The organism is Rhizobium mesosinicum (genome assembly GCF_019511345.1).
Lineage (GTDB): Bacteria > Pseudomonadota > Alphaproteobacteria > Rhizobiales > Rhizobiaceae > Rhizobium > Rhizobium mesosinicum.
In genome coordinates, this window is record NZ_JAEUAK010000003.1 from 226,744 (window position 1) to 280,423 (window position 53,680).

General features: G+C 61.1%; 62 protein-coding genes (2 of these 62 running past the window's edge). 29 read left to right on the top strand and 33 right to left on the bottom strand.

Going from position 1 to position 53,680, the window contains the following annotated elements; all coding sequences use genetic code 11:
- Together rbbA and JNB85_RS08735 are read left to right on the top strand one after the other, a co-directional pair.
- On the top strand, window positions 1–1,334 hold the 3' portion of the coding sequence (gene rbbA / locus JNB85_RS08730; RefSeq protein ID WP_220333933.1) for a ribosome-associated ATPase/putative transporter RbbA. 1,387 nt of this gene lie to the left of the window's left edge; only the last 1,334 of its 2,721 coding nucleotides appear in the window; its start codon lies beyond the left edge, outside the window; its stop codon occupies window positions 1,332–1,334.
- A 1-nt stretch (window position 1,335) separates the two neighbouring features.
- Window positions 1,336–2,457: an ABC transporter permease gene (locus JNB85_RS08735; protein WP_220333934.1), complete on the top strand. Its 1,122-nt coding sequence runs from the start codon at window positions 1,336–1,338 to the stop codon at window positions 2,455–2,457.
- A gap of 149 nt (window positions 2,458–2,606) precedes the next feature.
- Here the strand turns inward: JNB85_RS08735 and JNB85_RS08740 are convergent, their stop codons facing one another.
- Window positions 2,607–3,038, bottom strand: coding sequence for a universal stress protein (locus JNB85_RS08740; protein ID WP_220333935.1), 432 nt, complete (start codon window positions 3,036–3,038; stop codon window positions 2,607–2,609).
- Window positions 3,039–3,212: 174 nt separating this feature from the next.
- Here JNB85_RS08740 and JNB85_RS08745 point away from each other — a divergent pair, with 174 nt between their 5' ends.
- On the top strand, window positions 3,213–3,656 hold the full coding sequence (locus tag JNB85_RS08745) for a hemerythrin domain-containing protein (RefSeq protein WP_220333936.1): 444 nt from the start codon (window positions 3,213–3,215) through the stop codon (window positions 3,654–3,656).
- Window positions 3,657–3,854: 198 nt separating this feature from the next.
- Here the strand turns inward: JNB85_RS08745 and JNB85_RS08750 are convergent, their stop codons facing one another.
- The 9 genes from JNB85_RS08750 to ubiT form a co-directional block, all read right to left on the bottom strand.
- Window positions 3,855–4,418 (bottom strand): threonine transporter RhtB, encoded by a 564-nt coding sequence (locus JNB85_RS08750; protein WP_220333937.1) that lies wholly within the window; start codon window positions 4,416–4,418, stop codon window positions 3,855–3,857.
- A 337-nt stretch (window positions 4,419–4,755) separates the two neighbouring features.
- Complete coding sequence (locus JNB85_RS08755; protein WP_220333938.1) at window positions 4,756–5,226, bottom strand: hypothetical protein; 471 nt, start codon at window positions 5,224–5,226, stop codon at window positions 4,756–4,758.
- A complete protein-coding gene (locus tag JNB85_RS08760; RefSeq protein ID WP_220333939.1) occupies window positions 5,204–5,374 on the bottom strand; it encodes a twin-arginine translocase TatA/TatE family subunit in 171 nt (56 codons plus the stop codon). Before JNB85_RS08760 ends, JNB85_RS08755 begins: the two co-directional genes overlap by 23 nt.
- A 124-nt stretch (window positions 5,375–5,498) precedes the next feature.
- The gene (locus JNB85_RS08765) at window positions 5,499–5,708 is read right to left on the bottom strand and encodes a hypothetical protein (RefSeq protein ID WP_220333940.1); all 210 of its coding nucleotides are present in this window, start codon (window positions 5,706–5,708) and stop codon (window positions 5,499–5,501) included.
- Window positions 5,705–5,947 (bottom strand): hypothetical protein, encoded by a 243-nt coding sequence (locus JNB85_RS30625; RefSeq protein WP_223216465.1) that lies wholly within the window; start codon window positions 5,945–5,947, stop codon window positions 5,705–5,707. The genes JNB85_RS08765 and JNB85_RS30625 overlap by 4 nt, the downstream gene beginning before the upstream one ends.
- Window positions 5,948–5,985: 38 nt before the next feature.
- Complete coding sequence (locus JNB85_RS30920) at window positions 5,986–6,120, bottom strand: hypothetical protein (protein ID WP_262928176.1); 135 nt, start codon at window positions 6,118–6,120, stop codon at window positions 5,986–5,988.
- 2 nt (window positions 6,121–6,122) lie between these two features.
- Entirely contained in the window at window positions 6,123–7,040 is a 918-nt protein-coding gene (ubiV, locus tag JNB85_RS08775) for a ubiquinone anaerobic biosynthesis protein UbiV (RefSeq protein ID WP_220333941.1), read from the bottom strand.
- Between the two features lie 3 nt (window positions 7,041–7,043).
- Complete coding sequence (gene ubiU, locus JNB85_RS08780) at window positions 7,044–8,021, bottom strand: ubiquinone anaerobic biosynthesis protein UbiU (RefSeq protein WP_220333942.1); 978 nt, start codon at window positions 8,019–8,021, stop codon at window positions 7,044–7,046.
- On the bottom strand, window positions 8,012–8,518 hold the full coding sequence (ubiT, locus tag JNB85_RS08785; protein ID WP_220333943.1) for a ubiquinone anaerobic biosynthesis accessory factor UbiT: 507 nt from the start codon (window positions 8,516–8,518) through the stop codon (window positions 8,012–8,014). The genes ubiU and ubiT overlap by 10 nt, the downstream gene beginning before the upstream one ends.
- Window positions 8,519–8,619: 101 nt before the next feature.
- Between ubiT and JNB85_RS08790 the strand changes: the two genes are divergently transcribed.
- A complete protein-coding gene (locus JNB85_RS08790) occupies window positions 8,620–10,128 on the top strand; it encodes a UbiD family decarboxylase (protein WP_220333944.1) in 1,509 nt (502 codons plus the stop codon).
- Window positions 10,112–10,750 carry a UbiX family flavin prenyltransferase gene (locus JNB85_RS08795; protein WP_220333945.1) on the top strand — a complete coding sequence of 213 codons (639 nt, stop codon included), beginning with the start codon at window positions 10,112–10,114 and terminating at the stop codon, window positions 10,748–10,750. Before JNB85_RS08790 ends, JNB85_RS08795 begins: the two co-directional genes overlap by 17 nt.
- On the opposite strand, the gene JNB85_RS08800 is transcribed toward JNB85_RS08795, so the two are convergent.
- Window positions 10,705–11,385, bottom strand: coding sequence for an NnrU family protein (locus tag JNB85_RS08800; RefSeq protein WP_220333946.1), 681 nt, complete (start codon window positions 11,383–11,385; stop codon window positions 10,705–10,707). The two genes, JNB85_RS08795 and JNB85_RS08800, sit on opposite strands and share 46 nt — an antisense overlap.
- 219 nt (window positions 11,386–11,604) lie before the next feature.
- On the opposite strand from JNB85_RS08800, the gene JNB85_RS08805 reads away from it, so the two are divergent.
- The 5 genes from JNB85_RS08805 to JNB85_RS08825 all read left to right on the top strand — a co-directional run bounded on the left by JNB85_RS08805 (window position 11,605) and on the right by JNB85_RS08825 (window position 15,298).
- On the top strand, window positions 11,605–12,147 hold the full coding sequence (locus JNB85_RS08805; protein ID WP_220333947.1) for an iron transporter: 543 nt from the start codon (window positions 11,605–11,607) through the stop codon (window positions 12,145–12,147).
- A complete protein-coding gene (locus JNB85_RS08810; RefSeq protein ID WP_220333948.1) occupies window positions 12,147–12,494 on the top strand; it encodes a cupredoxin domain-containing protein in 348 nt (115 codons plus the stop codon). Before JNB85_RS08805 ends, JNB85_RS08810 begins: the two co-directional genes overlap by 1 nt.
- Window positions 12,491–13,345, top strand: coding sequence for an FTR1 family iron permease (locus tag JNB85_RS08815; RefSeq protein WP_220333949.1), 855 nt, complete (start codon window positions 12,491–12,493; stop codon window positions 13,343–13,345). Before JNB85_RS08810 ends, JNB85_RS08815 begins: the two co-directional genes overlap by 4 nt.
- Window positions 13,342–14,727, top strand: coding sequence for a 4Fe-4S binding protein (locus JNB85_RS08820; RefSeq protein WP_220333950.1), 1,386 nt, complete (start codon window positions 13,342–13,344; stop codon window positions 14,725–14,727). Before JNB85_RS08815 ends, JNB85_RS08820 begins: the two co-directional genes overlap by 4 nt.
- A 283-nt stretch (window positions 14,728–15,010) precedes the next feature.
- On the top strand, window positions 15,011–15,298 hold the full coding sequence (locus tag JNB85_RS08825) for a hypothetical protein (protein WP_220333951.1): 288 nt from the start codon (window positions 15,011–15,013) through the stop codon (window positions 15,296–15,298).
- A gap of 190 nt (window positions 15,299–15,488) precedes the next feature.
- On the opposite strand, the gene JNB85_RS08830 is transcribed toward JNB85_RS08825, so the two are convergent.
- From JNB85_RS08830 to nirK, 3 genes are all read right to left on the bottom strand, one after another.
- Window positions 15,489–16,184, bottom strand: a complete 696-nt coding sequence (locus JNB85_RS08830; RefSeq protein ID WP_220333952.1) for a Crp/Fnr family transcriptional regulator — start codon at window positions 16,182–16,184, stop codon at window positions 15,489–15,491.
- Window positions 16,174–17,136: an SUMF1/EgtB/PvdO family nonheme iron enzyme gene (locus JNB85_RS08835; protein WP_220333953.1), complete on the bottom strand. Its 963-nt coding sequence runs from the start codon at window positions 17,134–17,136 to the stop codon at window positions 16,174–16,176. Before JNB85_RS08835 ends, JNB85_RS08830 begins: the two co-directional genes overlap by 11 nt.
- Window positions 17,137–17,219: 83 nt before the next feature.
- Entirely contained in the window at window positions 17,220–18,368 is a 1,149-nt protein-coding gene (gene nirK / locus JNB85_RS08840; protein ID WP_220333954.1) for a copper-containing nitrite reductase, read from the bottom strand.
- A gap of 200 nt (window positions 18,369–18,568) precedes the next feature.
- Between nirK and JNB85_RS08845 the strand changes: the two genes are divergently transcribed.
- On the top strand, window positions 18,569–19,786 hold the full coding sequence (locus JNB85_RS08845; RefSeq protein WP_220333955.1) for an NnrS family protein: 1,218 nt from the start codon (window positions 18,569–18,571) through the stop codon (window positions 19,784–19,786).
- 43 nt (window positions 19,787–19,829) lie between these two features.
- Here JNB85_RS08845 and JNB85_RS08850 read toward each other — a convergent pair whose 3' ends face one another.
- The 5 genes from JNB85_RS08850 to JNB85_RS08870 all read right to left on the bottom strand — a co-directional run bounded on the left by JNB85_RS08850 (window position 19,830) and on the right by JNB85_RS08870 (window position 22,715).
- A complete protein-coding gene (locus JNB85_RS08850; protein WP_220333956.1) occupies window positions 19,830–20,132 on the bottom strand; it encodes a DUF6522 family protein in 303 nt (100 codons plus the stop codon).
- A gap of 106 nt (window positions 20,133–20,238) precedes the next feature.
- Window positions 20,239–20,544: a metal-sulfur cluster assembly factor gene (locus JNB85_RS08855; RefSeq protein WP_220333957.1), complete on the bottom strand. Its 306-nt coding sequence runs from the start codon at window positions 20,542–20,544 to the stop codon at window positions 20,239–20,241.
- Window positions 20,531–21,058: a DUF2249 domain-containing protein gene (locus tag JNB85_RS08860; RefSeq protein WP_220333958.1), complete on the bottom strand. Its 528-nt coding sequence runs from the start codon at window positions 21,056–21,058 to the stop codon at window positions 20,531–20,533. Before JNB85_RS08860 ends, JNB85_RS08855 begins: the two co-directional genes overlap by 14 nt.
- Entirely contained in the window at window positions 21,042–22,415 is a 1,374-nt protein-coding gene (locus JNB85_RS08865; RefSeq protein ID WP_220333959.1) for a hypothetical protein, read from the bottom strand. The genes JNB85_RS08860 and JNB85_RS08865 overlap by 17 nt, the downstream gene beginning before the upstream one ends.
- A gap of 15 nt (window positions 22,416–22,430) precedes the next feature.
- Entirely contained in the window at window positions 22,431–22,715 is a 285-nt protein-coding gene (locus JNB85_RS08870; protein ID WP_220333960.1) for a DUF2249 domain-containing protein, read from the bottom strand.
- A 256-nt stretch (window positions 22,716–22,971) separates the two neighbouring features.
- Between JNB85_RS08870 and hemN the strand changes: the two genes are divergently transcribed.
- Complete coding sequence (hemN, locus tag JNB85_RS08875; RefSeq protein WP_220333961.1) at window positions 22,972–24,324, top strand: oxygen-independent coproporphyrinogen III oxidase; 1,353 nt, start codon at window positions 22,972–22,974, stop codon at window positions 24,322–24,324.
- Window positions 24,325–24,467: 143 nt separating this feature from the next.
- Here the strand turns inward: hemN and JNB85_RS08880 are convergent, their stop codons facing one another.
- From JNB85_RS08880 to JNB85_RS08905, 6 genes are all read right to left on the bottom strand, one after another.
- Complete coding sequence (locus JNB85_RS08880) at window positions 24,468–26,354, bottom strand: nitric oxide reductase activation protein NorD (RefSeq protein ID WP_220333962.1); 1,887 nt, start codon at window positions 26,352–26,354, stop codon at window positions 24,468–24,470.
- Between the two features lie 7 nt (window positions 26,355–26,361).
- The gene (locus JNB85_RS08885; protein WP_220333963.1) at window positions 26,362–27,174 is read right to left on the bottom strand and encodes a CbbQ/NirQ/NorQ/GpvN family protein; all 813 of its coding nucleotides are present in this window, start codon (window positions 27,172–27,174) and stop codon (window positions 26,362–26,364) included.
- A gap of 27 nt (window positions 27,175–27,201) precedes the next feature.
- Window positions 27,202–28,542, bottom strand: a complete 1,341-nt coding sequence (locus tag JNB85_RS08890) for a cbb3-type cytochrome c oxidase subunit I (RefSeq protein WP_220333964.1) — start codon at window positions 28,540–28,542, stop codon at window positions 27,202–27,204.
- Between the two features lie 18 nt (window positions 28,543–28,560).
- Window positions 28,561–29,013 carry a c-type cytochrome gene (locus tag JNB85_RS08895; RefSeq protein WP_183828039.1) on the bottom strand — a complete coding sequence of 151 codons (453 nt, stop codon included), beginning with the start codon at window positions 29,011–29,013 and terminating at the stop codon, window positions 28,561–28,563.
- Window positions 29,014–29,232: 219 nt separating this feature from the next.
- The gene (locus JNB85_RS08900; RefSeq protein WP_220333965.1) at window positions 29,233–29,514 is read right to left on the bottom strand and encodes a cytochrome C oxidase subunit IV family protein; all 282 of its coding nucleotides are present in this window, start codon (window positions 29,512–29,514) and stop codon (window positions 29,233–29,235) included.
- Window positions 29,511–30,053: a cytochrome c oxidase subunit 3 gene (locus JNB85_RS08905; protein WP_220333966.1), complete on the bottom strand. Its 543-nt coding sequence runs from the start codon at window positions 30,051–30,053 to the stop codon at window positions 29,511–29,513. Before JNB85_RS08905 ends, JNB85_RS08900 begins: the two co-directional genes overlap by 4 nt.
- A gap of 161 nt (window positions 30,054–30,214) precedes the next feature.
- On the opposite strand from JNB85_RS08905, the gene JNB85_RS08910 reads away from it, so the two are divergent.
- The gene (locus JNB85_RS08910) at window positions 30,215–30,370 is read left to right on the top strand and encodes a hypothetical protein (RefSeq protein WP_007823775.1); all 156 of its coding nucleotides are present in this window, start codon (window positions 30,215–30,217) and stop codon (window positions 30,368–30,370) included.
- A gap of 226 nt (window positions 30,371–30,596) precedes the next feature.
- On the opposite strand, the gene JNB85_RS08915 is transcribed toward JNB85_RS08910, so the two are convergent.
- The 5 genes from JNB85_RS08915 to JNB85_RS08935 all read right to left on the bottom strand — a co-directional run bounded on the left by JNB85_RS08915 (window position 30,597) and on the right by JNB85_RS08935 (window position 36,226).
- The gene (locus tag JNB85_RS08915; protein WP_220333967.1) at window positions 30,597–32,186 is read right to left on the bottom strand and encodes a copper resistance CopC/CopD family protein; all 1,590 of its coding nucleotides are present in this window, start codon (window positions 32,184–32,186) and stop codon (window positions 30,597–30,599) included.
- 23 nt (window positions 32,187–32,209) lie between these two features.
- Window positions 32,210–32,737 carry a YcnI family copper-binding membrane protein gene (locus JNB85_RS08920; RefSeq protein ID WP_220333968.1) on the bottom strand — a complete coding sequence of 176 codons (528 nt, stop codon included), beginning with the start codon at window positions 32,735–32,737 and terminating at the stop codon, window positions 32,210–32,212.
- Window positions 32,738–32,810: 73 nt separating this feature from the next.
- On the bottom strand, window positions 32,811–33,263 hold the full coding sequence (locus tag JNB85_RS08925; protein ID WP_220333969.1) for a pseudoazurin: 453 nt from the start codon (window positions 33,261–33,263) through the stop codon (window positions 32,811–32,813).
- A gap of 291 nt (window positions 33,264–33,554) precedes the next feature.
- Window positions 33,555–35,480 carry a hybrid sensor histidine kinase/response regulator gene (locus JNB85_RS08930; RefSeq protein WP_220333970.1) on the bottom strand — a complete coding sequence of 642 codons (1,926 nt, stop codon included), beginning with the start codon at window positions 35,478–35,480 and terminating at the stop codon, window positions 33,555–33,557.
- A 17-nt stretch (window positions 35,481–35,497) separates the two neighbouring features.
- On the bottom strand, window positions 35,498–36,226 hold the full coding sequence (locus tag JNB85_RS08935) for a Crp/Fnr family transcriptional regulator (RefSeq protein ID WP_220333971.1): 729 nt from the start codon (window positions 36,224–36,226) through the stop codon (window positions 35,498–35,500).
- Window positions 36,227–36,458: 232 nt separating this feature from the next.
- On the opposite strand from JNB85_RS08935, the gene ccoN reads away from it, so the two are divergent.
- The 15 genes from ccoN (at window position 36,459) to JNB85_RS09005 (ending at window position 50,877) form a co-directional block, all read left to right on the top strand.
- Entirely contained in the window at window positions 36,459–38,081 is a 1,623-nt protein-coding gene (gene ccoN / locus JNB85_RS08940; RefSeq protein ID WP_220333972.1) for a cytochrome-c oxidase, cbb3-type subunit I, read from the top strand.
- 8 nt (window positions 38,082–38,089) lie between these two features.
- Window positions 38,090–38,824, top strand: a complete 735-nt coding sequence (ccoO, locus tag JNB85_RS08945) for a cytochrome-c oxidase, cbb3-type subunit II (protein WP_220333973.1) — start codon at window positions 38,090–38,092, stop codon at window positions 38,822–38,824.
- Window positions 38,825–38,832: 8 nt separating this feature from the next.
- On the top strand, window positions 38,833–38,985 hold the full coding sequence (locus JNB85_RS08950; protein ID WP_220333974.1) for a cbb3-type cytochrome c oxidase subunit 3: 153 nt from the start codon (window positions 38,833–38,835) through the stop codon (window positions 38,983–38,985).
- 1 nt (window position 38,986) lies between these two features.
- Window positions 38,987–39,850 carry a cytochrome-c oxidase, cbb3-type subunit III gene (gene ccoP / locus JNB85_RS08955; protein WP_220333975.1) on the top strand — a complete coding sequence of 288 codons (864 nt, stop codon included), beginning with the start codon at window positions 38,987–38,989 and terminating at the stop codon, window positions 39,848–39,850.
- Window positions 39,851–39,864: 14 nt separating this feature from the next.
- Window positions 39,865–40,050 carry a hypothetical protein gene (locus tag JNB85_RS30630; protein WP_223216466.1) on the top strand — a complete coding sequence of 62 codons (186 nt, stop codon included), beginning with the start codon at window positions 39,865–39,867 and terminating at the stop codon, window positions 40,048–40,050.
- Window positions 40,051–40,310: 260 nt separating this feature from the next.
- The gene (gene ccoG / locus JNB85_RS08960) at window positions 40,311–41,879 is read left to right on the top strand and encodes a cytochrome c oxidase accessory protein CcoG (protein ID WP_220333976.1); all 1,569 of its coding nucleotides are present in this window, start codon (window positions 40,311–40,313) and stop codon (window positions 41,877–41,879) included.
- Window positions 41,876–42,361, top strand: coding sequence for a FixH family protein (locus JNB85_RS08965; protein WP_220333977.1), 486 nt, complete (start codon window positions 41,876–41,878; stop codon window positions 42,359–42,361). Before ccoG ends, JNB85_RS08965 begins: the two co-directional genes overlap by 4 nt.
- On the top strand, window positions 42,358–44,640 hold the full coding sequence (locus JNB85_RS08970; protein WP_220333978.1) for a cation-translocating P-type ATPase: 2,283 nt from the start codon (window positions 42,358–42,360) through the stop codon (window positions 44,638–44,640). The genes JNB85_RS08965 and JNB85_RS08970 overlap by 4 nt, the downstream gene beginning before the upstream one ends.
- Window positions 44,637–44,795 carry a cbb3-type cytochrome oxidase assembly protein CcoS gene (gene ccoS / locus JNB85_RS08975; protein WP_220333979.1) on the top strand — a complete coding sequence of 53 codons (159 nt, stop codon included), beginning with the start codon at window positions 44,637–44,639 and terminating at the stop codon, window positions 44,793–44,795. The genes JNB85_RS08970 and ccoS overlap by 4 nt, the downstream gene beginning before the upstream one ends.
- Window positions 44,796–45,070: 275 nt before the next feature.
- A complete protein-coding gene (locus tag JNB85_RS08980; RefSeq protein WP_220334355.1) occupies window positions 45,071–45,799 on the top strand; it encodes a response regulator in 729 nt (242 codons plus the stop codon).
- A 63-nt stretch (window positions 45,800–45,862) separates the two neighbouring features.
- A complete protein-coding gene (gene ccmI, locus JNB85_RS08985; protein ID WP_220333980.1) occupies window positions 45,863–47,065 on the top strand; it encodes a c-type cytochrome biogenesis protein CcmI in 1,203 nt (400 codons plus the stop codon).
- Complete coding sequence (ccmE, locus tag JNB85_RS08990) at window positions 47,062–47,649, top strand: cytochrome c maturation protein CcmE (RefSeq protein WP_220333981.1); 588 nt, start codon at window positions 47,062–47,064, stop codon at window positions 47,647–47,649. Before ccmI ends, ccmE begins: the two co-directional genes overlap by 4 nt.
- Window positions 47,646–49,646: a heme lyase CcmF/NrfE family subunit gene (locus tag JNB85_RS08995; RefSeq protein ID WP_220333982.1), complete on the top strand. Its 2,001-nt coding sequence runs from the start codon at window positions 47,646–47,648 to the stop codon at window positions 49,644–49,646. Before ccmE ends, JNB85_RS08995 begins: the two co-directional genes overlap by 4 nt.
- Entirely contained in the window at window positions 49,643–50,110 is a 468-nt protein-coding gene (locus JNB85_RS09000) for a cytochrome c-type biogenesis protein (protein ID WP_220333983.1), read from the top strand. Before JNB85_RS08995 ends, JNB85_RS09000 begins: the two co-directional genes overlap by 4 nt.
- 74 nt (window positions 50,111–50,184) lie before the next feature.
- Window positions 50,185–50,877, top strand: a complete 693-nt coding sequence (locus JNB85_RS09005; RefSeq protein WP_220333984.1) for a CBS domain-containing protein — start codon at window positions 50,185–50,187, stop codon at window positions 50,875–50,877.
- A 203-nt stretch (window positions 50,878–51,080) separates the two neighbouring features.
- Here JNB85_RS09005 and JNB85_RS09010 read toward each other — a convergent pair whose 3' ends face one another.
- From JNB85_RS09010 to JNB85_RS09020, 3 genes are read right to left on the bottom strand one after another with little or no spacing between them, the layout of a single operon-like run.
- Window positions 51,081–51,644, bottom strand: a complete 564-nt coding sequence (locus tag JNB85_RS09010) for a DsbE family thiol:disulfide interchange protein (protein WP_220333985.1) — start codon at window positions 51,642–51,644, stop codon at window positions 51,081–51,083.
- A complete protein-coding gene (locus JNB85_RS09015) occupies window positions 51,645–51,800 on the bottom strand; it encodes a heme exporter protein CcmD (protein ID WP_220333986.1) in 156 nt (51 codons plus the stop codon).
- Window position 51,801: 1 nt separating this feature from the next.
- Window positions 51,802–52,566 carry a heme ABC transporter permease gene (locus tag JNB85_RS09020; protein ID WP_220333987.1) on the bottom strand — a complete coding sequence of 255 codons (765 nt, stop codon included), beginning with the start codon at window positions 52,564–52,566 and terminating at the stop codon, window positions 51,802–51,804.
- 263 nt (window positions 52,567–52,829) lie between these two features.
- On the opposite strand from JNB85_RS09020, the gene JNB85_RS09025 reads away from it, so the two are divergent.
- Window positions 52,830–53,680 carry the beginning of an ABC transporter transmembrane domain-containing protein gene (locus JNB85_RS09025; protein WP_220334356.1) on the top strand. It continues 1,000 nt past the right edge of the window, so the window shows 851 of its 1,851 coding nt (coding positions 1–851); the start codon lies at window positions 52,830–52,832; the stop codon falls past the right edge of the window.

Sequence of the window (53,680 nt, forward strand, 5' to 3'; positions counted from 1 at the left end):
AGGCAGAGCGCTGTGACCGCATCTCGCTGATGCATGCCGGCAAGGTGCTGGCGATCGGCAGCCCTGGCGAACTGCGCGCACAGCGGGGCAAGGCGACGCTGGAGGAAACTTTCATAGACGTGCTGACGGAGGCGGGTATGGGTGAGGGCGCCGACGCCGATGCCGGAAGCCCTGCGCTCGCCGGCGGCACCACCCTGCCCACACGGCTCTTCGACCCTCGCCGGCTCTTTGCCTATGCGCGACGGGAGACGATCGAAATCCTTCGCGACCGGGCGCGGCTCGTCTTCGCTCTGCTAGGGCCGGTCCTGCTGATGCTCACGTTCGGATACGGCATCTCCTTCGATGTCGAGCATTTGCCTTTCGCCGTATACGATCAGGATCAATCGTCAGAAAGCCGGCAGCTGGTGGAGAGCCTGCAGAGCTCGCGTTATTTCCAGGAGCAGCCGCCGATTGCCTCGACCGGGGAGCTGCAGCATCGGCTGCAGGATGGCGAGCTGATGGTAGCCATCGAGATTCCGCCCGATTTCGGCCGCGACCTCATGCGGCAGGAGGCGCCGGAGGTCTCCGTATCGATCGACGGGGCGATGCCGTTCCGTGCCGAGACAGCGCGCGGCTATGTTTCCGGTCTCGTCTCCTCCTATCTCGCTGATGTCTCGGCGCGGCGCTCGGGACGCTTCGAACAGCCCTATCCCGTCGATGTCGAAAGCCGGTTCCGTTATAATCAGGATTTCAAGAGCGCCAATGCGATCGTGCCGAGCGTCATCATGCTGATGCTCGTATTGATCCCGGCCATTATGACCGCGCTCGGCATCGTCAAGGAGAAGGAAACCGGCTCCATTGCCAATTTCCAGGCGACGCCGGTCACGCGGATCGAATTCCTGCTCGGCAAGCAGCTTCCCTATGTGGCGATCGCCTTCGTCAGTTTCCTGATGCTGGTGCTGATGATGCGCCTCGTCTTTGACGTACCGATCAAGGGCTCCATCGGTCTGCTTGCGGCGGGTTCGATCCTCTATATCCTCGCGACGACGGCCTTTGGTCTCTTCGTTTCGAGCTTCGTGCGCAGCCAGGTGGCCGCGATCTTCGCGACGGCGATCGTCGCGGTCGTCCCGGCCGTGAATTTCTCCGGTCTGCTGGTGCCGGTCTCGTCGCTCTCGGGGGGCGCGCGGTTCATGGGGCTGCTCTTTCCCTCTGCCTGGTATCAGCCCTTAAGCGTGGGCGTCATCACAAAGGGTCTCGGCCTTGCCGAACTCTGGCCCAACCTCATCGCTCTTGCCGGTTTTGCTGTCGTGTTCGTCGGAGCTGCCCTTGTGGCACTGAGAAAGCGGAGCGCCTGACATGTGGGACAAGCTCAACCGGATTTTCCGACTCGGCATCAAGGAGCTCTATAGCCTGAAGGCCGATCCTGTGATGATGGTCCTCATCGTCTACACCTTCACCATCGCCGTCTATACTGTTTCGACCGGCGCCAAGCTCGAAGTCGCGAACGCCTCGGTCGCCATTGTCGACGAGGACCGGTCGATGCTCTCGACGCGGTTACGGGATGCGATGCTGCAGCCCTTCTTCAAGGAGCCGGTGTTGATCGGCGCTCAGGAGGTCGATGCGGCCATGGATGCCGGTCGATTCGTCTTCGTGCTGGAGATCCCGCCCAAGTTCGAGGAGGATGCGATTGCCGGTCGCAAGCCTACGCTGCAGCTCGATATCGACGCGACGGCCATGGCGCAGGCCGGCAACGGAGCCTCTTATGTTCAGAGCATTATCCTGCAGGAGATGGCGACGGCCTTACCGAACAAGGCCGTTGCGCTGCCAGTCAATCTCGTCGTCAGCGCGCGATTCAATCCCAATCTGCAATCGACCTGGTTCACGGCGGTCATGCAGGTCATCAACAATGTGACGATGCTTTCGGTCATTCTGACGGGCGCGGCGCTGGTCCGCGAGCGGGAGCATGGCACGATCGAGCATCTCCTCGTCATGCCGATCACGCCGGCGGAGATCATGATGTCGAAGGTCTGGGCTAATGGGCTTGTGATCGTCGTGGCGGCGGTGCTGTCGCTCGTCGTCGTGGTCGAACGGCTGCTTTCGGTGCCGATTGCCGGCTCTCTCTGGCTTTTCGTCTTCTGTGCGGTGCTCTACCAGTTCTCCGTCACATCGCTCGGCATCCTTATCGCCACGGTGTCCAGTTCCATGGCACAATTCGGGCTGATCTCGATGCCGATCCTGATTGGCATGAACCTCCTTTCCGGCAGTACGACGCCGATGGATAACATGCCGCTCTGGCTGCAATATGCGATGGTGGTTTCGCCGGCGCCGCATTTCGTCTCGCTGTCGCAGGCGATCCTCTACCGCGGCGCTGGCTTCGATGCGGTCTGGCAGGAGGTGGCGGCGCTTACGGCAATCGGCGTGCTGTTTTTTTGCGGCGCGCTCATCAGGTTCCGGCGGGCGCTGGCGGATGCGCGGTAGAGACGATGGCCATGTCGTACGTTGCGCCCAGGCTGCCCGTTCCCGCCTGTATCTTTGCATCAGCTACAGGGAGCCGGACGACGAAGGGGAAACAGTACGCCGCTGCAGAGGTCGAATGCGATCAGTGCGCCACTTCTCTACCGCGCGGTTCAGCTTATGTCCTGGACTTTCTTGCGGTCGACGAGGACCGAGCATTTGGCGTGACGCACCACGCGATCGACCACGGCTCCGAAAATATAGTCGGTAATATCTGCCACATGGGTCGACAGGATGATGAGGTCGGCCCCCTTTTCCCGCGCCGCGGCCAAAAGCACCCTGGCCGCGCTGCCGGCATGGACCTCGATAAAGGCAGGGATATTCATCTGCCGGCAGAGCAGGGTCAGCTTCGCCTCCGCGTCCTTTATGGCGGCGGTCTGAAAGTCGTCCGGCAGGCTCGTGGTCATGTAGCGTGGCATGGTTTCGACGGCGTGGATGACGAAGATCGAGCCATCCTTGTCGAGGAGGCCGGCTGCCTTGTTCAGGATACGCTCGGCCGTTTCGCGCGGGCCGTTGCCTATTGCGCAGACTATCGTTCGGTACATATCGGGTCGTTGCCTTTGTCCGCCGGATGGTCACCCAACTCTAGCCTTCCCCAGGGATCATACATTGACCGATGTCAAGAAACGATCCCGCATCATATTTGATGCAAGACAAGGCGGCTGCGGCAAGCGGGGTCTAACTTTCCAGTCGCCGTTTCCAGGGGACCCGATATAGACATGATCGCGACGCAGTCACCGCTTGCCGAACTCGAAGAAAAATACCGTGAACTGGCATCGTGGTGCGATGTCATGCAGGCCCTTGCGGATTTCCTGCCCTGCCATATCGATGCGCAGGTATCGGATAACATCCGTGCCAATCTTCTGGCGCTCGTCGATCGTGTCCACAGACTGGAAGAGGCGTTTCTGTTTCCGGCGATCGCGGGCTGTTATGGCTGCGAAACGGCGGCCGAGATCGCCATCGAGCGGCGGCGGAAGGACCGTCAGCATGATCGCGACGCCACACAGAACCTTGTGAACATCTTTCACGATCTGCAAAGCAACAGTAGCGAGCTGTGCTCCGAAACCATTGCATATACGCTGCGCGGCCTGGCACAGCGAATGCGCAGGCATATCGTCGCCGAGACCGAATTGATGAGCCTCTTGAGACGGAAAGCCGCCTAAGACGCGGCCTTCGCTTGTGCGCCGCGTTCGCTGTCCGACGGCGCTTGCCCACGGTCACTCGTTTGTCTGCTGATCGGGGAAGGCACCGGCGGGCAGGCGGTGGCAGCTTTGCCGTTTGCACCGTATCGAGAATGGGCAGCGCGATACATAGCTTCGAGGAAGTCATGCTGAACCGCTGTCACGAAGATCTCACAGCTCTCAGGCCCAAAGAGCGTCGATGGCAAGTGTCACGGAGAAGGCGACCAGCACCGCACAACCGCAATGGCGCGCAAGAGGTGGGACTTGCACGTAACGTCCGACGAGCAGGCGGCCAAGGCCGAGCCATATCGCCGACGTCACTGCCACGCAGCAGACGAACGCCACCATCGCTGCGGGTATCCCCGCTTCGACAGCGGGCACCAGGGTAAGGCCGATGATGATTGCTTTCGGATTGAGCAGCGTGGTGATGAAGAGCTGAACGCCGCCGAGCCTGTTCTGGCCGCCCGCCGGCGCCGGAACCCACAGCTTCAGTGCAAGACAAAGAACCCAGATTGCCGAGATCAGCTTGACGGTGCTAGCGATGCCTGGATGGCCATTGAGGAGCGGAGCGGCAATGCTCGACACCGGAACGGCGATTGCGAGATAGGCGAGCACCACCGCGGCGATGAGCGACAGGAACCGCCTTACGGTCAATACTGTCGACGCCAGGGCCAGAACGGCATTGGTAGGACCTGGAAGGATCAGCAGCGAGAAGACGGCGATAACGAATGTCGGCAGGTTCATCAAATCCGGTCCCCGATCGTCTGCCACCCTTCTCATGAATCCTGATCGACGGTCTTGATCTATGTCAGTTCAAGCATTGCTGCGGCCAGATTGAGATTTGTCAAGGACGAGCGAAGCTCTCGCATCCACAGCTATGTGAATCCATGTTCGAAAAGCGACCCGTGCCAAAATGCTCCTGAGAGACATCGATCCAATCACCGCCAGTCGCGTTCTGCACATCTATGAGGGTATTGCAGAGGCGTCGTGGTTCAATCGCAATCGTGCCACCGAATGGGAGCTGCTCAAGCTCGTGCTCCACCATATCGCGCCCCATCAGGACGAGGAATATGTTCGGAAACTATGCACCCGCGAAGCGTTGGAGCGCTTCTGCCGAAGCGTGTAACTCGGCCGAGGGATCGGTTCGGTTGGGAAAGGGTGTGATGGCACCGCCGATACCTTGCCACGTCCACAGCGGTTCTGACCGCGCATGGCCGCGGCGCCAGCAACTTACCTCGGTTGCAGTGACGACCAGGGCTTGCGCACGCCTCGGATCGCATTTGCCATAGGCGAGGGCGATCTCGCAAAAGCAATGCAGAAACTGGAAAAGCCGCGCCTCGTTCGCCCGCGGGGGCGAGGCAACGCTCAGCAGCGATCGCCTGGTGACGATCACGCGCCTGATTTGGTCAGCGAGTTGAAGATCGATGAGGCCGCATTTTTCTGCGTCGTCGAATCGGGCCGAGATGATCGAATACGCCACCTTGCGCTCTCCTGGACGTTCAGCACGACCGAATACGCTTCGGTCCGAATCAAGGCCGATCTTCATCGCCATTCCCGTCCTTCTCGTCGTCGATGCCCTTCTTGAAGGCCCGGATCCCATGGGCGACGTCGCCCATCAGCTCGGGGATCTTGCCGCGTCCAAACAGGATGAGGACAATGGCGAGGACGATCAGCCAATGCCATGCACTAAAGCTTCCCATTCCGATGACTCCCTGCAATATGGCGAGCTTAGACTTTTCGCCTCGATCGTGATTGATCTGGCGCAAACGCGGCGATGATTGTGAAACTGGCGGCCGACTGCTGGTCGCAGTCGAGGTCGCTGATTTATGGATAGAGATTCCCGACCGCTTCATTCTCGGCGGGCCTACGCTGAATGCTCGCTCGCCCGCCGGCATTCGGTTCCGGCGCGAAAAGCGGTCGTATCTGCAGGAGAAACAGTTCGATGGCTGCGCGTGCCTCGCTGCCTGCCGAGCTGCCGCAGCCCATGAATTCGAGCAGGTCGATGCGTCGGTCCCGGCAATACTCCGCCTTCATGACGGAAGCTCTCCAGCCTCTTTCCCGATAACAGTCTGCTCAGCGTCAAGAACGTCGCGCCGATTGGCGAGGAAGGCCTTGAGAAGTTGAGAGCCCATTCTTGCCTGCTTTGCCACGTCATCGAAAATCAGAGCCGCTTCCTCGACCTCGCCGATCTCGGAGGCGGGTCCGAACTGCTCCAGTTCCTTGAGAAGCTCCATGAGCGTCCCGACCTTCGCTTTCTGGCGCAAGGCCGACATGAACAGCTCCTGTACGACCGCAGCCCTTTGTCTTGGCATCAGATGCGCAGCAATTCGCCGACGAGAAGGGTGCAGTTGCAGTCGGAATGGGGTTCCTTCGTAAAGGCCTTTATCTGGCGCAGGGCAGTTAAAATCCGTCTGTCGCCCGAAGCTTCTTTTTTCGCGAGTCTCATTGTCATTCTCCCAAATCCCTCGCGTTTCTCAGGCGCGCGACCCATTCCGCGCCGGCCTTACCGTGGTAGAACCCGTTCGACAGCGGAATCTGCGGATAGACGTCGCGCAGCTCCGCCAGCGCCTGTTCGCTCTCGGTGTCGCCATTCAGAACGCGGCGAAAAATCCAGGATACTTCGACCATGTCGCAGGCCTGCGGCGATAGCCGAAGCGAACGGATGCCCTGCGCCATCCACTCGCCGGGGCCCTCAAGCAAGGCTTGGCATGTATGCGAAAGCGTCTGCACGCCATTCAGAGCAAGAAAGGGTTGGCCGGAAATGGTGTTGACCGTCATGCCGTCCGGATCCTCCTGGCAGACGAATTGGCAATTGTCCTTGGTCCGCCCTTTCGAGCGCGCATGAGCGCAGCGCGCAGAAATGGCGAGCGGCATGCGGCCGAAGGCGAAGACTTCGATATCGAGATCAGGACAGGACGTAGCGATGGCGGCCACGGAGGCAGCGGGAAGCTCCGGCGGCAGACAGATCGCCGTCGCGCCATTGGACGCAAGGACGTGTGCGGCAGCTGCATTATAGACATTGACGAGCGGTCCGACGGTGTGCGGCCGGCCCTTCAGGAGATTAAGGGCAGAGAGATCATTGGCCTCGACGAGCCTGACATCTTCCTGAGCGAGCGCCCTCTGATAGTTCGCCTCGCGTTCCAATGTCACCAGGGCCAGTGTCGAGAGCCTGACCTCTTTCCCTGCTGCTTCCAGCCGTTCGATGACAGCAGCCAGTTCGGCTTCCATGAAATGCAGGCGCTTGGAGCAGATCGTCTCGCCGATGACGACGACATCGACAGGGGCCTCGTCGGCGATCCCAAAATAGAAGTCGCGCCATCTCTCGCTCGGCCAGAGATATTGAAGCGGGCCAAGTGTCAGCTTCATCTCTCACCTCCACCGCTTGTCATAGGCGCCCTGCGTCGTCTCCAATCCCTCACTGAGGGCTTTGAGACGGGCCATCAAAGCCGGACGATCGGCAGGGGCGGCTTCCATCGCGGCGCGCAGCGTCGAAACGACCTGCGAAATATATGCCTTGCCGCGTTGGCGCCCCTCCACCTTCAGCGCCGCGACACCGGCTGCCCGGAGTTCGTCCAACTGATCCATGACATCGAGCGAAACCGGATCCTCGAAGGCATAGGTCTTGCTCTTGCCGATCTCGAAGCGCCCCTTGCAGAGGGTTGGATAGCCGGCCGGCTCCTTTTCGGAGAACCTGTTGATCGTAAACCCGCCGAGTTCCGACACCATGTCGGTGCCTTCCTGCCTATAGCGGACGTGACTTGCCGGCGAGCAGACGCCGTTCATGTTGGGCGACTTTCCCGTGGCATAGGAAGACAGTGCACACCGCCCTTCCGCCATGACACAGAGGCCGCCGAAGACGAAAACCTCTAGCTCGCAAGACACCTGACGGGCGATGCGGGCAATGTCGGTGACCGTCAGCGTTCGGGGAAGGACGACCCGGGCTGCGCCGAAACTTTCGACCAGATAGGCAAGGGCGTCCGGATTGGAGGCGGAAGCCTGCACGGAGATGTGCAGGCGCTGGTGCGGATGACGTTCGGCAACATGTGCCATCAATCCGAAGTCGGCAACGATCAGCGCGTCGGCCCCGGCATCGGCTGCTTCCTGCGCCCGGCGATACCAGAGGTCCTCCCGCCCTGCCGTCATGAAGGTGTTTAGTGCCACAAACGTCTTGACGCCTCGGGCACCGGCATAGGACACGGCTTGTCGGAGTTCCTGCACGTCAAAATTCAAGCCCGGGAAGTTTCGGGCATTCGTCTCGTCGCGAAAGCCGCAATAGACCGCGTCCGCACCAGCATCGACGGCCTCTCTGAAAGATGAGGGTGTTCCGGCCGGGCATATCAATTCCATCTTGCACCCGCAGCTTCGAGTGCGCGGCGCCGGATGGAGGAGAGTGCTCCCATGACCGGACGGCGGACCGGCCCCGACATGTCTCCGGCCAATTTCACCAGATCGATTGCGCTGTCGTCGAGCGCGTTTCGAAGTGCCAGCACGGCTTCCATATTGCCTGTCACGGTAAGCTTGCGCGCGAAGAAGACGGCATCGCCGTCAAGCCTGCCTTCGACAAGCGCAAGCATCAGGAACAGGGGGCCGCTGATCCTGGCGTCGGCAGTTGGCGCGCGCCCCCGCCGAAAGGTCTGGATGCTGTCTCCGGCTGGCCGGATCACGAACTCGAAGGCAAGGTCGGAAGGGGCAAAACCAAAACTCGAATATCGATAATCGCCGAGCCGGTCGAAGAGCCGGGAATGCGATTTGAGCACCTGCTGAAACAACAGGGACGCGGCGCGGGCTGCGATCGGCAACGGCACGATGCCGGCCGCAGTGATCAGGCGGGATGAAACAAGCATAGAGCCCTCTTCTCGTGAGAAGGGCACCCTAGGGCCTGGCGCATTCGCGCTGTTTGTCCTGAGACAAAGACAGGAGCGGTTTCCTCGCCGATTGCATCCCCATGCTAAACGATGCACCCAAGATCAAACGTTATGCCGACCTGCAATCCTTCATCCGCGAACTCGAGCAGCGCCGGCTGCTTCTGTCGGTCGACGAACCGGTGTCGCTCGTCCATGAACTGACCGCCCTGCATCGGCATGTCCTTGAGGAAAATGGTCCGGCCCTTCTCATAAAGGCACCGATAGACGCCAATGGACGGCGCAGCCCTATTCCGGTGCTCGTCAATCTGTTCGGCACAAGGGAGCGAATTGAGCTTGGCTTCGGGATCGAGACGGGCGGCCTCGGGCAACTTGGGCAGGATCTTGCCGACCTGCGAAATCCATCTGCGCCAAAATCGTTCGCAGACGCCTTGAGCAGGCTTCCTCTGCTCAAGGCCGCAAGCTGCATGCGGCCAAGGCATCGACGCAGGGCCCTGTCGCAGGCGATGGTCTACCGTGGAGCCGATATCGATACCGGCATGCTTCCGGTCCAATGGTGCTGGCCGGGCGAACCGGCCCCTCTGGTGACCTGGCCGTTGGTCATCACCTGCGATCCCGACGATCCTGACGACGTCAATGTCGGCATCTATCGGATGCAGGTTCGCGACCGCTCCTCGCTGATCGTTCGCTGGCTTTCCAATCGCGGCGGCGCGAAACATTTCCGCCAATGGCAGCGACGCGGTCAGGACATGCCCGTGGCGATCGCGATCGGCGCAGACCCTGCGACGCTGCTTGCCGCCGTCATGCCCCTGCCTGAAGGAATGAGCGAACTGAATTTCGCGGGAATCCTGCGCGGAGCGCGCACGCAGCTTGCCAGAGCCCTGACCGTGCCGCTCGACGTGCCGGCGTGCGCCGAGATCATTCTGGAGGGACGCGTGTCGATCGATGAGACAGCGCCTGAAGGTCCTTACGGAGACCATACCGGCTACTACAACAGTGTCGAACCCTTTCCGGTCGTCCGGCTGAGCGCCATCACCACCCGTCGTTCGCCCCTTTACCTCTCGACCTATACAGGTCGTCCGCCGGACGAGCCCTCCCGGCTCGGGGAGGCGATGACAGAGCTGTTCATCCCGATCCTGAGACGACAGTTTCCCGAAATCTCCGACCTCTGGCTGCCGCCGGAGGCATGCTCCTACCGCATGGCGGTCGTCGCCATCGACAAGCGCTATCCGGGGCAGGCGCGCAGGGTGATGATGGGGCTCTGGTCGATGCTGCCGCAATTCAACTACACCAAGCTCATCATCGTGGTCGATGCCGACATCGGCGTGCGGCGCTGGGAGGATGTCATGTGGGCCGTGTCGACGCGGTTCGATGCCTCGCGCGATTTGATGGTCCTTCAAAACACGCCGATCGATTATCTTGATTTCGCATCACCCCGAGCGGGTCTCGGAACAAAGATGGGCCTCGACGCCACCCGCAAGATCGGGCCGGAAAGCGACCGCGAGTGGGGTCGCGAGTTGCGCATGCCGTCCGATATTGCGGCGCGCGCGGCAACAACCTGGGAAAGGATCAAACGTGACATCGTTTCCTGAGCAGCGCCACGTCGTGTTGGCGGTGACTGGAGCCTCCGGCGCAGCCCTCGGCCTTGCAGTCCTGGATCTCTTGTGCGGGCTAGGCGTGCGGGTGCATCTCGTCGTTACGCAAAGCGGCAAGCGAACCCTCTTGTATGAGGCGGGGGCCGACGCCCACGACCGGATGCTGCCGAAGGCTTACAGAAGCTACGACAATTGCGACATCGGCGCGACGATTGCCAGCGGCTCGTTTCCCGTCGCGGGAATGATCGTGGCGCCTTGCTCTATGAAGACGCTCGCAGCAATATCAACCGGCCTTTCCACAAGTCTCGTGGCACGTGCTGCCGACGTCCAACTCAAGGAAAGGCGCCGGCTTGTCCTGATGACCCGCGAGACGCCCTTGCATCTTGGGCACCTGCGCAACATGACATCGGTCACGGAAATGGGTGCGATCGTGATGCCGCCGGTTCCCGCCTTCTACAACCGGCCGCAGTCGGTGCAGGAGATCGTGGATCACCTTGCCCGCCGCGCCGTCGATCTCCTGGGCCTGCCGGTCGCGCCGCTGGCAAGCGCCTGGTCCGGCGAGGCGGATTTCGATCAGCCGAAGACGGAAATCGGGTCGGCTCCGAAGAGCAGGGCGTGACCGCCCGCAAGGAGCAGCCAGGCGACCAGCGCGATCGTGGCCACCGCTGCTGCCAAAAGTGCTGCGTCCGATTTCGGCCGGACCCCAGAAACAAACGCCGCCAGGGGCCAGACGGACGTCTGCGCGGCGTAGATCTCCCAGTGAGCGCCGAGACGCTTTCTCGCCCGGCGCTCGGCCATCGGAATGCCGGCGAGTGCGAAAAGCCCGAGACCTCCGAACAGCAGGAGCGAACGCAAGTCTCCGTTGGCGATGACATGGCCGAGCGCCCAGAGAGCAAATCCCCATGGCACGGGGTGTCGGGTGATTTGCGAAACCGCGGCGGCCGGCCCCGCCGAACGGATCGATATGGACAGGGGATTTGTGCTCATCAGACCGGCAAGCACGAGAAAACATCCCGCCGGCGCGAGCATGAAGTTCATCGCCGCATACCACGGACGAGGCTCCCACAGCGGAACATAGTCGAGCGCAAGTGCTGCGGAAAAGAGCCAGACCAGCGCTGCCAGCGAAACAACGGAATAGGCAAGGATATAGGTCGGCTTGCCGATCGACCGGATGATACGAAGGCGAATCTTCGGGATCGCCGGGATCGAATGCAGAATGAGAAAGACACTGAACGCGCTGACGAACTGGATCACGTGGTTATCCCCCTGTGTCGAAGGTGATGTATCGGTCATGGCCCGCGGTAACTTTGACCAAAGTCACGCAATGGACGACCCCGTTGACGAGATTTCCGCCGTGTGCGGTCGACAAAGGCCTGCCCGACGCTAAACCGCGCATCTTTGCGCCAGCGCAAAGAACAGCGTGATCGCGCTGTTAAACGTGACGGCAATACTCATCTTTTTGGGGTCGCCATCATGCTCCGCGCTGCCAGCCTATTCGCCGCTCCTCTCGCTCTCATCGCAATGCCGCTCGCTCTGAAGGCTGCCGAATATCCGATCGGCTCGCCTCAGATCGCAGCGGGCATGGAAGTCGCAGCGGTCTACCTCCAACCAATCGAGATGGATCCGCCAGACATGATGCGTGCTGCGGCGGAGTCAGACATCCATCTGGAGGCGGATATCCACGCGACCGCCGAAAATGCGAACGGCTTTGCGGAAGGCGACTGGGTTCCCAACCTGCATGTGGAATACACGGTCAGGAACCTCGACAATGGCGGGGAGCAAGTTGGATCGCTGGAACCCATGGTCGCGAGCGACGGGCCGCATTACGGCGATAACCTCAAGCTGTCGGGACCGGGCCGCTATCAGCTGGAGCTCAACGTTCATCCGGGCGGTCACGGCGAGATGTCTTTCGGGCGCCACGTCGATAAGGAGACAGGCGTTGCTCCCTGGCCCGGCGCCTTCGCGCTGAAATTCGACTTCGTGTTCGCCGGCATTGGCAAGAAGGGCGGTTATTGATGCGCGCCATCGGTTGGTTGATGCGGCTGCTGGCTGCAGCCGCGCTGACGGCACCTTGTCCGACCGCCTTCGCTGAAGAGGAAGATCCGGTTTTCGAGGTTCATTTCAGCAATGGCGTTGTCTCGCCATCGGTCATCGAGGTGCCTGCGAACACCCGTTTCAAGCTTGAACTCCACAATGACGGCTCGACCCCTATCGAGTTCGAAAGCATTCCGCTGCGCAAGGAGAAGGTTCTCGCACCCGGCGTATCGAGTTTCCTCGTCTTCCGCTCATTGCGCGAAGGGAACTATGCCTTCTTCGATGATTTCCATCTCGACATGCCTCCGGCAGCGCTGGTCGCCCGATGAGCGCGGGTCTCACTCTGCAAACATTCGACATTGCTTCGGTGGTCTGGCGGGAAAGCTTCGAAGCCTTGCTTGTCGTGGGAATCCTGTTGACGTGGTCCGCGAGGGCGGCGCCGGAGGCACGCGGGCGGGTAACCAGTTGGATCCTTGCCGGCGCTGGCGCCGGCCTCGCGCTCGCCCTGATGCTGGCGCTGATGATGAGCAGGGCGAGCGATGTCCTCGAAGGGGACGGCGAGGATATCCTGCAGATGATCATGGCAGCATTCGCCGCTGTCCTCATGCTCAGAATGGTATTCTGGATGCGCGCGATGGAGCGCGGTCAGACCGGAGATATTGCAAACAGGGCCGTCCGGCACGTGAAGACCGGTAACTGGCTCGGGCTTGCCACGCTGGCAGCGCTTGCGGTGGCCAGGGAGGGTGCGGAGACGGTTGTCTTCCTGTTCGGGCTGATGGCTTCGTCGCAAGGCTGGCAGGCCGGTTTCGTCGTCGCTGCGGGCCTGTTTGGCTTCGTGCTTGCCGCGATCAGCTTCTGGGCGTTTAAAACCGGGTCGAAATTGATCTCCAGGACGGTGCTTTCGCGCGTCAGCGAGGTGCTGCTCCTGATCCTCGGAAGCGGGCTGACCATGCTTGTCGTCGACAAGGTGATTTCGCTTGGAATTTTCTCGGCCATGACGGAACCACTGTGGGATTCAAGCCGGCTGCTCGACGATGGCAACGGTTTCGGCGCCTTTCTCGCCGGTTTGGTGGGCTATCGCGCCCGGCCGGAGCTTCTTCCTCTTCTCAGCCTCGGCTTCTACTGGCTGATCGCGTCTCTGGCCTATGCGCCTCCTCTGGCCGGCAAGGCGCCCGCATGACGTCTTCTCTTCGTGCCGCACCGGCACTTGTTGCCACGTTCGGTGATGTCCTTCTCCGCCATCAGGCAGCAATCCGGCGTCTTCAGTGGGCAATGGTGGCACTCTATGTGGTGCTTCTCACGGTTCCGCTCCTGCTGCCGCTTCCCACGCACACCGATTATGCATGGAACAACGTCGTGCGCTTCGCACAGTTTGTCTTCTGGGGTGTCTGGTGGCCGTTCATCATCCTCGCCACCGCACTGGTGGGCCGCTTCTGGTGCGGAATCCTATGTCCGGAAGGCGCGCTTTCGGAATTTGCCAGCCAGCACGGCGCCGGGCGGGCAATTCCGGGATGGATGAAATGGTCCGGATGGCCGGTCGTGTCCTTCGTCTCAACGACGGTCTATGGACAGCTGACAAGCATCTACCAGTATCCGAAACCCGCCGCACTGCTGCTTGGCGGCTCGACCTTCGCCGCCATCGTCATCGGTGCCCGCTACGGCAAGGCAAAAAGAGTGTGGTGCCGGTTTCTGTGCCCGGTCAACGGCGTTTTCGCCACGGTTTCGAAAATCGCGCCTTTGCATTTCCGTGTTGATCCCGACAGCTGGCGCCCTGGTAATCAGCAACAGGGGCGTTCGAGCGCCGTCAACTGCGCGCCGCTCATCCCCATCAAGACCATGCAGGGTGCTGCCGCTTGCCACATGTGCGGTCGGTGTTCCGGTTATCGCGGAGCAATCCGGCTGTCCTGGCGCAATCCGGCCAGCGACATCGTCCACGGCTCCGGCCGGCTAGCGACCATGGGGGAGACGGTTCTGATCGTTCCGGTTCTGCTCGGCCTGGTTCCGGCCGCGCTGCATTGGTCCGATAGTGGTCTCTTCCAGATGATCCGCCTATGGTTGGTGGAACGATGCCTCGACCTGCACCTGATTTGGCCGCTTTCTCTGCGCCTGCCTTGGTGGGTCCTGACCGACTACCCCTTAGAGAATGATGTCATGACATTGGTGGATGCCGTTGCGCTCCTGATCCTTCTGTCGGTGTCGGTCGTCGCGGCCACAATCGTGTTCGGCATTCCTCTTGCGGCCTGCGTACGAATCCTCCGAATGAGAGAGCGCCCCCTTCACCATCTTACCCAAGCGCTCATTCCGCTTGCCGCAGCCTGCCTTTTCAGCGGGCTGCTTTCGTTGACCGTTTCGCAGTTGCGCTCTGACGGCGTCGTCATACCTTGCTTGGATCTTTTTCGCGGAAGCCTTGTTCTTGCCGCCGCCGCCTGGTCAGCAGTGTTGGTTTTGCGGATCGGCGCCCTCTACAATGGGCGCCTTGCCGCCAGAATGGGCGCAACATTCATCATGTTCCTGCCGATTGCAGCGTTTTCGATCATTTGGATCGTCGCATTTCTGGGCTAAAACAGGTCAGACGAAACTGGCTAGCGGGTCTTGTCTTGCCCGCCTCTTGGGACGTTGATGGGATTGACCGGGCGGCGGCGCCGACGTCTTTTGATCTCGACGATGAAGGGTTTTTGCAACGCGCGCATCGGTATCCTCTCCTTTGTCTGAATGCGCAGTTGCCGCGCACCACGGCTTGATTCTTATGGCATGCGGTCCTCTTTCTCTTTGATGTCTGTCAAAGACGCCGAAGCACTATCCGTTATGCTCTGATCCATCATGGACGAAAGAGGAGGGAGCCCGGATGTTGCCGAGGTTCATCACCGCATTCCTGAAATCCTCCGGAGAAACAGGCGTCGTGCTGATGGAGCACGAAGGTGCGCAGCGCGTTGTCATCATCGATCGCGACGCCTTGCTCCAGATCTGCAATCCACCCCGCGCCGACGAATCCCGGCTGCAGGAGCATGTCGGCACGATATGCGAAATCGCCGCTTCGAAGATGCTTCTGCAGCCGCAGTCGACATTTTCCCCGATACACGTATCGAAGGACGACATCGCCGCGTGGAAGGCAGCGCATGACACGTTTCATTAGGACAAAAGCTGAACCGTGACATTGCCGAACTCGGCTTGGAGGTCCGTCCATTCGGGCGCGCGGCCCGACATCCGCCGCAGCCGTCCCGGGCTTGAAATAGGGGCGACCACCGGCCTCATGGCCGCCTTCAACCCTCCGCAGTCAGGCCGCGACGCGTTATCCTCATATCTGGCTCTTCACAATTCGGCCGCTAGTCGCCTTTGCCTTCCGCAAGCTTCAAAAGACGCTGTGGATCAGTAACCGTCAGCTTCTGCCTGCCGCCCACGACGATGCCCTTGCCTTCCCATGCGCTCAGGATTCGCGACACTGTATGCAGTGTCGTCCCCGTCATCTCAGCAATATCCTGCCGAGATATCGGGAAATCGATTTTGATAGCGGTTCCCACAGCCTTGCCGGCCTGTTTGGACAGACGAAGCACGGCATGGGCGACCCGCTTTTCCACTTCTTCAGTAGACATCTCGCGTATGCGCGTATGCGCTTCCTCGAGCCGCTCGCCGATCGTCTGCATCGCAGTCACTGCCAGGCGAGGATTTTGCTCGACGAACCGCGACCACATGTCGGTCGGCCACCCGAGGACGAGACTTTCCGCTGCGGCGGTGGCCGTTCCCGGATAGTCCTGCCGGCGCAGCGCCATGGCGAAGCCGAACAGATCGCCTGGATGGACCATTCTGACGATGATCTGCTGGCCGTCATGCGTGACCTGCGTGACCTTGAGCCTGCCGTGGAGCAGAAGGAAGAACGATTTCGCAGACGCTCCCTGCTCGAAGACCGCATCGCCCTGGACGATGCGGCGCGGTGTGGCATGCTCGAGCATGGCGTCGAGGTCGGCATCCGTCATGCGCTCGAAAAGCGCCAGCGACTTCAAAACTGTACGGTCAACCTTCATCGTCGCTCCGCTGAACTCCTTTCAAAAGGCCGCCGCCGATCATATCGGCGACGACATGGCGCGTGAAGTCTTCGATGCTCTCGACGAAGCCCGGCTGCCGGACGAGCCGAAAACCGAGATTGTCGGGCGGGCTGCCGACCGAGCATCCCCCGCCTTTGGGATTTCGCACAAAGGTGCTCATCGGAGCGCGGTGCCTGCCGGCGGCGATCATGATGCCGCAGTCTGTGGGGCCGGGGTCGTCGATGACGGTTTCCTTCTCGAGGTCGACACGCTTGTTGCAGGTCGAGGTCCATTCCCAGATGTTCCCGCCGAAATCGGCAAGCCCGGTCTGGCTCACGCCGAACGATCCCCTCGGCTGCGGCGCGGGGTCGCTCGAGGCGGCGCGGCGCGCCTCGCGTTCATAATCTGCAAGCCAGCGCAGCGCAGGGTTCTTACTGTCCGCATCGACACCGAGCGCGTCGTCGGGAAAACGATCGGCAGCAGCGTAGGCGAGTTCGAAGTCCGTCGGAAGTCGCCAGGTCTTGCCCGTCTTCTGCGATAGCCAGTTCGCGTAGCGCAGCGCGTCCTCATAGCTGACGCCGGTTACCGGCGTGTCGTCGCCGGAGGTGGCGCTTCGCCCTTCCGGCTCGGGGCAGGCGCGATCAGCCACGCAACCGTCATACTCGGCAAGGCTGGTCTGATATTTCATGATCGCCAGAGGTGTCCGGACATTGGTCTTGCGCTTCGGCGCATCGACAGCCAGGCCCCGGCGAAAGTACTCGGTCGCGTCGCGATATTGGAATTCATGGGGTGCAATAATGACGGTCTCGGGAGCGGCTAAAGCGGCGTCGCGCCGCCCGATATTCACGAACCCGGTCTCAACCGCAAGCGCTGCGGACAGGACCGCAAGAAGCGCAAGCGGAAGTGCGATCGAGATGCCGGAAACTCCTGTGGTCTCGGCGTGCGGTGTCATGTCCTTTTCGCAACATGCGCCCCCTTTTTAAAGAAAACATACTGTGCAGGCCGCCCTCACGGCCTGCACAGTCCCCTTCAAGGTCAGCTGGCCGATGGCGACTTCACCGAAGTCATCAGATCGTCGTTCCAGTCCCCCGTGACCTTGAAGTGGGCAGCCGCACCGAGTTCGAACGCCTCGATGAGGTTGTGGTTGACATAGGCGTATATGCCCGGCTGCGCGAAGGTGTAGAGTGCCGCACCCGCGGTGCCGCCCGGGATGAACCAGGTCTCCTGGTCTATGTCGGGCACGTTCGCGAATTTGCCGGTCGCCCAGACATATTCGCCGTGGCCGCCGATAAGATGCGGTCGCGTATCGCGGTTGGCTTGCGAATGCACGATGAGAACGGTCTCGCCGACCTTGGCCGCCATCGCATTTTCGCCCGTAAGCGCGCCGACGGCACCATTGAAAACGACGTGGGTCGGGGTCAGCGTCTTCATGACGGCAAGAGTATCCTCATAGGCCTCGCCGGGGCTGTCATACTTCTTGAATTTGCCGTTCTCGTCACGCGGAATATAGAAGTCCTGCTCGCCGACATAGTAGATCTTGTCGTAGACGAGGGGCTTCCCATGGCCGTCGGTGAGACCTTCACGCGGAAGAACCATGATTGCGCCGTTCATCCCCGATGTGACATGCCAGGGCACCATGCCGGGAGGTGCGCAGTGGTAGACGAAGACGCCGGCCTTCGTCGCCTTGAAGCGCAGGACGGTGCTTTCGCCGGGATTGACGACGGTCAGCGCACCGCCGCCAAGACCGCCGGTGGCGGCGTGAAAGTCGATATTGTGCTGCATGGTGTTCGTTTCAGGATTGATCAGCGTCAACTCCACATAATCGTCCTGGTGGACGACCATCAGCGGGCCGGGCACCGATCCGTCGAATGTCATCGCGTTCACCTCGGTCCCATCTTTGTCGAGCACCATCTTCTTTTCCTGGATGGTCAGCGTGAATTCCTTGATCTTCGGGCCACCCTCGGCTTTCTGGCTATGCGGGTGGACGAAGGGTGGCTTGACCAGCTCGACCTTCTCGCGCTGTAGCTTGGTGAGGTCAGCGGCCGGCGCTTTTCTGGGCGCGTTCGCTGCCATCACCTCCTCGGCATGAGCGGAACCGTTGACGATGAGTATGGGCGTCAGCGCTCCTGCGACAGCAGCGCCCGTAAGCATCGTGCGACGGGTCATTTGCAGAGTATTCGTCATCTCTAATCTCCTGTAGTCCAAGAGCGAGCGCATGCCGCCCGGTCGAGAAGCAAAATAGTAGAAAGCCCGCTGGACTCTTTGATTTGGAGCAAACTAACTGTTTGTGTCAGCGCAAAGTTCTGCCGCTGCTATTTGCGTAATCTCAACGACTACCCTGACAATCTTTGGCATTTCTGTGTGGTCAATTCGGAGACATGGAAATGAAAAACACTTCGGATGCCACGCGAGATCTTCCGCGCGGCATGTCGCGAACCGGACCGGTACTCTTCTCCTACGGCTTCCGGCCCTTCTTTCTGGCATCGGCGCTTTGGGCCATCGCAAGCCTAAACTTATGGATGGCCTATCTCAGCTTCGGCGTTCCTGTCGCATCGGACTACGGGACATTGTACTGGCATGCCCATGAGATGCTGTTCGGTTTCGCGCCAGCCGTTCTGGCCGGCTTCTTGCTGACGGCGATCCCGAACTGGACCGGACGCCTGCCGATTGCCGGCAGGCCGCTGGCGGTGCTGTTCGCGATCTGGTGCGCCGGCCGTATCACCATGTTGCTCAGCGGCTCAACCGGGATCGTGCCGGCCGCCGCCATCGACAGCCTGTTTCTACCGGTGATGCTCCTCGTCTGTACGAGAGAAGTCGTGGCTGGAAAAAAATGGAAGGACCTGAAGGTCATCGCCGGGCTTTTCGTCCTTTCGCTCGCAAATGTGCTTTTCCACATCGAGGTCATAGACGGCGCAGGTCCGGAACTGGCGATACGTTTCGCGATTGGTGCCTACGTGCTGCTCGTGACGATCGTCGGGGGCAGGATCCTGCCGAGTTTCACCCGCAACTGGATCAATCAGTTCGGCCGCACGGACTTTCCGGTGCCGTATAACAGTTTCGATGCGGCAATCATCATCATCGGTGCTGTGGCGTTTGTCCTGTGGGCGTACGCGCCGCATTCGACGGCAACGTGGGGGACGGCGGGTGTCGCGGCGGTCCTCAATATGATCAGGCTTGTTCGCTGGCGCGGCTGGACCACCTGGCCGGAACCCATCCTGTTCGTCCTGCACGCCACCTTCCTGTTCGTACCGCTCGGTTTTGCCGCCATTTCGGTTCAAGCCGCAGGGTGGCTGGCCGAAGTGGCCGTGCTGCATGTCTTGGCGATCGGTACAATTTCGATGATGATGCTCGCAGTGATGACAAGGGCAATACGCGGCCATACCGGGCGGAAACTGAAATCGAGCCGGATGACTAATGTCTCCTATGTCCTGCTTGGCTGTGTTGCCCTCGTTCGGCCGCTTGCCGAACTGATCCCTGCGCTCAGCACCGAGATCCTTGCTGCGGCGGCGATAGGCTGGACGGCGGCTTTCGGATTGTTTGCACTTGAACATACGCCGCTCCTGTGGTCGGGGCGCAAGCCTCTGACGATGAGGGGAGGGTGACATTGCCGGCATTGAAAAGGCCGCACGAGCGGCCTTTTTTCGTTCAGCCGAGCCCGCCTCCCGGCGCCATACCCGAATACTGCATTTCTTCGCTGAGCACGCAGCCGTTCTCGTTGACGATCGCAATCCAGACGCGATTACCGATACGAACGGAAAGACGCCGCTTGCCGGCGTCGTCACCGGCGCCGATCTCCACTCTCGAGCGGACAAAACCCCGGCGCAGATGATCCAGCAGGAGGTCGGGCGTAAGGCCGAAGCGCCCTGCGAGCACGGCAGCGTCAACGATGGGGCTACCGTCTGTCGGCAATCCAAATAGGCTCGTTCTATCCGCAAGGTCTTCGCTCATGGCCTTTCCAATCAAATGGGAGGGCAGACGGACTATCCCGATTCGATGTGCGATCCTGCTCGTCGCGCGATCGGTCCGCCATAAGAAAAAACGTGACTGCAAAGCCTCAGGTCTTCGGCAGGCTGACGAGCGATACCATGTCCGGCGACCAGGCCGGTTCGTAGACAAGATCGACGATGGCCTGGCTTACGCCGGCAATGTCCTCGATGCGCTGACGCGCCGCGTCGGCAATATAGCCGGACGCAGGACAGAAGCGGGTGGTCGTTGTCATCTTGATCTTGACGACCGCAGGCTCGGTAACATCGATTTCGTAGATGAGGCCGAGATCGACGATGCTCTTTCCCATTTCGGGGTCTTCTATCTCGCGCAGCGCATTGCGCACGTCCTGTTCCGTCACCTCAGGCGCCGGCATTGTTCTGATCCCCCGTGGTTGTCCGGATCATGATCCGATAGGTCTTGCCGGACGAATCAAAGTTGCCGATCCACTCGTGACCTCGCGCCTTCAATTCATTGAAGAGAAAGACAGGTTCCCGGTTTAGAAGAGCAAACAGAACCTCGCCGTCTTCCATCGTCTCCAGCCGGGAGAGAATCCGCTCCATCGGCTCAGGCGGTGCAAGATCGGTCAGGTCCAGGTTCCAGACGGGCTCGGGCCAAACCGCTTCCGTTGCGGCGACGGCGGGTTCAGAATGCTGGAGGGGCTTGTTCGGGATGAAATCGATTTCCCAATCATCTTCAGCCAGACGCGTTGCGACATGTGAATAGCCGCGTTTTTCAAGTTGGCGGATCAAAGGGACGGGCTCGAATATTGCGCGCAGCTTCAGACCCTCATCGGGATCGAGGCCGGCGAACGCATCCATGATGAGCTGGAATGGCATGCCGCCATCGCGCAGGATCTGTCGGACGTCGAGTTCACGGAACTGGACCATTGGCGTTACCTCTGTGGTTGGCGGCGACGAACAGCGCCGGTTTGTGAAATGGTGCGGTCTTGATGTCTGGTTTTACGTTCGCGAGCGCGCGGGCGAGCACCAGCTCGATGATAAGAGCGAGCGTCGATGCGGTTTGAACGATCGCGAACACGCGAAAACCCAGGTCCCATCCAGCGCAGAGCGCGGCCGCCGCGCCGACTACCGAAACGTAGAAGATGCCAAGCCAGACGCCGGCGCGACGCCCGTTGATCAGCTCGCCAAGCTTGGGCGTCGGTCTGCGGCCAAGAAGCGGACCGAAGGCTTCGATCCAGGTCAGGAATGGGACAATCTTCAGGAGCTGCGCGAGACCGAAGCCCGTGAGCCAGCCGAATACGAAAAGATAGACGACTGCCGATATGATACGCGTCTCGGCATCGAGGAAAAGGGACAACGCAAGAAGGGAGACGGAGAGGCCGAGCATCGCGAAGGCCGGCAGCGATCCCAACGTATTCAGCTCGAGCGCGGGGCGGCGCCTGGCGCTATATGTTCCGTAAATTTCGAAGAGATAGGCGGCTATGATCAGCCCAAACAGCACCGCGGCCGACAGGAAAATGGCGCGCGCAAAATCGGGTTCGACGACGGCGGCGATCGCTGCCACCGACAGGAGAAGGACCGCCAGCGTGCTCGATCGGCGAATGAGCTGCGCCTTGCGCATATCGTTGGACAGCAGGAACATCGGAAGCAACTTGTAGCTGACGCCGATCGCCGCAAAGGTCATCCAACCGCCGAGGCCGAAACTCGCATGAAAAGCGACCGCATCCATGCCATAGGCGACGACTTCGGGTGCTTCCACCTCGCCGGAGATCGTCAACGCAAACAGGGCGCCGAAGGCCGTCGTGACGAGCAGGCATCCGATACCGACGAGAACGATGAGGGAGGCGGCATGCAAGCATCTTCCCCGCCAGAGCAGGGCAGATAAGGATAGCGAGACAGCGGCGATCGAGAGTGAAATCGTGGCGGACGCCGCAATCATGACCGGGCCGGCTGCAACGGAACCGCGGCTGATCAGGTGAAAGCCCAGCATGAGAAGTGCCGGGCCGGCGACCATGCAGGCAAAAACGATCGGATCGAAGCGGCTGGCGGATCTGTCACTGCCTGTCAGGACCGGCGCGAACTGAAGCAACGATCCGATCATCAGAAGCAGAAGCCATCCGAGCGTCACGGCATGCACGATGGCAAGCGCTCCAGGTTCTGCCACGTCGAGGGAGGGCGTCCAGACGCCTGCTGCCAGCAGGCACTCCGCCAGCAGCAGGTAAGACAGTGCCGCGCCGAAATACGACATCGTCCACCGCGACAGGGCCGGGCCTACTGGCATCATGGCGCGTCCTCGGCGCTAATGGCTGCCACAGCAGCAGTCGCAACCCGCATCGAGGCGGGTGATCTCCACGCGCCAGACGTCCGGTCCCTGTTCCAGATATTCCCAGGAGAATTTTCCGGGCAGGGCGGTGTCGAGCTGGTACTGCAGGGGGCGAGGCTCGTGATCGCTGGTGATATGGAGGCTCTGGCCCGGGGTCAGCGAGTGCAGCGTGCCGAAGATCCGGGGATGGCGCTCGACGGGTGGCAGAATCCGGACGTCGATATGCGCAATCGCGGCGTGCGTGGCTGGCGCATCTGTCATTATGGCTGTTTCCTTCTGCCGCGGAATGACTAATGACCGGACCGCGGCGCATCCCGTGTCGAGGCGGAAGATAGCCGGGGGCAGGCCGGGCGACTTTGACAGCGAGCAAACAGCCAGACGATTGTCGCCGCCGGACCCAGGCCGCCGCCGAACTTGCTGTTGTCAGCTTTACGAGGGTGGTTGTTGATCCAGGACAAGGAAGCTTGCCCCTTCGTCGGCTTATGAACATCATGATAGTCTCATGAAGGAAGCCGAAATGTCCGATGCCCTGGTCGCCAAATATGGCGAGGCCCGCCTGCCGCGTTACACCAGCTATCCGACCGCGCCGGCGTTTTCGCCGGTCGTCGGGCCGGAAGAATATGCGCATGGTCTTTCCGACGTCGCAGCTTCCGGACCCGTCTCCGTGTACCTGCATGTTCCCTTCTGTCGCTCCATGTGCTGGTATTGCGGCTGTCACACGACGATCACGCGCCAGGATGCGCCCGTGCTGGAGTATCTCGACGTCTTGAGCCAGGAGATCGAACTCGTATCGCAGGCAGCTCGAAACGAGGTTCCAGTCAAGAATGTTCATTTCGGCGGCGGCACGCCGACGATCATGAAGCCGGACGAATTTTCGAGCCTGATGGACAAGCTCAAGAGCGCGTTCCAGTTTACGCGTGACTGCAGCGTGGCCGTGGAAATCGACCCGCGGACGCTGTCGAGTGCGATGATTGCTGCTCTTGGCGAGAACGGAGTCGACCGCGCAAGCCTTGGCGTCCAGAGCTTCGACCCGGTCGTCCAGAAAGCAATCAACCGGATACAGAGCTTCGAGCAGACGCAGGCGGCCGTGACGGGGCTCAGGGGCTACGGTGTGACGAGCATCAATTTCGACCTCATCTATGGGCTCCCGTATCAGACCATCGAATCCTGCATCGAAACGGTAAGAACGGCTGTCGAGTTGCGGCCCGAACGTTTCGCAGTCTTCGGATATGCGCATGTGCCGGCCTTCAAGAAGCATCAGCGGCTGATCGATGAAGCAGCGCTGCCCGATGCCGCGCAACGCAACGAGCAGGCCGAGGCGATTGCACAGGAACTTGAGAGCGCCGGATATGTTCGTGTCGGTCTCGACCATTTTGCATTGCCCGACGATCAGCTCGCGATCGCCTCGGTTTCGGGAACCTTGCGGCGGAACTTCCAGGGCTACACGACCGATGAATGTGAAACCCTCATCGGGCTCGGCGCGTCGGCGATTGGCCGGCTGCCTGATGGCTACGTCCAGAACCATGTCGCTCTTGGTCGTTACGCAGAGCGGATCAGCTCGGGACTCCTTGCGACAGCCAAGGGATATAAGCTGACCGATGAAGACAAATTTCGGGCAAGAGTGATCGAACGGCTGATGTGCGACTTCAAGGTCGATCTCGCAAAGCTTGGGGCGGAGGGCGGCTATGATGCCGGCTTTCTCCTCGAGCGGAACGACCGGCTGGACAGCCTCGCGTCGGATGGTGTGGTGACGATCGAGAATGGCTGCGTCACCGTCTCGAAGGAGCATCGCTTCATGGTCCGCGCCGTCGCAGCAGCCTTCGACGCCTACTTCGGTTCCTTCGGCCGGACGCACAGCAAGGCGGCATGATCTCTTCCTGGCGGCCATATTTCGATAGGCGCGGGTGGCAACAGCGATATGCCCGCCGGCCATCCCTTCCCTAAATTGGAAAACCAGGCTGGAAGCGATTCCGCCTGGTTTCTGCGTGTGAAAAGGCCCGGCTTTTCGCCTCGCTATGCAGTCAAGTTCCGGTAGATCGCCGGCAGTGCGCTCGGCAATTTCGAGATGTTCGATACAAGGGCAAACCCGGACCTGCCGAAGATCGCGGGAAGATAGTCGCCGGCGCTGCGGTCGACCGTTACGGCGAAAACCGCTTGGCCCTTCGCACGCGCCTCCATGACGGCCTTGCGGCTGTCTTCGAGGGCGAAACGACCCTCATAGTGATCGACATCGTTGGGTTTGCCGTCCGTCAGAATAAGCAGCAGCTTCTTTCTCGCGCCGTCGCTTTCCAGCTCTCTGGATATATGCCGGATGGCCGCTCCCATGCGTGTGTAATAACCGGGTCTGAGGCTTGCGATGCGGCTGGCGGTCTTGGCTGAGAATGTCTCCCCGAAATCCTTGATAGTCTCGACGCGAACCCAGTCGCGCCGGCGTGAGGTGAAAGTCCTGATGGCAAAGCGGTCGCCGCAGGATTGCAGCCCGCGGGCAAGGACGTCGAGCGCCTGCATTTCCACGTCGAGAACCCTGCGATTGTCGACCCAGGAGTCCGTCGACAAGGAGACGTCGACGAGGATCGAGGTCGCAAGGTCGTGACTGGCGGGGCGGGCACATCCATAGACGCGCTCGTCCGGCTGGCCGGTGGCGATGAAGTCGATGCGGGAACGGATGGCCGCTTCGAGATCGATCTGCTCCCCGTCCAGTTGAGCCCTCCGTAGCTCCCGCTTTGGGCGCAGCGTTTCGAACTGGCGCCTGACGTTGCGCACGAGAGCGGCGTCGCTGACGATTGCCTGATCCAACCTGCCGGAGGGCGAGCCGATCACCACGCGGCAGTGGTCGGCAAGATATAGGCTTTTTCGGAAATCCCATTCCGGATAGGTGAACTCGCCGGCTATCGCCGCCGGGTCGGCGGCTTCCGGCGAGAGATCCAGATCGAAATGGAATTTGGATTTCGGTCGTTCGCGCGTTTCGCTGAGCGTGATTTCTTCCAACTCGTCAGCCGCCGCAGGATCATGCTCCTCGCTGTCATCGCTCGGGCGATCGACATTGACCATCTCCGCCATGGCGAGGATTTTCTCGAAGCGGTTCAATATGAAGGGATCGCGCTTGCGGTCGTCGGCGTCGCGTTTGCGTGTCGCCTCATGCGATGGCCGCGTCTGTTGGTCGTCACCCGCCTGATCAGACGGAAGGTCATGGCGCTCTGACGCGTTCGTCTCACTGCGGCCCCTGAAATCTGGCCAGATCGGCAAAGGCAGCATCGGCAGATAGCCGGCAGGAGCCGCGGTTACCTTTGGGCGGACGGCGTCGGGAAGGGAATGGTGCAAGGGAACGGTGAGTGCCAGCTGGGCGAATTCCTCGATCCACCGTTCGGCCTGAGGAAGCGTTCCGCGCCTGCGGCAGCCAAGTAGCGCCCGGGTGAGCCGCACATAGCGTGCCGTCGTTCCTGGGAATCTCTGGAGGACCAGGGCGGAATTTTCCCGGCCCGTTTCGATCCGCCACAGATCGGCGAGGGCCGGATCGGCAGGGGATGCCACGCAAGGCGCGGTCGCCACATAGGCAGCCAGCCAGAAGTAAAGATCTCGATTGAGCGAGGGCTCGTCGAAAAGATCGACAACGGCAGGCAGATGGATTGCCGTGCCGTCCCAAGTCGGATGGTCAGACCTTTCTTCACCGAGGCCGATGACCTGTCTCAGCCGCAGCCTGTGCATCGAGGTTTTCTGCCGGGCTCTCTGGACCTGCAGGGTGGCGTCCCCGCCGAAGGCCCTGAAGCAGACGGCAAGCTGCGGTCTGACCTCGGCAAGGTGAACGGCCGCAGCCGGGTGGTGCGGCCATGAACTGGTGTCGCCGACCAGCCGATGCCAGGCGCGGCCTACCGTCTCCTCGAGTTCCAGAAATTCCAGCATGTTTCACCTATCCGATCGTGGCCCTGGCAACCTCGGCGAGGGCGGCCTTGACATCCGGTTCGTCTGTCAGAGGCTCGATGATGGCCGCCCGCACAGCGTCGATCGTCGGCAGGCCGGCGTCGATGAGCGAGGCGCAGTAGATCAGCAGGCGGGTCGAAACACCTTCCTCCAGATCCTGGCCCTTGAGCGCGCGCAGGCGCCGGGCGAGCTCGACGAGTGGCGCGACCTTGCCCTCGGCAAGACCGCTTTCCAGGGACACCGTGGCGATCTCCTGCTCGCGCGGCAGGAAGTCGAATTCGATCGAGACGAAGCGCTGACGCGTGCTGGGCTTCAGCGCCTTCATCAGGTTCTGATAGCCGGGATTGTAAGAGACGACGACCATGAAACCGGGGCCGGCTTCGAGCACTTCGCCGGTCCTTTCGAGCGGAAGGATGCGCCTGTCGTCCGTCAAAGGGTGGAGAACCACCGTCACATCCTTGCGCGCCTCGACGATTTCATCGAGGTAGCAGATGCCGCCGTCCCGAACGGCCGTGGTCAACGGACCGTCCATCCAGACGGTTTCGCCGCCCTTGAGGAGATATCGGCCGGTGAGATCGGCGGCCGTGAGGTCGTCGTGGCAGGAGACCGTCGATAAAGGCAGGCCGAGACGAGCGGCCATGTGCTGCACGAATCGTGTCTTGCCGCAGCCGGTCGGCCCTTTCAGCAGGATCGGGAGCTGCCGCGTCCAGGCGTGTTCAAAGAGTGCGCATTCATTCCCCTGAGGCGCGTAGTGCGGGATCTCGACATCCGGATTAAGCGGATGATTGAAGGCTATTGTCATCTTTGTTCTCCAGAAAAATGGCCCGCCTTATTCGGCGGGCTGGACGACCGGGCTCGGGACGCGTGTCCGTCCGGGGATCAGCAACGACCAGATGAACATCAGGGCGCTGATGAACACGAAGATGCCGGAGCCGAGTCGCACCCAGTAGAAGAGAGCGAGCTGATCCTGGACGTCCATGTAGGACTGGCCGAGGACCCGCTGCAGGTGCACCTGGATGATGCCGGCGAAAGTAAGCGCGAAGGTCATCACCGACATTGCAGTGCACATGATCCAGAAACTGGCGATCGACAGCCATTGATTATAAGGCGCGCGGCCGCGGATCTGCGGGACTGCATAGGCCATTGCCGCGAGATTGAGCATCACATAGGCGCCGAAGAAGGCCAGGTGCCCGTGGGCTGCGGTGACCTGCGTGCCATGGGTATAGTAGTTGACCGACGAGAGGGTATGCAGGAAACCCCAGACGCCGGCGCCAAAGAAGGCCATGACCGAGCAACCGATCGACCAGAGGAGGGCAGCCTGGTTTTCGTGCTTGCGGCCGGCGCGCCAGGTCATGACGAAGGTGAAGACGACCATGGTGAAGAAGGGCGCCACTTCGAGCGTCGAGAAGAGCGATCCGATCCACTGCCAGTAGCCGGGCGCACCGATCCAGTAATAATGGTGGCCGGTGCCGAGGATGCCGGAAAACAGCGCCAGACCGATGATAACGTAGAGCCACTTTTCGACCACTTCCCGGTCGATGCCATTCAGCTTGATCATCAGGAAGGCGAGCACCGACGCCATGATCAGCTCCCAGACCCCCTCGACCCACAGATGGACGACATACCACCAGTACATCTTGTCGAGCGCCAGATTGACCGGGTTGTAGAAGGCGAAGAGGAAGAAGATCGCGACACCCCACAGGCCGAAGAGCAGGATGTTGGTGATGGTCGTCTTGCGTCCCTTGAGCGCGGTCATGGTGACATTGAAGAGGAACATCAGCGCCACGATCACAATCCCGACCTTGATCGCGAAAGGCTGCTCCAGGAACTCGCGGCCCTCATGAATATGGAAGAGATAGCCGACGACGGCGACTGCCGCCGCGATCAGGAATATCCAGAACTGCGCGATCGCGATCCTGGTGCTGTAGAGTTCCGTTTCGCATTCTTCCGGCAGCAGGAAATAGGTCGTTCCCATAAAGCCCATCAGCAGCCAGACGATCAGCGCATTGGTATGGATCATGCGTACGATGTTGAAGGGCAGTTCGACGGATAGCGTGTTGGGCAGCACGTAGATGGTGCCGGCGAGTACGCCGAACAGGAGCTGGGCCATGAACAGGCCGAGAGCTCCGTAAAAATAGAGCATTGCGACGCTCTGGGTCTTGTACTTCATTTTTATAGCCTCTCGCTGTCAGCCGGCCTGGTTCGGGGGCCAGTTCTGAGTGTTGGTCTTGCTGACCCATTCAAGGAAATCGGCGAGGTCATCGACCTCCTGGTCCGTCAGGTTGAACTGCGGCATCTGCCGTCGGCCCTCGATGCCGGAAGGTTGCGCCGCCATCCACGCGTGGAGCGCTTCGCGGGCATTGGCCGGATCCTTGTCGCCACCCCAGCGGATCCAGACATTCGACAGTTCCGGCGCGAAATAGGCGCCTTCGCCATCGAGCGTGTGGCAGTTGATGCAGGCGTTCTTTTCCCAGATGTGTTTCCCGCGGGCCACACTTTCCGTCAGCTTGGTCTCATCGGTGGAGACCGTGCGGATGTAATAGTGACTGTGGGCCGTCAGGCCCACGAATATGGCGAAGAAAAATGCCGACCCGCCGTAGAACACGTTTCGGGCCGCGGTTTTTGTCAGGCGTTCAGCCATTGATCATCCTTTCATGTCAGTGGCGGTGCCGCCGTGACGTCGGAAATCGAGCCAGCGGGCTCGCTCGAAGGAAATGGCGGAATTCGACCGGGTGCTCTTTGCTCATTCGCAAGCAAGCCGACGAATGTACGAGCGGAATGCGCAGTGGGGCATGCCAGCAAAGCCGCAGCCACCTGCAGCCTGCGGTGCGCCGAGCTTTTTGGAAAGAGAAGCGAAACGTCAGACAGACAATTGCAAGGCGGTGCGCGCGACAGCAATCAGCAGCACGAATGCCGCCCAGGACCATAAGGCAGCAGTCAAGGGCGTGTTGGCTTCGCGAAGCCCGAGAAAATCCAATACGACAAGCCGGACCTTGATGACGGCAATCGTTGCGATCATCGCTGCGGCCAAGGCCGACGGTATTCCGTCCGGCAGAGCGCGCGTCAAGACGAACATGCATCCCGTCAGGGCGAGCAGAAGCAGCAAGGCGCGCGAGCAGTTCGGGTGATCGGAATGCCTCATAACAGATAGATCACCGGAAACATGACGAGCCAGACGATGTCGATCACATGCCAGAGCGTCGTGATCAGATGGATGTTCTCGCGGGTCGGAAAGACTGCGACGAGGACGAGGATCATCGATCCGAATGCCACATGCGTCAGATGAAACCCGGTGATGAGAAGATAGAGCTGCGAGAAGGGATCCCCGGAAAGAAGTGACGCGCCTTCGAACACATATTCCAGGCATTTGAGGCCGGCGAAGACGACCCCTCCGAGAGCCGCCAGAAGCAGCATCAAACGCCGGCCAGAGACCGCGCTCTGCTCAGCTGCTCTGGCGGCAAACCAGCCGCTTGCCAGAAGTACGATCGTGTTGACGACCGGCAGGGTATGATGAAGCCTCGCCTTGCCGGCTGCGAATGTTTCCGGTTGAAGCGCGGAGGCGACGACGAAGGCCGTCAGCAGGGCTCCGAAGGCGACGAGTTCGCTCCAGGCAAGGATCCATACCAGCAGATCGCCACTATCGGTATCGCGCGTCTCGCGACTTGAGATTATCGAGGTCATGTTCTCGAGCGTATGGCGAGGTTGGGCGCCCGTCTTTGTGAAACCGCAAACAGGCGTGTGTCCCCTCCGGACGGGCCGCTCGCCGGGCGGAAATTCTCTTTGATCGATCTCAAAGAAGCGTCTGCCGCTGCTGGCTATCCTGCGCCCGCAAAGGAGACCTTATGAGCGACGCGCAAATCGGACTTTCGATAGCAACACCTGTCATCGTGATCTTCGCGATCATGCTTTACCGGATGGGCGTGCTGCAACGGACAGGTGTCGTGACCGCGGTCATCGCCGCGATCGCCATTGCCGCGAGCCTGTTTCTCCAGAGGTGAGCGATGACCTGTCCGGCTGGTTAATCTCGAGTCGGCCCAGGATGTGGTCGAGGTGCTGCGGCTCTGCGAGGTCGCCGCTGCCCGCTGTCCTTCGCCGCGGTCAACTACCGGATCGTTCTTCTGTGGCTTGCGTCGGCATATCGTTTCCGAGCGTCCGGATCGTCAGCCGGATAGACGAGGCATTCACGGTCGAGCTCGGCGTGGCGTGATGGGGAAATGCTATGGTCTATTCGGTTCCTGCCGGAAGGTCGCCTTCGAGATGGACGAGGTTGAAGTCGTCGATCAGCACCTGAAGGTCCACGCTCCAGCCTGCAATATCCGAAAGCGGCAGGTTTCTTGCGGCCCATGTGCCATCGGCAGCATTTGTCAGGCCATATCTGAGAGGCTCGATCCCGCGCAAAGTGTTCCTGAGGTCCAGAGATACGCTTCGCGGCTGTATCGGATCGAATTGTGGTGTCAGGATCGAAACGCGGATATCGGCCGTGCCGTCAGGCTGCGGCGTCATTTCGAGTTCCGCCATCGCCTTCTGCCCATGGAGGTGGAGTGACACGGGCGATTGAGCATAGGCGTATTGATGTTGTTCGGGACCGGCAAAACGCCATAGCGAGGCGGCAGCGACGATCAAAAGTGCAACCCCGATCTCGCCGCCGATGCTCCAGCGCAGCCAGCGCCGGGCGACAGGGTCTCCCGCCAGCGCCGGATCAGTCAGCCAGAAGCGATTGTAGAGTGCCAGCCCGCAAAGGACCGCGACAAGACCGATCTTGACGGCCAGCACGCGCGCAAACAGCGACGACCAGGCCAGGTCGATGCGGGGTATTTCCGTTACTGCGAGCAGCAGGCCTGCCAGTAGCATCACGGCGAAGGGAATCGGAATCTGGCGCGAGAAGAAACGCAGGGGATGCTGATCTTCGGCCGACCGGCAGAGACTCATCAGCGGCGGCAGGCTGCCGATCCAAAAGAGCAAGATGCCAGCATGCAGGAAGATCGCCGTCCATGCGATGAAGCGCGGCTGCGCAATCGAACTGTGACCCGTCAGCGTGAAAGCGAGTGAGGCAATGGCAAGTGCGGTGGCCGCGGCTATACGCGCTGAGCGCGGGCGACGGGCAAACGGCAAAACCGCAAGCACGATCGCCACAAGCTTGAGGCATTGGGCAGCCCCAGTTTGGTCGGAAAAGACCTGGGCGATCGGCTGCAGACCGGTCCAAACGAGCCCCACGCCAAGGTCGTCCAGTCCCTGCAGATAAAGCCCCGTCAGCACAAGCATGATCGACAGGGCCGCCAAGGTAGCGGATTGTCGGCGCGCGCCTGCCGGGGAAAACCAGCAACTGAAAAATGCGCCGCCGACAAGAATGGCGAGACAGAGTGTTGAACCGATAGTAACGAGCCAGATGACGCCATGCAGCGCCTTCGACGATATATCGGAAACATCGCTGGAACGGGCCGACGGTTTGCCGACGTGAAAGACAATGGATCCACCAATCGGATGGCCGTCCTCCGACACCACTCTGTAACTGACGATTACTGTGCCGTCTGCGAGCGGATCGGGAAGGAATGCTTTGACTTCAGCACCTGTCGAGTTTGCTGAAATCCCTCTGGTCACTCCATCGGCGGCGACCATGCTGAAGCGAACGCCTCTGACCGCTTCGTTGAAACGCAGCAGGACCTTTCCCGGCGGCACGGAAAGAATATCGTTATTTGCGGGCGAGGATGCGATCAGGACAGCATGGGCATCTGCCTCAGCCGCCAGAAAGAGAAACAGCCCGGCGACACGCGCAAGCAGGCAAACGGCCGCCCACAGGGGAAAATTCCGCGCCATAGGCGACCGGTCCCTGGTCCGCCTCAGGAGTGGGGCTGCGCGACGACGTCGAAAAACGGCGCCGGCGTTTCATAATCATCGGACGTCTTGCCGGCAGCGGGAATGTCAATCCAGCGCTCGACCGCACCTTCGGTGCACTCCTGGACGACGGGGACATAAATCCGTGCAGCTGCGGGCAGTTCCTTCGCCACAGTGGCGCGAAAGACGAATTCGTCATATTCGTCGTCGGCAAGCTGGCCGCCTTGCCATACGATCTCGGTCAGGCCTTCCTTGACTGACTTGCCGTAGAGATCGTAGCTCTTTTCGTAGGTTCCGCGGATTTTTTCCACCGTCCAGCCCGCTTTGGGCATCGGTTTGGCAGACAGCAATCCTTCGGGGATTTTTACCCTAATCCGGACGGTCGCCTTGCCTTCGCAGCCGTGCCCCACGCGCAGCACGGCCTTGTAGGCCTTGCCGGATACCGCTTCAGCCTGCTCGAGAGTGATATGGGCATGCGCCGATCCGGCGATACAAAGCATGCCCGCCACGGTGAGGGCCAAGTGTCTGATCATCACATGTCTCCTGGGCCACAGGTGGGGCGCACGGCGCCGCCACCTCTTATCGCGCCTGCGTTATTGCGTGACTTTACTGCGTGACCTGCGCGATCTGTGCGAGATCGGCGTCAAGGCGCTTACGCACCATGTTCGGAAGCTTGGCGGTCTTGATGACCTCAAGGTTGGTGGGGTTGTCGCCAACCTGGATCAGCGCCACCATGCCCATGCCTGCGTGCGGCGTGCACTTGATGACATAGGCGCCGGGCACGTCGAACTTGGCCTGGTACTGCTCGCTCGGCTTGGATTTGAACTCAGCAGCTCCGTCGGGAATCAGGCCCTTGTAGGTTTCGGCATTGTGGCTCTTGTCGGTGGGCACGAAGGTAACGGTGTCGCCAGGAGCGATCTTGACGAATCCGGGCTCGAAGACCATCGCGCCGTCACCGCCCTTGTTGAGCATGTGGATCTGATGGTCAGCGGCCATGAGCGGCGCTGCCGATGCCATCAGAACCGCCGCGGCAGCGATCAGTCCAAATTTCAGACGCATTGCATTTCTCCTATCGTTCGGGGCCGATCTTGGCCTCGGCTGCGGTTGTAGGACATGCGAGCCCCTCACTCTTTGATGCCCGTCAAATTGGCGGTGCCAATTCAGGCGACAGGCGGCTCTCTTTATCCGGTTTCGGCGACACGCAGGAAAACGGGAGAGCAGCGGTGAATCACCTTGATGACAGCATCCACGTTAAGGCCGGCGTGGATGCAGGTTTGCGTCCGCGTAACCGTCAAAGGCCCCGGCTGACAATCGGATTGCTGGATTTCTTGGAGGGTTTATGCGCTCAAATCACCGGGTGTCGATGAGCTCACGTACTTTCAGAGCGAGGTCGCGTGCAGTGTAGGGCTTTCGGAGCCATTGTGCGCGGGCGATGACCTCATTTGCCGCCAGGGCCGGCTCCGAATATCCTGAGGTGAAGAGCACGGCGAGGTCAGGCCGTTCGAGGCGGACGGCTCTTGCCAGTTCGTCTCCGGTCATTCCGCCGGGCATGACGATGTCAGTGAACAAAAGCGCGACATCGGGCTCGTTCTTAAGCAATTCTATCGCCCGGTGGCCATTGTCTGCCTCGATCACCTGATATCCCATCCCGGCCAATCTGGCGACCGCAACTCTGCGGACGCGCGCGTCGTCCTCGACCACGAGAATGCGTTCGTTGCCACCCGGCAGGGCCGCCTCGACCTTTTTACCGACTGCCGCCTCGTCCCCGGCACTGACGCTTGAGAGAGCCGGCAGGTAGATGCGGATCGTTGTGCCACGACCGACCTCGCTATAGATCTGCAGGTGGCCCCCCGACTGCTTGACGAAGCCGTAGACCATGCTGAGGCCCAGTCCGGTTCCGGATCCCACTTCCTTGGTGGTGAAGAACGGCTCGATCGCGCGCTTCTTGACCTCCTCGCTCATTCCGACACCGGTATCGCTCATGGAGACGAGGACGAAATTGCCGCTGCGGACTTCCGGGTACATTTTCGCGTAGTCCGCGTCGAGCCGCACACGTGAAACCTCGGTGGTCAGAGTGCCGCCTTTCGGCATAGCGTCGCGCGCGTTCAGAGCGATGTTGAGGATCGCGTTCTGCAATTGGGAACTGTCGACCAGGACGTTGAAATCGGATCCTGAAAGGACAGTCGACAGTTTGATGTTTTCCCCGAGCGTCCTTCGCAACAAGTCCGAAAAGCCGGTGACGAGTTGGCCGAGATCGGCCTGCCTCGGGTTCAGTGGCTGGCGCCGGCCGAAGGCCAGGAGCTGTCCCGTGAGCTTTGCACCGTCGGCAGCCGCATCCTGCGCCTCCCGCAGCATGTCGCGCAGCGGGCCTGCCGGGAGCTTGTCCTCGATCATTTCGAGATTGCCGCTGATCACCGTCAGCAGATTGTTGAAGTCGTGCGCAAGCCCGCCGGTCAGCTGACCCACGGCCTCCATCTTCTGAGCCTGGCGAAGGTCTTCCTCGATCTTGAACCTGCTGGTCAGATCGCGAACGAACCCGGTGAAGATCCGTTCGCCATTCGCCGTCGCCTCGCCGACATGCAGTTCCATCGGGAATTGGCTGCCGTCGGCGCGCTGGCCCGTCACGACGCGACCGTAACCGATGATCCGCTTTTCGCCGGTCTGAATGTAATGGTCGATGTATCCGTCGTGGGCTGCGCGATAAGGTTCCGGCATCAGCCTCTTGACGTTATGGCCGCAGATTTCTTCGGAGCGGAAGCCGAAGAGCGTTTCGGCCGCCTTGCTGAACGACATGACATTGCCGTTCTGGTCGATGACGACCATCGCATCGGGTACGGTGTCGAGGATCGACGACAGGTGCGCCTCGCGCGCCCGCACGGCCTCTTCCGCCTTGCGCAGGGCGCTGACGTCGCTGTTTGCCTCGATGATGACCGGATCACCGTCGGGAAGGTTGACGAGCACGCAACGGGTTGCGACGAATATGTCGCGACCGTTCTTGTGACGATGAACGACTTCGCCTTGCCAGAAGCCGCGCGTCGTCAAATGCGCGCGTATGGCCTCCATCGGCTCAGGGAAGCGAGTATCGAGCAAACTGTAGACGGTCTCGCCCACAGCCTCTTCACGGGTCCAGCCGTACATCGTCTCGCTGCCGATCGACCAATGGGTGATCGTTCCTTCGAGCCGGTGCACGATGATGTCTGCCCCGTCGAGAACATGCACGAGCGCGTCCAGTTCCTGGGGCGATGCAGTGCGCGGCGAGATCAGACGGTGAGGCATGGGCATTGGTTCCGCAATCAGTGGACGCTACCCCTATGGCAGGTTCTTTCGGAAAAATCATCTACATTGCCCGACAATTGCGCGAGGCGGGCAAGGTTGACGATGCGCAGATTGTGGCGCCCATCCGGAGCGACGATTTTCCTCTGGGCGAGCTTGCTGATCGAGCGCGAGACGGTCTCAATAGTCAGGCCTAGATAATCGGCGATGTCCTGCCGGCTCATCGGTACCTCGAGCAGTCCCTGGCGAAGCGACTGGTCGTCCCGGGTTGCAAGCTTCATGAGGAAGGTGCAGAGGCGTTCCTCGGCATTTTTCCTCGACAGGAGCACGAGCTGATCGTGGGCCGAGGCAGTTTCCCGGCAGAGCAAGTTGATATAGGCCGGCCGCAGAAGCTCGGAACGCTCAATTTCTTCCTGGAACTGCTTGCGCGACAGGCGGCGGATCTTGCAGTCCGTCACGGCTTCGGCGGTAAAAAGGAAATCGCCCTGCAGGAAAGAACCGACGACGTCGCCGGCGAAGTGAAAGGCGGTGATCACCCGGCGTCCGTCGCCGATGATGCGATGAAGACGCACGACCCCTTCGGTGATCTGGAACAGATGCCGTGCGGCATCCCCCTCCCAGCAGATCGCCTTTCCTGCCTCGACCGTTTCAGTGGCCGACATCTGGAAAAGCGACGACAGCGAATTGCCCTGAACCGCTTTTGCGCCAAGATCGACGTTCTCGAATGCCTGTTGGCCCTGCATCAACATTCCAATGATCCCCGTGTCCGATTGAATGTGAGACCAATAGAAAGGTGTTCGGTCACAGCCGAATGAGCGGACGGTGCCAAAGGGTAAGGCTTTGTAACAGTCTGTAACAACGCGCAAAGGCGAGGTTCCGTTGACCTGGATCAAGGAACGGGCGAGCTCTCCATGACACTCGTTCCTCAAAGTACGAGAAAGGCGACCGCCCTGTGGTCGTCTGCGCACTGGGGACGTCATCATGAACTACACTACGGAAACCATGGTGGTCGCCGTGGCAGCATTCCTGGCATTGCTCGGCGCTGCTTTCGCCCACGACCATCTATTCTCAATTCACATGGGAATACTGAGCTTCTGCCTTTTCGCGGGCACAGTGCTTCTTGTCAGAAACGTGGACTTCTCGCCTGCGGGCCGGCTGCCGAAAGCCGAGCCGTCCGGCTATTTCGACGAGGTCATCCGCTACGGCCTGATTGCCACGGTGTTCTGGGGCATCGTCGGTTTCCTCGTTGGCGTCGTCATTGCGGCTCAATTGGCGTTCCCGGATCTAAACTTCGCTCCCTATCTGAATTTTGGCAGGCTCCGGCCCGTCCACACGTCGGCGGTGATTTTCGCCTTCGGGGGTAACGCGCTGATCATGACGTCCTTCTACGTCGTCCAGCGCACCTGTCACGCGCGCCTCTTCGGCGGCAGCCTCGCCTGGTTCGTCTTCTGGGGCTATCAGCTCTTCATCGTCATGGCGGCGACCGGCTATGTTCTCGGCATCAATCAGGCGCGCGAATATGCCGAGCCTGAATGGTACGTCGACCTGTGGCTGACGATCGTCTGGGTCGCCTACCTCGCCGTCTTCCTCGGCACCATCCTGAAGCGCAAGGAGCCGCATATCTATGTGGCGAACTGGTTCTATCTCGGCTTCATCGTGACGATCGCGATGCTGCACGTCGTCAACAATCTCGCCGTGCCGGTCTCCTTCCTCGGCTCGAAAAGCTATGCGCTGTTTTCAGGCGTTCAGGACGCTCTGACGCAGTGGTGGTACGGCCACAATGCCGTCGGCTTCTTCCTGACTGCGGGTTTCCTTGGGATGATGTATTATTTCGTGCCCAAGCAAGCCAATCGTCCAATCTATTCCTACCGGCTGTCGATCATCCACTTCTGGGCGCTGATCTTCATGTATATCTGGGCCGGGCCGCATCACCTCCACTATACCGCGCTGCCCGACTGGGCGCAGACGCTCGGCATGGTCTTCTCGGTTATGCTCTGGATGCCCTCCTGGGGCGGCATGATCAATGGCCTGATGACGCTCTCGGGCGCCTGGGACAAGATCCGCACCGATCCCATCATCCGCATGATGATCGTCGCGATCGCTTTTTACGGCATGTCGACCTTCGAAGGCCCGATGATGTCGGTCAAGACGGTGAACTCGCTCAGCCACTACACCGAATGGACGATCGGTCACGTGCATTCGGGCGCGCTCGGCTGGGTCGGCATGATCACCTTCGGTGCGATCTATTACCTGACGCCGAAGCTATGGGGCCGCGAACGCCTCTACAGCCTGCGCATGGTCAATTGGCACTTCTGGCTCGCAACGCTCGGCATCGTCGTCTACGCGGCGGTTCTGTGGGTCGCAGGCATCCAGCAGGGCCTGATGTGGCGCGAATATAATTCTCAAGGCTTCCTCGTCTACTCCTTCGCCGAAACCGTGGCTGCCATGTTCCCCTATTACGTGCTGCGCACGCTTGGCGGCGGTCTCTACCTGGCAGGCGGCCTCGTAATGGCCTGGAACGTCTTCATGACCATTGGTGGCCATCTGCGAGACGAAGCCGAAATTCCCACTGCCTTCGTGCCGCAGGCACAGGCTGCCGAGTGAGGTGACACATGGCATCAATCCTGGACAAACATCAAATCCTCGAGAAAAACGCGACACTTCTTCTCGTCGGCTCGCTCCTCGTGGTCAGCATCGGCGGCATCGTCGAAATTGCGCCGTTGTTCTACCTGCAAAACACGATCGAGAAGGTGGAGGGCATGCGTCCCTATACGCCGCTCGAGCTGGCAGGCCGCAACGTCTACATCCGCGAGGGCTGCTATCTCTGCCATAGTCAGATGATCAGGCCGTTCCGCGACGAAGTGGAGCGCTACGGCCATTATTCGCTCGCCGCCGAATCCATGTACGACCATCCCTTCCAGTGGGGGTCGAAACGCACGGGGCCGGATCTGGCGCGCGTAGGGGGCCGCTATTCCAACGAGTGGCATGTCCAGCACCTTTCGGACCCGCGGGCCGTCGTGCCGGAATCGATCATGCCGAGCTACGCCTTCCTTAGGGAGCGCGAGGTCACCGTCAAGGACGTCGGCATGGACCTCAACGCGAATGCGGATGTCGGCGTGCCCTATAGCGACGACATGATCGCCAATGCCGAGGCCGACATGAAGGTGCAGGCAGACCCGAATGCCGATACGACCGCGCTTATCGCGCGATATCCCAAGGCAAAGGTCGGCGATTTCGATGGTGACCCGTCGAAGCTCACCGAGATGGATGCCCTTGTGGCCTATCTGCAGATGCTCGGCACGCTCGTCGACTTCTCGACCTATGACGACGCCACGGGCTACCGATGAGGTGAAACATGGAAACCTATACAGCAATGCGGCACTTCGCCGACAGTTGGGGGCTCCTGGCAATGACGGCCTTCTTCATCGGAGCCGTGATATTCACGCTCCGTCCCGGTGCCAAGCAGGCCGCCAAGGACGCCGCCAACATTCCCCTGAAGGATGACTGAGATGTCGGAAAAACATATCGATGAAATCAGCGGCGTCGAAACGACCGGCCATGAATGGGACGGCATCCGTGAACTGAACAACCCCATGCCCCGGTGGTGGGTCTGGACCTTCTATGCGACGATCCTGTGGGCGATCGGCTATGCCATCGCCTATCCGGCCATACCGATGCTCACCTCGGCTACAAAAGGCTATTTCGGCTTTTCCAGCCGAGCCGAACTGCAACAGGACCTTGACCTCGCCAAGGCTTCCCAGATGAAGTTCCACGACATGATCGCAGCCAAGACCGTGCAGGAAATCGACGCTGACCCGGCCCTTCGCGAATTCGCGATCGCCGGCGGCGCCTCCGCCTTCAAGGTCAACTGCGCTCCGTGCCACGGTTCGGGTGCAAGTGGCGGACCGGGTTTTCCCAACCTCAACGACGACGACTGGCTTTGGGGCGGCGACCTTGATTCCATCCAGACGACGATCGCCCACGGCGTTCGCTTCGACAGCGATGCCGACACGCACGTCTCTGAAATGCCGGCTTTCGCCGACATGCTCGACAAGAATCAGACCAGGCAGGTTGCGGCCTATGTCTGGAGCCTGACGAACAAGCCATCGGACGAAACTCTTGTGGAACCAGGCAAGCAGGTATTTCTCGACAACTGCGCAGCTTGTCACGGCGAGGATGCCAAAGGCAAGCCGGAGATGGGCGCACCTGATCTTGCCGATGCCATCTGGCTGAAGGGCAAGGGTGAGGACGCCATTATCCGTCAGGTCACGGCTCCGAAGCACGGTGTCATGCCGGCCTGGTCTGCGCGCCTCGGAGACACGACCGTCAAGGAACTCACCGTCTTCGTCCATGCGCTCGGCGGCGGCCAATAAGAGGAGCCAACACGATGGCGAACCATGACCATAATGCACTCCTTGAACTCTACGGCACGCCGCGGGCGGTCATCCACGCGCGTGTGTCTATACGCGCAAGGTCCGCTCCGCCGGCCTGCGAACAGGAAGATCCCGCAAGGATCGGCAGTTCGATCGTAAGCTTGATCTGCCTCAAAGATCACAACCCGACCAGCCGCTAGATCTGCAAAACGAGGACGTCCCAGCGGCTTCTCCCCGTTGTCCTCCAGGCCGTGCCCCCTCCCCGGGCGCGGCCTTTCTCTTTGATCAAACGCAAAGAACGACCGGACGCAACTGCCTATGCCTGCCGATTGCCCGCGCCCTTTCAAGGCTGCATCTGCCCGGGCAAGGCCGCCGCCGCGCACGACCACGTTCTTGACATGAATCAAGGATGGTGTGCCGAAAACGGAGGAGAAGGGCAGTCAGACATCGGAACAGGCCCATGAACCTCTACACAGCACCCGATCCCGATCCAGTGGAACGCGTCAATGCGGAGCCGGTCAACGCCCGCCGCAACCGTCAGCCGCTTTATGCGGCGCGCAAGAAGGTCTTCCCCAAGCGGGTCGAAGGACATTTCCGCCGGTTCAAATGGATCGTGATGCTGATCACGCTTGCGATCTATTACCTTGCGCCCTGGATCCGCTGGGATCGCGGACCCTTTGCGTCGGATCAGGCGATTCTGATCGATCTGTCGTCGCGTCGTTTCTTTTTCTTCTTCATCGAGATTTGGCCCCAGGAATTCTACTATGTTGCGGGGCTGCTGGTCATGGCGGGCTTCGGGCTGTTTCTGGTCACCTCGGCCGTTGGCCGCGCGTGGTGCGGTTATGCCTGTCCGCAGACGGTCTGGGTCGACCTCTTTCTCGTCGTCGAGCGTGCCATCGAAGGCGATCGCAATGCCAGAATGAAGCTCGACGCCGGGCCGTGGACGTTCGACAAGCTTCGCAAGCGCCTGCTCAAGCATGCAACCTGGCTGGTCATCGGCGTCCTTACCGGCGGCGCATGGGTCTTCTACTTTGCGGACGCGCCGACCCTCATCAAGGGACTTGTAACCGGACAGGCCCCGGCCGTCGCCTACGCCACGGTCGCCATTCTGACAGCCACCACCTATGTCTTCGGCGGGCTGCTGCGTGAACAGGTCTGTACCTATATGTGCCCCTGGCCACGCATCCAGGGCGCCATGCTCGATGAAAACTCGCTGGTCGTGACCTATAACGATTGGCGCGGAGAGCAGCGTTCGCGCCATGCCAAGAAGGCGCAAGCGGAGGGACAGGCCGTCGGCGACTGTGTCGACTGTAATGCCTGCGTCGCGGTCTGTCCGATGGGCATCGATATTCGCGACGGGCAGCAGATGGAGTGCATCACCTGCGCGCTCTGCATCGATGCCTGCGACAACGTCATGGACAAGATTGGGAAGCCGCGCGGCCTGATCGCCTATGCGACGCTCAGCGAATATACCAGCAACATGAACATCGCCACCGACGGAGGCAAGACGCCCGTCCAGCCGGCGCGTGTCAGAAATCCGGACGGCTCCTTTGTCGACGGCATTCGCCACTTCAACTGGCGCATCATCTTCCGGCCCCGGGTCGTCTTTTATGCTGCCGTCTGGGCCTTCATCGGCATTGCCATGGTCGTGCATCTGTCGATGCGCGAACGGTTGGAGCTCAATGTCGTCCATGATCGCAATCCGCAATATGTGCTGGAAAGCGACGGATCGATCCGCAATGGCTACACGTTGCGTGTTCTCAACATGGTCCCCAAGCCGCGCACGATCGAACTGAGCCTGTCGGGCCTCGATGGCGCGACGATGCGGATTCCGGAGCTCGGCAAGGAGGAGGGGCGTCAGTTCACCATCGATGCAGCCCCCGATGCCGCGACGACGCTCAAGGTGTTCGTGACCCGCAAGCCGACTGGCGGCGCCGTCAACGAATTCCTCTTTTCGATCGAAGATGCCGGCCATGCCGACCGCGCGACCTATCGTGCTGCATTCAACGCCCCAGGAGATGTCAGATGAGCACCCGCATACAAGGTTTTACCGGAAGGCATATGTTGCTGACGACCTGCGCTTTCTTCGGCGTTATTATCGCTGTCAACTTCACAATGGCCTGGTACGCCTCGTCGAGCTGGAGCGGGCTCGTGGTTGAAAACACCTATGTCGCCAGCCAGCAATTCAATGAGAAGGCTGCCGCAATGAAGGCGATGGCCGCCTCGGGGATCGCAGGCGAGTTGTCGCTGAAGAGGGATGAAATCCATTACGACATCCGCAACAGGGACGGCTCGCCGGCTGATGTCGACGACGTTGTGGCCAACTTCAAACGGCCGGTCGGAGATCACGAGGATTTTCACGTCGTCCTGACCAAGCTTTCGGAGGGGCGGTTCGAGGCAAATCACGCGGTCGCGACAGGCGATTGGATCGTCGAGGTGACCTCGCGCCGCGGCGGCGAAATCGTCATGCACGAGGCCGTGCGCATCGACACCGCGGGGTTCGGCCAATGACCTGCTGCACCGTGGATGCAGACGGCGTCCTGGCAATGAGCACGACTTCCTTCAGCGCCGAGGAGATCGGCCTTGCGAGCCACGCGCTCGGTGGCGGTCTTCGCCAACTCGATCTCAGCGTACCCGACGTCCACTGCGGCGCCTGCATATCGACCATCGAGCGGGCCTTGTCGGCTCTGCCCTATGTGCGCAAGGCCAGGGTGAACCTCACCTCAAGGCGCGTAAGCTGCGTTTATGCGGAGGAGATAGACAATAAAGCGACTGATCCGACCGGTATCACTGCCGCGATCAGCGCGACCGGATATCGGGTCCATCTCTTCGCGCCGCTTGCGCCGGAAAGCGACAAGACACGGAATCAGCTTCTCCTTGCGGTGGGGGTTGCCGGCTTTGCGGCGGCAAACATCATGCTGCTGTCGGTCTCCGTCTGGTCCGGCGCGGATGCGGCAACGCGCGACATGTTCCACTGGATATCGGCGATGATCGCTGCTCCTGCCCTCGTCTATTCCGGTCGGTTCTTCTTTCGATCGGCCTGGAACGCGTTGAAGCGCGGGCGCACGAACATGGACGTGCCTATCTCACTTGCCGTGACGCTCTCCTATGCGGTTTCGCTCTGGGAGACGATGCATCATGGCGAACATGCCTGGTTCGATGCCACGGTATCACTGCTGTTCTTCCTGCTGATCGGCCGTACCCTCGACCACGTCATGCGCGAGAAGGCGCGCGCAGCGATCAACGGGCTGGCGCGGCTTGCCCCGCGTGGGGCGCTGGTGCTGGCAGCTGATGGTTCGAGACGCTACGTGGCGGTCGAGGAGATTGCCATCGGCGACGAGATTGCCGTTGCGGCCGGCGACCGCGTCCCGGTCGACGGTATCGTCGCCGGCGGCGAGAGTGATCTCGACCTGTCGATCGTAACCGGCGAGAGCAGCCCGGTGGCCGTCAAGCCTGGCACGGAAATCCATTCCGGAGCAATGAACCTGACAGGCTCGCTCACCGTTCGCGCTACCAAGCTCGCACGCAACTCGTTGCTTGCCGAGATCATCGGGCTGATGGAGGCCGCGGAAGGCGGTCGGGCGCGCTATCGGCGGATCGCCGACAGGGCCGCGGCACTCTATTCGCCCGCCGTGCACCTGCTTGCGCTGGTATCGTTTCTGGGCTGGGGGATCATCGGCGGAGACTGGAAGCAGGCGATGCTCGTCGGCGTCGCCGTTCTCATCATTACCTGCCCATGCGCCCTCGGACTGGCCGTTCCGGTCGTGCAGGTCGTTGCAGCCGGCGAGCTCTTTCGCAGGGGCGTCATGGTCAAGGACGGTTCGGCGCTCGAGCGGCTCGCCGAGGTCGACACCGTCGCCTTCGACAAGACGGGGACGCTGACGCTTGGGCAGCCGAGGCTCGTGCGGACCGAGGCCGACAACGTTAGGGACATCGCCATCGCTGCGGGACTTGCTCGGCATTCCAGGCATCCGCTCTCGCAGTCGCTAGCCCGTCAGGCTGATGCGGCCGAGCAATTCGAGAGCGCGGTGGAGGTCGCTGGCGGCGGTCTCGAAGCCCCGCGTGGGGGTGTCGTCTACAGGCTCGGAAACGCGTCCTTCGCCTGCTGCCAGGCCGAGACCGCGACATCAGACAGTCCGCTTTCCGAAGTGGTGCTTTCGGCAAACGGAGTGGCGCTGGCGCGCTTCTTCTTCGATGACACACTTCGTCCGGGAGCTGCCGAAGCGGTCGCCGATCTGGAATCGGCCGGTTGCCAGACACTGATTTTTTCGGGGGACCGCCAATCTGTCGTCGACAGTACGGCACGCAGCCTCGGCGTCGATCGCGCCCTTGGCGCACTGACCCCGAAGCAGAAGGTGGAGGCCTGCGAAGCTTTGCGGGAAGAGGGGCGTCGCGTTCTGATGGTTGGCGATGGCATCAACGACGCGCCTGCGCTCGCCGCAGCCCATGTCTCGATGGCGCCGTCCAGCGCTTCCGACATCGGACGCCAGGCGGCCGACCTCGTCTTCTTCAACGAGAGGCTCGATGCAGTCCCCGATGCGATCCGGATCGCCAGGCGCTCGGCCGCGCTCATCCGGCAGAATTTCGCGCTTGCGATCGGTTACAACATCCTCGCCGTGCCGATCGCGATCGCCGGCCTTGCGACACCGCTGATCGCTGCCGTGGCGATGTCCACCTCCTCGATCATCGTCGTCTCCAACGCCTTGCGTCTGAACGCTTTTACTGCCCGAAGCAATCCTCTGCCCGCCTCGGACAGGCCAGTCCGCCATGAGAGGGTTGAAGCCACATGAATATGCTAGTTTATCTCATCCCCATCGCGTTGTTCATGGGTGGCCTTGGGCTTGCTGCGTTCCTCTGGTCCCTGAAAAGCGGTCAGTACGACGATCTGGAGGGCGCTTCCTGGCGGGTGATCGCCGACGATGATACCGATCCGACCGCGACTTGATCGCGTCAGCCGGGAAAAGCTGGACGCTTTCAACGACGAGAAGCTTGCTTAGCCCGATCTGCTTGACGGAGTGAAACACGAAATGCGTGCCCCTCCAATCGCAGTGGCATGGTGGGTTGACACGAACGCGAGGCAGTGCGGCGGCGACCCCACCCGATTTCACAGGGTCATCACCAACTTTTTCTCGGAACCACAGCATAAGGTTGCACGGAGCGGTGGCGCAGGTCGAATTCCTGCGCTATCTGTTCGGCAGGGCGAAACAGATAACGAGAGCAATGGAACCGGACCGTATTCTGGTTGTCGATGACGACGCGCGGATCAGGCAGATGCTGGTGCGTTACTTCGAAGACAACGGATTTAAGGTGAACGCGGTGGCAAACGGTGCGGCGATGCGTTCCGAACTTGCCAAGGGCTCTTACGCGGCTATTTTTCTCGATCTGGTGCTCCCGAACGGCGAGAATGGCCTCGAATTGCTTCGGGAGCTTCGAATCACGTCCGACGTGCCGGTCCTCATGCTGACCGGTCAGGACGATGTCACGGATAAGGTCGTCGGCCTCGAGGTAGGCGCCGATGATTACATCGCCAAGCCCTTTCATCTGAGGGAGCTGCTGGCTCGCCTGAGAACAATCCTGCGGCGCCGCACGTCTTCGGACGCGACCCACGCCTCCAACGGAGAGGACGAAACGCTCGCTTTCGAAGGCTGGTCCCTCGATGTATCGCGAAGGCGGTTGACGTCGCCCCAGGGCAGCGACGTTGCCTTGACGACGGGCGAGTTCGACATGCTGCTCGTTTTCGTGCGCAATCCCGGCCGGGTGCTTTCGCGCGAAACACTCATGGATCTGACAAGGAACCGCAATCTCGAAGCCTTCGATCGCGCAATCGACGCCCAGATCGTCCGTTTGCGCAAGAAGATCGAAGATGATCCGAAGAGCCCGGATCTCATTCAATCGGTGCGGGGCGTCGGTTATGTCTTCACCGGTCGACCGGGGCGAACTACAAGATAATTGATTCTCGTCAATGTCCGATCCACTGCCAGGGCTATGAGTTGAGCCATTATGGCTGCAACAATGACGATCTGGATTCTTTTCGCGGTGATGACGACCGCAGCGACTGCCATCCTGCTTCATCCGCTTTCGACGGCAGGTCGGAAGGCAGCGAGCAGCGACGCGTCTGCCCGCAAGATCTATCGCGACCAGCTCTGTGAACTCGACGACGATATCGTCTCGGGACGCATTTCGTCCGACGAATACGAACTGGCCAGAGCGGAAACGGCGCGACGCCTGTTCAGGGCAGCGGACGACCACCCGCCAAGGCGGAGCGCGCAACGCTCTGGCAGATGGCTGAAACATGCTATCGCCGCGTTCTTGCCGTTGCTGAGCATCGCTCTTTACCTCTCGCTCGGCTCTCCCGATCTGCCCTCCCGTCCGCTGGCCGTGAGGCTTGCCGAGCCGGGCGAGGATCTCTCAATTCTCGTGAAGAAGATGGAGGATCACCTGACCGGTAGGCCTGAGGACGGGCGGGGATGGGACGTCATCGCTCCGGTTTATCTCAAGATGGGCAGGGTCGATGACGCGGCAAAAGCCTATCGAACCGCACTTCGCCTCGGCGGAATCAATGTTTCCCGCCTGGAAGGACTATCGGAAACGCTCATGGCCACCTCAAACGGCATGGTTACGGCAGAGGTGTTAGATGAACTCAAGCAGATCCTCACGCTCGAGCCGAACAACCCGCGTGCTCGTTTTTACGTTGCCCTGAGCATGGAGCAGGCGGGCCGGCCGGAAGAGGCGCGCGACGCTTTCGAGGCACTGGCGAAGGTTTCACCTGCCGATGCCCCCTGGCTGCCGCTGGTCAACGAGCATATCGCCAAGAACGGCGGCACGGTTGCAGCGCAAGTGCCGCCTGCCACCCCACCTTCGGTTCCGGGCGGGCCGTCGGCCGAGGATGTGGCGGCGGCTGAGACGATGAGGAGCGGCGACCGTCAGCAGATGATCCGTGGCATGGTGGAGAGCCTGGATGCCAAACTGTCTGCCGATCCTGACAATTTCGAGGGCTGGATGCGTCTTATCCGCTCCTACGCCGTTTTAGCCGACAAGGAGCATGCCGCGGATGCGCTTAAGCGCGGGCTTGCCGCCTTCCCGGCATCGGGCGATCAGGGCAGGCAGTTGCTGGCGCTGGCAAAAGAACTCGGCATCGCCCCGGAAAGATCGGTGGCCCCGGAAGGATCGGTGGCCCCGGAAGGAAAGAGTGCCACAGAAGGATTGAGCAAATGACGCGCAAGCAGAAACGCCTGGCGGTGATTGCCGGCGGCATGAGCTTCATCCTTGTCGCGGTGCTGCTCGTGATGTTCGCCTTCAGCCAGTCGGTCGCTTATTTCTATATGCCCGGCGATCTCGCCAAGACGCCGGTGGCGCCCGGCACCCGCATCCGCCTCGGCGGCCTTGTCGGCGCGGGCAGCGTCCTGCGCGGCGAGGGTTCGGTGGTGCGCTTTGCGGTGACCGACCCGAGCGGAGAGATCGTCACTGTCCGATACCAGGGCATCCTGCCGGACCTGTTCCGCGAAGGGCAGGGGGTGGTCACCGAAGGCACGTTCGAGACCGGCAGCAATGTCTTTACCGCCGATACCGTGCTGGCCAAGCATGACGAGACCTATATGCCCAAGGACGTCGCCGACAGGCTGAAGGCGCAGGGCCTGTGGGAAGAGGGCAAGGGAGGTTCACCGCAGGGTCAGCCGCCGCAAGCTGCGGAAGCCAAGGCTCAGGAAGCAAAGAGCCAGGAAGCCCGCGCGCAAGAGACAAAGGCCCAAGAGACAAAGGCCGAGGAAACGAAGGCCCAGGAAACGAAGGCGGCACCATGATCATCGAGATCGGCCATTATGCGCTGGTACTGGCGCTCGCAACCGCGATCGTCCTGTCGCTCGTGCCCGTGATCGGTGCCAGGCGCGGCGATCAGGCGATGATGGATGTCGCGCCCTTGGGCTCCATCCTGCTCTTTGGCCTCGTCGCCTTCTCCTTCGGCGTGCTCACCTATGCCCATGTCGTCTCCGACTTCTCGGTCGAGAACGTCTGGGAGAACTCGCATTCGCTGGTGCCGCTGATCTACAAATATTCCGGCGTCTGGGGCAATCACGAGGGCTCGATGATGCTCTGGCTCTTGATCCTGGCCCTGTTCAGCGCCTTGGTCGCGACCTTCGGCCGCAATCTGCCGGAGACGCTGAGGGCCAATGTTCTCTCGGTCCAGGCCTGGATCTCGGTCGCCTTCATCCTCTTCATCCTGTTGACCTCGAATCCCTTCGCCCGCCTCGATCCGGCCCCTGCCGAAGGCCGCGACCTCAACCCGGTGCTGCAGGATGTCGGGCTGGCCATCCATCCGCCGCTGCTCTACCTCGGCTATGTCGGCTTCTCGGTCTGCTTCTCCTTTGCCGTCGCCGCCCTTCTCGACGGCCGTATCGATGCGGCCTGGGCGCGGTGGGTGCGGCCCTGGACGCTCGCTGCCTGGACTTGTCTGACGCTTGGCATCGCCATGGGCTCCTACTGGGCCTATTACGAGCTCGGCTGGGGCGGCTGGTGGTTCTGGGATCCGGTGGAGAACGCCTCCTTCATGCCCTGGCTGGCCGGCACGGCACTCTTACATTCCGCCCTCGTCATGGAAAAGCGCGAGGCCTTGAAGATCTGGACGGTGCTGCTGGCGATCCTCACCTTCTCGCTGTCGCTGATGGGCACCTTCCTGGTGCGCTCCGGTGTCCTGACCTCGGTGCATGCTTTCGCCAGCGACCCGAGCCGCGGCGTCTTCATCCTCTGCATCCTCCTGATCTTCATCGGCGGGGCGCTGGCGCTGTTTGCCTTGCGCGCGCCGCTTCTGTCGGCCGGCGGTCTGTTTGCGCCGATCTCGCGCGAGGGTGCGCTCGTCGTCAACAACCTGATCCTGACGGTTGCCTGCGGCACGGTGCTGACCGGCACGCTCTACCCGCTGCTCCTGGAGACGCTGACCGGTGACAAGATCTCCGTCGGCCCTCCCTTCTTCAACCTGACCTTCGGCCTGTTGATGGCGCCGCTTCTCATCATCGTGCCCTTCGGGCCGCTGCTTGCCTGGAAGCGCGGCGATCTGCTCGGCGCGCTGCAGCGGCTCTATGTCGTGGCCGGTCTCGCCTTCGCCGCAGCGCTCGTCTTCTTCTATCTCCAGCATGGCGGCCCGGTCATGGCCGTGCTCGGGCTTGCTGCCGGCCTGTTCCTGATCCTGGGCGCTGGCGCCGATCTCTGGTATCGCGCCGGCATCGGCAAGGTGAAGGCCGGTATCGCCTGGCGAAGGCTTTCCGGCCTGCCGCGCTCGGCCTTCGGTACGGCACTCGCCCATGCAGGCCTTGGCGTCACCGTGCTCGGCATCGTCGCGGTGACCACCTTCCAGAGCGAGCACGTGGTCGAGATGAAGCAGGGCCAGGCGACGGAGGCCGGCGGCTACAGCATTCTCTTCGACGGCATTGAGCCGGCGACCGGCCCGAACTATAGCGAGGACCGCGGCCATTTCTCGATCCGCCGCGGCGGCGCAGAGATTGCCGATGTCTGGTCGGCCAAGCGGCTCTATACCGCAAGGCAGATGCCGACGACGGAAGCCGGCATCCTGACCTTCGGGCTCAGCCAGCTCTATGTGTCGCTCGGCGACGCGACGAAGGATGGCGGCATCGTCGTGCGCATCTGGTGGAAGCCGTTCATTCTCTGCATCTGGGGCGGGGCGCTCGTCATGGCGGCAGGCGGCTTCGTGTCGCTCACCGACCGGCGCCTGCGGGTCGGAGCGCCGAGCAGGAAGGCGAAGGCAAAGACTAATGCCGCAGCACCTGCGATGGAGCCGGCGGAATGATCAAGCGTTTCCTCCTCGTCCTGACCCTGATCCTGGCGGCCGCACCAGCCTTTGCGGTCAACCCGGACGAGATGCTGGCCGATCCCGCCCTTGAAGCCCGGGCGCGGACACTGTCGGCGGAACTGCGCTGCATGGTCTGCCAGAACCAGTCGATCGACGATTCCAATGCCGATCTCGCCAGGGATCTGCGTCTGCTGGTGCGCGAGCGCATAACCGATGGCGACAGCGACGACGAGGTGCTGAACTATATCGTCTCGCGCTACGGGGAATTCGTGCTGCTGAAGCCGCGCTTCAGCCTGCGGACACTCTTGCTCTGGGGCGCGCCCGTGCTGCTGATCCTCGCCGGTGGAGCCTCGCTCATCGTCTTTGCCCGCAGGCGAGCCGGCAAACCCACCGGCAGCAAGCTGACCGCCGAAGAACAGGCAAGGCTCGAGGAGTTGCTGGATCCGACACAGCGACTTTGATGGAGGTCAAGGTCAATCCGTCCGATCCGTCCTACTCTCACGGCATCAGATGTTTCCGGAAGGGAAGGTGGCTCATGCAAGCCAAGGACATTATGACGAGCAACGTCGTTTCGATCAGCCCGGAGGCAGGGATTCGTCACGCCGCCGCGGTGATGATGCAAAACAACATCAGCGGGCTCCCGGTGGTTGATGACGAGGGGCGGGTCTGCGGAATTCTGACCGAAGGCGATCTGTTGCTGCGCCGGGAGATTCGGCTTGCGCCGCGTATTGCGCGCACTGCGGAAGTCACCTCCGATGTCGATCTGGACCGGTACATCCGCGGCAACGGCTGGTCCGTCAGAGATATCATGTCACGCGACGTTATCGTCGCCAGTCCAGACAGTGAGGTCTCCGATATTGCCGAGAGCCTTGAAATTCATCGCATCAAGCGCATTCCGATCGTCGATGCCGGACGGCTCGTAGGTGTTGTCAGCCGGCGCGATATTCTGGCGTTGATAACAGACGCGCCGACGCTCCGGCTGCCGCGCGAGGATGATGCGATCCTGCTCGCTGTTCGCACACGTCTCAAATTCGATCTCGGCCTGACGCCGCAGAAGATCCGCGTTTCTGTACGCAACGGGCAGATCAAGCTCGAAGGGAATGTGGAAACCGATTTGCAGCGCCGAGCCGTCCTGGCGCTCGTTGAAAATCTCGGCGCGGGAGGTTGCCTTGATCGGTTGCAGCTTCTCGCCGATTCAGATCCGGAAAAACGGTCGCAACCGGCTTGAGGCCGAACCCTCTATCCATCCGGCAGAGTTTGGGTCGCAGGTGATCTAACGGCTGTTGGCGAAGTCCCTTCCAGCCGAACGTCTCCTCGATACGGTTGCGAATGCGCAGTAAGGCCAGCGAGCCATGACCAGGGCCTATGCGCCAGGGCCGCTTTGAACAGCCTGCGAAGCTCCCTGTGCCAGTGCGTACGGTAGGTTTCCGGTCAGCTGCCTGCAGCCAACGCCGCGTCGATCGCGGGACCGAGGCCGGCCGACAGGACCTTTTCGTCAAGGGGACCGATCTGCTTGAAGAGGATGCGGCCGTCGCGGCCGATCACGAAAGTCTCCGGCACGCCACAGACACCCCAATCGATAGCCTCCCTTCCGGTCTGATCGACGCCGACGGCAGCATAGGGGTTTCCATTGTCGCGCAAGAAGGTCAGGGCGTTACTGCTGTTGTCCTTGTAATTGATGCCTATCAGCTTGATACGCGGGTCCTTCGACAGACGCATGAGCGCAGCATGCTCCTGCCGGCAAGGGATGCACCAGGACGCGAACACGTTGACGATTGCGACCTTGCCGGAGAGCCCGCTGTCCTCAAGTCCGGGAGACTGCAGACCGGCGAGCGGCGGCAGATCGATTGCAGGATGTGTCTGACCAATCAGTACGGAGGGGAGGGTGGAGGGCGAATATCCTTCCATCGCCTCCCGATAAAGCATGCTGCCGGCGGCTCCGGCGATCGTAGCAAAGACGAGCAGTGGCACGGCTGCCACGAGATAACGGCGCACCTAGCGCGCCTCGTGACGAGCGCGATGCCTGGTCTTCGCCAACACCTCGACCTGGCGCCGATAGGTGCGGCCGCGAACCCAGGTCGTCACGCTGATGACGATTGCGACGGAGAATGCGACGGCATAGGCCGTCAGCACATAGTCCTGATGTGTCATTTCAATTCTCCCTTTGTGCTGCGGCCCGTGCGGCCAAGCGATGATGCGACATGAGTTTGCGCCGCCAGATTTCGTTCCTGATCGAAGCCAGGTGGAGGGTCAAAAACAGTGCTGTGAAGGCTAGTCCCATGGTTAGGAGGGGGCGAAGGAATTCAATGTCCAGAGCGGGGCCATTCAGCCTGAGCACGCTTGCCGGCTGATGCAGAGTGTTCCACCAGTCGACCGAGAACTTGATGATCGGAATGTTGACGAAGCCCACCAGAATGAGGACCGCCGTGATACGCGCGGCGCGCGTCGGCTCGTCGATCGCGCGATTGAGCGCCAATAGGCCAAGATACATCAGGAAAAGCACGAACATCGAGGTCAGGCGCGCGTCCCATACCCACCAGGTTCCCCACATCGGCTTGCCCCAGATGGCGCCGGTGACGAGCGAAACGAAGGTAAAGGCGGCGCCGATCGGCACAGCAGCGCGCGCGGCGACATCGGCAAGCGGATGGCGCCATACCAGGGAGCCGATGGCGTTTGCGGTCATCACCGTATAGCAGAACATTCCCATCCATGCCGCCGGAACATGGACATACATGATCCTGACGGTTTCACCCTGCTGGTAATCGCCATCGGAAACGAAACTAAGATACAGTCCGGCAGCGAAAATGAGGGCAGTGACTATCGAAAGTCCGGGCAAGGCCCGATCTGCCAGTTCCAGGAATCTGGCGGGCTGTGCAAGCCTGGTGATGTTGTCTTTGATGCGTCTGACGTAGGCCATGACCCTCTTTAGCCTCCCGCCCCGACAGGTTAATTGACCCGGATCAAACTGAGACCATTGGTGGGGGTGTCGCCTCATTCACTCTTCTACTACTGACGGTGCGAGCCCGGGCTGCCGGTGCGGCAGGCTTGTCGCGACGTTTTGCCGGGCCTTCTGCCGCGGCAACGCTCCTGCGGAACTCGCCGATAATTGATCGCGGTCAAAGACGATCATCGCACAAGTGCCAAAAAGGAGGCATTCCAGTTCAGGAGACCGCCGCCTTGATGATTGCCGCGCACGACCGATCCGCTACTCCTCCCGCTGACGTGACTGCAGGCTCCAGGCCGCAGCTTGGGGAAAAGAAGCCTGCCGTCTCCGGCCTCGTCCGGTTGCTGCCTTTGCTGCGGCCTCACCGCGGCATGGTACTATTGGCGGTGATCTCACTTTCGGCCGCGGCGCTCATCTCGCTTGCATTGCCGATGGCTGTCCGCCGCATGATCGACAATGGTTTCGGACAATCCGACGATGGCTTCATCAATAGCTACTTTCTGATGCTTCTTGTGCTTGCTATCGCGCTCGCTATAGCAAGCGCCTGCCGCTATTACTTCGTCACGACACTTGGTGAGCGCATCGTCAGCGATCTACGTGTGAAGACCTTCCGGAATGTGACGCGGCTGCCCGCCAGCTTTTTCGACGCTAACAAATCCGGCGACATCGCATCGCGGCTGACGGCGGATGCCGCGCAAATCAAGTCCGCACTCAACCTTGCAGCATCGGTAGCGTTGCGTAATTCGCTGCTATGCTTGGGCGCTCTGGTGATGATGTTCGTCACCAGCCCCGGCCTTTCCGCCATCACATTGGGTGCCATTCCGCTCGTGGTCGCACCGCTCGTCCTTTTCGGCCGCTCGGTTCGCAGAAAATCGCGTGCGGCGCAGGACGCCCTTGCAACAGCATCCGCCTTCGCCAGCGAAATGATTGCCGGAAGCCGAACGGTGCAGGCCTTCAACGGAGAGGCGGCTGCCGCCAAGAGATATGCTGATGACGTCGAAATGTCCTATCGCAGCGCCGTTTTCGCCGCCCGCTCTCGCGCGCTCCTGACCGCTGTCGCCATCGCCTTGATTTTCGGAAGCGTCGT

What these genes read in the sequence shown, in the direction of transcription:
- JNB85_RS08735 (WP_220333934.1), top strand. Translation starts at nt 1,336, where the DNA reads ATGTGGGACAAGCTCAACCGGATTTTCCGACTCGGCATCAAGGAGCTC.
- JNB85_RS08740 (WP_220333935.1), bottom strand. Translation starts at nt 3,038, where the DNA reads ATGTACCGAACGATAGTCTGCGCAATAGGCAACGGCCCGCGCGAAACG.
- JNB85_RS08745 (WP_220333936.1), top strand. Translation starts at nt 3,213, where the DNA reads ATGATCGCGACGCAGTCACCGCTTGCCGAACTCGAAGAAAAATACCGT.
- JNB85_RS08750 (WP_220333937.1), bottom strand. Translation starts at nt 4,418, where the DNA reads ATGAACCTGCCGACATTCGTTATCGCCGTCTTCTCGCTGCTGATCCTT.
- JNB85_RS08755 (WP_220333938.1), bottom strand. Translation starts at nt 5,226, where the DNA reads ATGGCGATGAAGATCGGCCTTGATTCGGACCGAAGCGTATTCGGTCGT.
- JNB85_RS08760 (WP_220333939.1), bottom strand. Translation starts at nt 5,374, where the DNA reads ATGGGAAGCTTTAGTGCATGGCATTGGCTGATCGTCCTCGCCATTGTC.
- JNB85_RS08765 (WP_220333940.1), bottom strand. Translation starts at nt 5,708, where the DNA reads ATGAAGGCGGAGTATTGCCGGGACCGACGCATCGACCTGCTCGAATTC.
- JNB85_RS30625 (WP_223216465.1), bottom strand. Translation starts at nt 5,947, where the DNA reads ATGTCGGCCTTGCGCCAGAAAGCGAAGGTCGGGACGCTCATGGAGCTT.
- JNB85_RS30920 (WP_262928176.1), bottom strand. Translation starts at nt 6,120, where the DNA reads ATGAGACTCGCGAAAAAAGAAGCTTCGGGCGACAGACGGATTTTAACT.
- ubiV (WP_220333941.1), bottom strand. Translation starts at nt 7,040, where the DNA reads ATGAAGCTGACACTTGGCCCGCTTCAATATCTCTGGCCGAGCGAGAGA.
- ubiU (WP_220333942.1), bottom strand. Translation starts at nt 8,021, where the DNA reads ATGGAATTGATATGCCCGGCCGGAACACCCTCATCTTTCAGAGAGGCC.
- ubiT (WP_220333943.1), bottom strand. Translation starts at nt 8,518, where the DNA reads ATGCTTGTTTCATCCCGCCTGATCACTGCGGCCGGCATCGTGCCGTTG.
- JNB85_RS08790 (WP_220333944.1), top strand. Translation starts at nt 8,620, where the DNA reads ATGCTAAACGATGCACCCAAGATCAAACGTTATGCCGACCTGCAATCC.
- JNB85_RS08805 (WP_220333947.1), top strand. Translation starts at nt 11,605, where the DNA reads ATGCTCCGCGCTGCCAGCCTATTCGCCGCTCCTCTCGCTCTCATCGCA.
- JNB85_RS08810 (WP_220333948.1), top strand. Translation starts at nt 12,147, where the DNA reads ATGCGCGCCATCGGTTGGTTGATGCGGCTGCTGGCTGCAGCCGCGCTG.
- JNB85_RS08815 (WP_220333949.1), top strand. Translation starts at nt 12,491, where the DNA reads ATGAGCGCGGGTCTCACTCTGCAAACATTCGACATTGCTTCGGTGGTC.
- JNB85_RS08820 (WP_220333950.1), top strand. Translation starts at nt 13,342, where the DNA reads ATGACGTCTTCTCTTCGTGCCGCACCGGCACTTGTTGCCACGTTCGGT.
- JNB85_RS08825 (WP_220333951.1), top strand. Translation starts at nt 15,011, where the DNA reads ATGTTGCCGAGGTTCATCACCGCATTCCTGAAATCCTCCGGAGAAACA.
- JNB85_RS08830 (WP_220333952.1), bottom strand. Translation starts at nt 16,184, where the DNA reads ATGAAGGTTGACCGTACAGTTTTGAAGTCGCTGGCGCTTTTCGAGCGC.
- JNB85_RS08835 (WP_220333953.1), bottom strand. Translation starts at nt 17,136, where the DNA reads ATGACACCGCACGCCGAGACCACAGGAGTTTCCGGCATCTCGATCGCA.
- nirK (WP_220333954.1), bottom strand. Translation starts at nt 18,368, where the DNA reads ATGACGAATACTCTGCAAATGACCCGTCGCACGATGCTTACGGGCGCT.
- JNB85_RS08845 (WP_220333955.1), top strand. Translation starts at nt 18,569, where the DNA reads ATGAAAAACACTTCGGATGCCACGCGAGATCTTCCGCGCGGCATGTCG.
- JNB85_RS08850 (WP_220333956.1), bottom strand. Translation starts at nt 20,132, where the DNA reads ATGAGCGAAGACCTTGCGGATAGAACGAGCCTATTTGGATTGCCGACA.
- JNB85_RS08855 (WP_220333957.1), bottom strand. Translation starts at nt 20,544, where the DNA reads ATGCCGGCGCCTGAGGTGACGGAACAGGACGTGCGCAATGCGCTGCGC.
- JNB85_RS08860 (WP_220333958.1), bottom strand. Translation starts at nt 21,058, where the DNA reads ATGGTCCAGTTCCGTGAACTCGACGTCCGACAGATCCTGCGCGATGGC.
- JNB85_RS08865 (WP_220333959.1), bottom strand. Translation starts at nt 22,415, where the DNA reads ATGATGCCAGTAGGCCCGGCCCTGTCGCGGTGGACGATGTCGTATTTC.
- JNB85_RS08870 (WP_220333960.1), bottom strand. Translation starts at nt 22,715, where the DNA reads ATGACAGATGCGCCAGCCACGCACGCCGCGATTGCGCATATCGACGTC.
- hemN (WP_220333961.1), top strand. Translation starts at nt 22,972, where the DNA reads ATGTCCGATGCCCTGGTCGCCAAATATGGCGAGGCCCGCCTGCCGCGT.
- JNB85_RS08880 (WP_220333962.1), bottom strand. Translation starts at nt 26,354, where the DNA reads ATGCTGGAATTTCTGGAACTCGAGGAGACGGTAGGCCGCGCCTGGCAT.
- JNB85_RS08885 (WP_220333963.1), bottom strand. Translation starts at nt 27,174, where the DNA reads ATGACAATAGCCTTCAATCATCCGCTTAATCCGGATGTCGAGATCCCG.
- JNB85_RS08890 (WP_220333964.1), bottom strand. Translation starts at nt 28,542, where the DNA reads ATGAAGTACAAGACCCAGAGCGTCGCAATGCTCTATTTTTACGGAGCT.
- JNB85_RS08895 (WP_183828039.1), bottom strand. Translation starts at nt 29,013, where the DNA reads ATGGCTGAACGCCTGACAAAAACCGCGGCCCGAAACGTGTTCTACGGC.
- JNB85_RS08900 (WP_220333965.1), bottom strand. Translation starts at nt 29,514, where the DNA reads ATGAGGCATTCCGATCACCCGAACTGCTCGCGCGCCTTGCTGCTTCTG.
- JNB85_RS08905 (WP_220333966.1), bottom strand. Translation starts at nt 30,053, where the DNA reads ATGACCTCGATAATCTCAAGTCGCGAGACGCGCGATACCGATAGTGGC.
- JNB85_RS08910 (WP_007823775.1), top strand. Translation starts at nt 30,215, where the DNA reads ATGAGCGACGCGCAAATCGGACTTTCGATAGCAACACCTGTCATCGTG.
- JNB85_RS08915 (WP_220333967.1), bottom strand. Translation starts at nt 32,186, where the DNA reads ATGGCGCGGAATTTTCCCCTGTGGGCGGCCGTTTGCCTGCTTGCGCGT.
- JNB85_RS08920 (WP_220333968.1), bottom strand. Translation starts at nt 32,737, where the DNA reads ATGATCAGACACTTGGCCCTCACCGTGGCGGGCATGCTTTGTATCGCC.
- JNB85_RS08925 (WP_220333969.1), bottom strand. Translation starts at nt 33,263, where the DNA reads ATGCGTCTGAAATTTGGACTGATCGCTGCCGCGGCGGTTCTGATGGCA.
- JNB85_RS08930 (WP_220333970.1), bottom strand. Translation starts at nt 35,480, where the DNA reads ATGCCTCACCGTCTGATCTCGCCGCGCACTGCATCGCCCCAGGAACTG.
- JNB85_RS08935 (WP_220333971.1), bottom strand. Translation starts at nt 36,226, where the DNA reads ATGTTGATGCAGGGCCAACAGGCATTCGAGAACGTCGATCTTGGCGCA.
- ccoN (WP_220333972.1), top strand. Translation starts at nt 36,459, where the DNA reads ATGAACTACACTACGGAAACCATGGTGGTCGCCGTGGCAGCATTCCTG.
- ccoO (WP_220333973.1), top strand. Translation starts at nt 38,090, where the DNA reads ATGGCATCAATCCTGGACAAACATCAAATCCTCGAGAAAAACGCGACA.
- JNB85_RS08950 (WP_220333974.1), top strand. Translation starts at nt 38,833, where the DNA reads ATGGAAACCTATACAGCAATGCGGCACTTCGCCGACAGTTGGGGGCTC.
- ccoP (WP_220333975.1), top strand. Translation starts at nt 38,987, where the DNA reads ATGTCGGAAAAACATATCGATGAAATCAGCGGCGTCGAAACGACCGGC.
- JNB85_RS30630 (WP_223216466.1), top strand. Translation starts at nt 39,865, where the DNA reads ATGGCGAACCATGACCATAATGCACTCCTTGAACTCTACGGCACGCCG.
- ccoG (WP_220333976.1), top strand. Translation starts at nt 40,311, where the DNA reads ATGAACCTCTACACAGCACCCGATCCCGATCCAGTGGAACGCGTCAAT.
- JNB85_RS08965 (WP_220333977.1), top strand. Translation starts at nt 41,876, where the DNA reads ATGAGCACCCGCATACAAGGTTTTACCGGAAGGCATATGTTGCTGACG.
- JNB85_RS08970 (WP_220333978.1), top strand. Translation starts at nt 42,358, where the DNA reads ATGACCTGCTGCACCGTGGATGCAGACGGCGTCCTGGCAATGAGCACG.
- ccoS (WP_220333979.1), top strand. Translation starts at nt 44,637, where the DNA reads ATGAATATGCTAGTTTATCTCATCCCCATCGCGTTGTTCATGGGTGGC.
- JNB85_RS08980 (WP_220334355.1), top strand. Translation starts at nt 45,071, where the DNA reads ATGGAACCGGACCGTATTCTGGTTGTCGATGACGACGCGCGGATCAGG.
- ccmI (WP_220333980.1), top strand. Translation starts at nt 45,863, where the DNA reads ATGACGATCTGGATTCTTTTCGCGGTGATGACGACCGCAGCGACTGCC.
- ccmE (WP_220333981.1), top strand. Translation starts at nt 47,062, where the DNA reads ATGACGCGCAAGCAGAAACGCCTGGCGGTGATTGCCGGCGGCATGAGC.
- JNB85_RS08995 (WP_220333982.1), top strand. Translation starts at nt 47,646, where the DNA reads ATGATCATCGAGATCGGCCATTATGCGCTGGTACTGGCGCTCGCAACC.
- JNB85_RS09000 (WP_220333983.1), top strand. Translation starts at nt 49,643, where the DNA reads ATGATCAAGCGTTTCCTCCTCGTCCTGACCCTGATCCTGGCGGCCGCA.
- JNB85_RS09005 (WP_220333984.1), top strand. Translation starts at nt 50,185, where the DNA reads ATGCAAGCCAAGGACATTATGACGAGCAACGTCGTTTCGATCAGCCCG.
- JNB85_RS09015 (WP_220333986.1), bottom strand. Translation starts at nt 51,800, where the DNA reads ATGACACATCAGGACTATGTGCTGACGGCCTATGCCGTCGCATTCTCC.
- JNB85_RS09020 (WP_220333987.1), bottom strand. Translation starts at nt 52,566, where the DNA reads ATGGCCTACGTCAGACGCATCAAAGACAACATCACCAGGCTTGCACAG.